This window comes from Pseudomonas hunanensis, from assembly GCF_013393325.1.
Lineage (GTDB): Bacteria > Pseudomonadota > Gammaproteobacteria > Pseudomonadales > Pseudomonadaceae > Aquipseudomonas > Aquipseudomonas putida_P.
Genome location: NZ_QJRC01000101.1, coordinates 225,801 through 268,893 on the forward strand (window position 1 = coordinate 225,801; position 43,093 = coordinate 268,893).

Sequence of the window (43,093 nt, forward strand, 5' to 3'; positions counted from 1 at the left end):
CCTGCTTCGTGGTGAATATCTATTTCATCAAGGGCGTGCTGGCGGCATTCGACCCGGCGCGAGCGGTATTTGGCTGGGTTGAAGTGCTGGTGAGCCTGGGGCTGTTCATTGCCGGGCTGCTCTATGTGCGCTGGAAGTTCCAGCATGAGCGGCGCCTGGCGGGCGAAGGCAGTTAGACGCTTCGCGGGCTTGCCCGCGAAGAAACCAACACACCCGTCAATGGTTGACGGTATGCGCCAGCATCACCGACAACTGGCACAGCGGCCGACCGCTCTCTGCGTGCCACTGGTTGAATGCCTGCTGCACCAAGGCCAGGTCACGCTGGCTGGTCGGTTGCTTGTCTATCACCTTCTGCGCGATCAACGCCGCCGCCATGTCATCGGTAGGGATGAAGGTGTCCTTGCCAACCATGCGCAGAAAACGCGGCGCCGACAACCCGCCCAACTGGTTGCCATGCTTGGCCAGGTACTTCCACAAGCCGACGATATCGGTCACCGGCCAGTCGGCGATGAACGCGCCGAAACTGCCCTTTTCCTTGGCCACGTCGAGAATCATCTGCGCATTGCGCGGCACGCTCTTGAGCTTGCCCAGGTGGCGGATGATGCGCTCGTCATGCATCAGCCGCTCCAGGTGCTCGGCGCCCATCAGCACTACCTTTTCCGGGTCGAAGCCGAAGAACACCTGCTCGAACGCCGGCCACTTGGCATCTACCAGGCTGTGCTTGAGCCCGGCGCGGAACACGCGCAAAGCCAGGGTCGACAGGTAGCGGTCGTCACTGATGTCGCGCAATTGCGCCGGGGTGCGCGGCTGCGGCAGAAAGGCCTCCAAGGCCTGGGCCGAGCCAAAGCGGTTCAGGCAGTACTCTTGCAGCCACTGGTAATCGCGCATAGGCTCAGATGTTCAGCACATCGAGAAAACGCGGGGTGGCGTTTTCGTCGATCTTCAGGCTGGTGAAATCGAACAGGTTGCGGTCGGCCAGTTGCGATGGCGCCACGTTCTGCAGCGCCCGGAAGATACTCTCGGTACGGCCCGGGTGCTTGCGCTCCCACTCCACCAGCATGTCCTTGACCACCTGGCGCTGCAGGTTTTCCTGCGAGCCGCACAGGTTGCACGGGATGATCGGGAATTCCTTCATGTCCGAGTAAGCCTGGATGTCCTTCTCGCTGCAGTAGGCCAGCGGCCGGATCACCACGTTGCGGCCGTCGTCGGCGCGCAGCTTCGGCGGCATGCCCTTGAGCGCGCCGTTGAAGAACATGTTGAGGAAGAAGGTTTCGACGATGTCGTCGCGGTGGTGCCCCAACGCCATCTTGGTCGCGCCGATTTCGTCGGCGAAGGTGTACAGGGTGCCACGGCGCAGGCGCGAACACAGCGAGCAGGTGGTCTTGCCCTCGGGCACCAGCTCCTTGACTACCGAGTAGGTATCCTTCTCGACGATGTGGTACTCGACGCCCAGCTCCTTGAGGTAGGCCGGCAGCACATGCTCGGGGAAGCCCGGCTGCTTCTGGTCCATGTTCACCGCGACGATCTCGAACTTGATCGGCGCCACCTTCTGCAGGTGCAACAGAACGTCGAGCATGGTGTAGCTGTCCTTGCCGCCGGACAGGCAGACCATGACCTTGTCGCCATCCTCGATCATGTTGTAGTCGGTGATGGCTTCGCCGGCGAGACGACGCAGGCGTTTTTGCAGTTTGTTCTGGTTGACCGAGAGGGTGCCCATAGCGCTTGGATCCGCGAGGTGTGACAAAAGCCGGCTATTTTACGCACAAACGCGGCATCGCTGTAGGCATTCCGATAAAGACTTCAATGTAATCAACAGCACGCCTTACAGCGCAATTTGCTCTAAAAAGCACGGTTTGTGCCGGTAACCGCTTCCTATACTGCGACATAAGGCCACATTACCGCTTGCATCGGTGTTCGGGCCTCGGGCCGCTTGCGCTCCATCTGGGGGGCGTTTGGCAACATTGAGAGGAGTGATCGGCATGATTCATCACGTTGTGGGGCTGTTTACCCATCCCGATCAGGAATGGCGGGAAATTCGTGGCGAAGAAGAAACCATCAGCCACATGTACCTGACGCACACCCTGATCCTGGCGGCAATCCCTGCCATTTCAGCCTTTATTGGCACAACCCAGGTGGGCTGGGTGATCGGCGACCGGCCGGCAGTGATGCTGACCATGGAAAGCGCCATCTGGATGAGCATCATGTCGTACCTGGCCATGCTCGCCGGGGTGGCGGTAATGGGCGCGTTCATCCATTGGATGGCTCGCACCTACGACGCCAACCCTTCCATGGCTCAGTGCATCGCCTTTGCCACCTACACTGCCACCCCCTTGTTCATCGGTGGCCTCGCGGCACTGTACCCGCACCTGTGGCTGGGCATGCTGATCGGCACTGCCGCCATCTGCTACACGGTGTATTTGCTGTATGTCGGCTTGCCGACGTTCATGAACATACCGTCCGACGAAGGCTTCCTGTTCTCCAGCTCGGTGCTGGCGGTGGGCCTTGTGGTATTGGTGGCGATCATGGCCGCCACGGTGATTATCTGGGGACTGGGCGTGGGGCCCGTCTACACCAACTAGAACAGACTCAACCAACACTAGGGCATCAACCAGGGGCCGCCGCAAGGCGGCCTCTGGCTGTGCGCTGACCGGTGGCTCGGCAGGCCGCCGATGCTTGCGGCATAATGCCCGGTCAGGAGAACCGCCCCACCATGCCCGAGCTGCTCAAAGAACGCGTCGAAACCTGTTACCAGCAAGCCGAAACCTTTTTCAAACGTCCCTTCCCGCGCCCGGAAGTCAGCTTCAAGCTGCGCGGGCAGAAAGCCGGTGTCGCCCACCTGCACGAAAACCTGCTGCGCTTCAACCTGCAGCTCTACCGTGAAAACCAGGAAGACTTCCTGCGCCAGACCGTGGCCCATGAAGTGGCACATCTGGTAGCCCACCAACTGTTCGGCGACAGCATCCAGGCCCATGGCGAGGAGTGGCAGCTGATCATGCGCGGGGTGTACGAGCTACCACCCAACCGTTGCCACAACTATGAGGTGCAACGGCGCGCGACGACCCGCTACATCTACCGTTGCCCGTGCCCGCAGGGTGATTTCCCGTTTACCGCGCAGCGGCACAAGCTGGTGCGCCAGGGGCGGCGCTACCTGTGCAAGCGGTGCCGGGCGATTCTGGTGTACAGCGGCGAGACGCGCGTCGAATAGATTGTGTTTTGCCTGTACCCGCGAAAAGGCCAGTACAGACAATGCAAAGCTCACAGGTATAAAAAAGGCGACCCCAGGGTCGCCTTCTTGTACCAGCCTGCGCCTTACTTCTCGACGAAGGCTCGTTCGATCAGGTAATCACCCGGCTCGCGCATGCGGGCAGAGACTTTCAAGCCGAAGCTGTCCAGCACTTCGCTGGTCTCGTCGAGCATGCTCGGGCTGCCGCAGATCATCGCACGGTCGTCCTGCGGATTGATCGGTGGCAGGCCGATGTCGCTGAACAGCTTGCCGCTGCGCATCAGGTCGGTCAGGCGGCCCTGGTTTTCGAACGGCTCGCGGGTCACGGTCGGGTAGTAGATCAGCTTTTCGCGGACCGACTCACCGAAGAACTCGTTCTGCGGCAGGTGCTCGGTGATGAACTCGCGGTAGGCCACTTCGTTCACGTAGCGCACGCCGTGCACCAGGATGACTTTTTCGAAGCGCTCGTAGGTTTCCGGGTCCTGGATGACGCTCATGAACGGCGCCAGGCCAGTACCGGTGCTCAGCAGGTACAGGTGCTTGCCTGGGTTCAGGTCGTCGAGCACCAGGGTACCGGTAGGCTTCTTGCTGATGATGATCTCATCGCCTTCCTTCAAGTGCTGCAACTGCGAGGTCAGCGGGCCGTCCGGCACCTTGATGCTGAAGAATTCCAGGTGCTCTTCCCAGTTTGGCGAGGCGATGGAATAGGCACGCATGAGCGGGCGGCCGCTTTCCTGCTGCAGGCCGATCATCACGAACTGACCGTTCTCGAAGCGCAGCCCCGGGTCGCGGGTGCACTTGAAGCTGAACAGGGTGTCGTTCCAGTGGTGCACACTGAGGACACGTTCGTGGTTCATGTTGCTCATCGATGGGGCTCCTGAAGAAAAACGCGGCGCGCAAAACGCGCAGTTGCGCGATAGTTTAGGGGCAGCGACAATATCTGTTAACTGGATTATCAAGATATGTGTTATCGGTTATATCGATATGCGATTCACACTTCGTCAACTGCAAGTCTTCGTCGCCGTCGCTCAGCACCAAAGCGTCTCTCGGGCCGCTAGCCTGCTGTCGCTGTCGCAGTCGGCCGCCAGCACCTCCATCACCGAGCTGGAGCGGCAATCGAGCTGCCAACTGTTCGACCGTGCCGGCAAACGCCTAGCCCTCAATGCCCTGGGCCATCAACTGCTGCCACAAGCGGTGGCCCTGCTCGACCAGGCCAAGGAAATCGAAGACCTGCTCAACGGCAAGTCCGGTTTCGGTTCGCTGGCGGTCGGCGCCACGCTGACCATCGGCAACTACCTGGCCACCCTGCTGATTGGCAGCTTCATGCAGACCCACCCGGAAAGCCAGGTAAAGCTGCACGTACAGAACACTGTGCATATCGTGCAACAGGTAGCGCACTACGAAATTGATCTGGGTCTAATCGAAGGCGACTGCAACCACCCGGACCTGGAAGTGCAGCCGTGGGTCGAGGACGAACTGGTGGTGTTCTGCGCGCCGCAGCATCCGCTGGCCAAGCTGGGCCGAGCCGATATAGACAACCTTTCGCAAGAAGCGTGGATCCTGCGCGAGCAAGGCTCGGGCACACGCCTGACCTTCGACCAGGCCATGCGCCATCACCGCGCCAACCTCAATATCCGCCTGGAGTTGGAGCACACCGAAGCGATCAAGCGCGCAGTGGAGTCGGGCCTGGGTATCGGTTGCATTTCACGCCTGGCCCTGCGTGACGCCTTCCGCCGTGGCAGCCTGGTACCCGTGGAAACCCCGGAACTGGACCTGATGCGCCAGTTCTACTTCATCTGGCACAAACAGAAATACCAGACGTCGGCCATGCGTGAGTTTCTCGAGCTATGCCGCAACTTCACTGCGGGCTTTACCCGCAGTGACGAAATCGTGTTGCCGCCAATCGCTTAAAGCAGGATCACGCCCCACACCAGCGCCACCATGGTCAGTGCCACCAGTTGTGCGGCGCTGCCCATGTCCTTGGCATTTTTCGACAGTGGGTGGCGCTCCAGCGAAATGCGGTCGATGGCCGCCTCTACCGCCGAATTGAACAGCTCGACGATCAGCCCCAACAGGCACACCGCGATCATGATTGCCCGCTCGGCACGGCTGACCGGCAGCCAGAAGGCTATCGGGATCAGCAGCACGTTGAGCAGCACCAGCTGGCGGAATGCGGCCTCGCCCTTGAAGGCGGCGCGCAGGCCGTCCAGCGAGTAGCCGGCGGCGTTGAAGATGCGTTTGAGGCCGGTCTGGCCTTTGAATGGCGATGTCATGTGAGTCACTTCACAACAGAAAGGCCAGCAGACTAGACCGGCTTGGGTCAAAAAAGCGTGAAGCCACGCGCAGTCAGTTGCTGGCAACCGATTCAAGTTGTTGCAGCAGCAGCGCGGCCTGGGTCCGGGTACGCACGCCCAGCTTGCGGAAGATCGCGGTAACGTGGGCCTTGATGGTCGCTTCCGACACGCTCAGCTCATAGGCGATCTGCTTGTTCAGCAGGCCTTCGCAGACCATGGTCAGTACGCGGAACTGCTGCGGCGTGAGGCTGGCCAAGCCCTCGCTGGCGGCCTTGGCCTCGGCCGATACATCCACCTTCTCGAACGCCTGCGGCGGCCACCAGACCTCGCCATCGAGCACCTTGCGCACCGCATCCTGGATCACTTCCAGGGGGCTGGACTTGGGAATGAAACCACTGGCGCCAAACTCGCGGGACTTGACCACCACGGCGGCCTCTTCCTGCGCCGAAACCATTACCACGGGGATCTGCGGGTATTGCCCACGCAACAGCACCAGCCCGGAAAAACCGTAGGCACCCGGCATGTTCAAGTCCAGCAGCACCAGGTCCCAGTCGGCTTTTTCGCTCAGGCGGGTTTCCAGTTCGGCAATGCTCGCAACTTCGACCAGGCGTACATCCGGGCCCAGGCCAAGGGTAACGGCCTGGCGCAGGGCGCCACGGAACAATGGGTGGTCATCGGCAATCAGGATTTCGTAAGTGGCCATCGATCTAAGGATCCTGTTCTGTGCCAGGCGCTTGGGGGTAAAGGAGGCGCCCGGCGGGGAATCGGCGCCAAGGATGCCGAGCACGGTCAAGGGTGGTCAAGCCAATCGCCCTGCCGTCTCGCCCACCCTGGCTGCCAGCTCCGTCATTATGAACCAAAGCAGGGGTTGTGCCCCTTGGACTATAGGAAGGTATGCAAACGTTGGTGGGTGTCGTCCTGCTCGTCCAGCGGCAGGCGCCGCTTGCCGCTCAGGTAATGCAGGCTGAACACATCCAGGTACGCATCCAGCGCCTGGGAGGCCTGGCTGTCGCCAGCCAGGTCCAGGCACATGGCCGCCACTTCCGCCGTGCAGAAATGATCGTCGCGCTTGGAGCGACGCAAGCGGTAGCGCGACATCTGTTCGGCCTGCAAGCTCAACACCGGAAAACGGTCCAGGTACGGGCTTTTGCGGAACATCTTGCGTGCTTCGGTCCAGGTGGCATCCAACAGGATGAACAGCGGGCGCTTGCCCGGCTCGCGCACCACCTCGCTGACCACCCGCTCCTGAGCAACGAACTCGCCCGGGAAAACGATATAGGGCTGCCAGCGCGGGTCGTCGAGCAAGGCCAGCAGGCGCTCGTCAACCGAGGTGCGCAACCAGCCGAAGGCCGAGGTGTCTTCGATCAGGTCGGCAATCAGCCAGCCGGTATTGGTGGGCTTCAGCGGCTCGGTGTCATGCATCAGCAGGCATACGCCGGCGTCAGCCTGCACCCGGGGCTTCCAGGCACACAGGCAATGGGTAGCGATGACCCGGCAATCCGGGCAACGCTCTGCACGCGAGCCACGGGCGATGAAAGGCTTGTTGCTGCGGGCCAGGCGTTCGGCGCGCAGGCGCGCTACCGCATGGCTCATGCCGGCAGGCCTCTGGACAGGTTGGAAATGGGCACAAGGATGACTCGGAGAAAACAAGGGTGCCAGTCTACCAGAACAGGGGGCAATTGCTGTGCAGGCGGCAAGGTGGCCCTTATAATCGGGGTTTTACCGCGCCCGGTAGTCACCACCGCGCGATTTCACGGAACGCCGTCGACCCGCGCATGTCAAAGCGCCAGTCATCGAACCAGGAGAGATTCATGCTGCGCCTTATCGCCCCCGCCCTGAGCCTGTTGCTCGCCCTGCCTCTGGCAGCCCAGGCGGCTTCCAAGCAGGATTACGACCTGAACAAGATGCTGGAGAAGGTTGCCAAAGAGAGCAGCGTCGGCACCCCGCGTGCGATCAACGAGGACATCCTCGATCAGGGTTACACCGTTGAAGGCAAGGCGCTGGTCAACCACCTGAGCGTGCGCCAGAGCCACGCTGAACGCATGCAGGCCAACCCTGCACAGGTGCGTAGCCAACTGGGCGACAGCGTCTGCCGCAATAGCGGTTTTCGCAACCTGATGTCCAAGGGCGCGGTGATGGTCTACCGTTTCACGGTTTACAAGACCAACCAGCCGATCATGGACCAGGCCTTCGACAGTGCCAGTTGCGTTGCCGGCAACAAGAAGAAGTAAAGGCAGCCCTCCCAGCTATACCTTCTCGTCCTCGCGGGCACTCCAGTGCCCTTCGGCGGCGTCGGCGCGCATCTCGGCCAATAACGCCTGCAAATAGCGCGACTGACACTCCAGCCCCGCCAACCTGCGGCGGCACTCGGCCTCAAGGCTCAGGTGATGCACCTGGGCCGCGTTCTCCAGCTGCTGAAAGAGCTGCCGGTCCACCTCGATGATCAAGCGATGCATACCGCCACCTCCTGCATCGATACGTTTCGCCCTACCAGTTAACCAAACCCATGCGGCCGGTGGCCGCATGCCGACGGGCGGCGGTGGCAAACAGCCCGGCACAATCGGTCGCGAGGGTCTAGATTGAGGTCAGAGGTATTGGTGCAGAAGGAGACGTTGCATGCCTTACCAATCGAATGAACTGCTGTTCAGCCACTTCCGTGACAACAACATCGACTTGAACCACATCGACGCACAACTGCAACTGGTTGCACCCGACAGCCCCAACCTGCCGCTGTACCGCGACATGATGCTGACCATCCTGCGCATGGCCCACGACGACAGCGACCGCTGGAACGCCAAGATTACCCTGCAGGCCCTGCGCGAGCTGGACCACTCGTTCCGCACCCTGCAGCGCTACAAGGGCCGACGCAAGGTGACCGTGTTCGGTTCGGCGCGCACCCCGCTGGAACACCCCATGTACGCCCTGGCCCGCGAGCTGGGTGCCACCCTGGCACGCTCCGACTTGATGGTCATCACCGGCGCCGGCGGCGGTATCATGGCCGCCGCTCACGAGGGTGCCGGCAGTGCTCACAGCCTGGGCTTCAATATCACCCTGCCCTTCGAACAACACGCCAACCCCACAGTGGATGGCACCGACAAACTGCTGCCGTTCCATTTCTTCTTCATCCGCAAACTGTTCTTCGTCAAGGAAGCCGACGCTTTGGTATTGTGCCCCGGCGGCTTCGGCACCCTTGATGAAGCGCTGGAGGTCCTGACGCTGATCCAGACTGGCAAGAGCCCGCTGGTACCGGTGGTACTGCTGGACTCGCCAGGCGGTAGCTTCTGGCGCGACTGCCTGGACTTCATCAGCCGCCAATTGGAAGAAAACCGCTACATCCTGCCCAGCGACCTGAAGCTGGTGCGCCTGGTGCACAGTGCCGACGAGGCGGTGGAGGAAATCAACCAGTTCTACAGCAACTACCATTCCAGCCGCTGGCTCAAGAGCCAGTTCGTTATCCGCATGCATCACCCGCTCAGCGAGGCCGCGCTGTATGACATCCAAGAAGGCTTTGCCGACTTGCGCCTGAGTGGCAAGTATCACCAGCAAGCTGATAGCAGTGCCGAGCATGAAGTAGGCAATTTCAATCACCTGACCCGCCTGTCATTCGCCTTCAATGGCCGCGACCAGGGCAGGCTGCGCGAGTTGGTGGATTTCATCAACTTGCCCGAGAACTGGGCCAAGCCGCAACCCATGCATACCACGCAGCGGGCCAGGGAGGCGTTGAAGGTCAGTTCATAGGTGTTTGCTGCAGGGGGGCCGCAAAGCGGCCTCAGCCTTTCAGCAATGCTCAGTAATCGTCGAGATCACGCCCACTGAGCAGGCGGCCGATCATGTCCATGGGGAACCCACGGTAAGCCAAAAACCGGGTCTGCTGGGCACGGCTGCGCGGGTCTTGCGGGCGCTGCCCGGCAAACTTGCGCTGCCATACGTCATGCATACGCTCGCGCCAATCCACTTCGCTCTCGCGCAATGCCTGCTCGATATCAGCACGCGCCAAGCCACGCTGCCCCAGCTCCTCACGAATACGCGAAGGACCGTAGCCAGAGCCTGAACGATAGCGGATGAAGCTTTCGAGGTAACGGGCTTCACTCAGCAGCCCTTCTTCGGCGAGCCGGTCGAGCTCAGGCTCTATCAACTCGTCCGAAGCGCCGCGCTGACGCAACTTGCGCGTCAGCTCGACGCGACCGTGCTCACGTCGCGCGAGCAGGTCCATGGCTGTCCGCCGGATGGCGACGGGGGTGTCGAGTACGGCGGACATATTGGCTATCTACCGCGCAATCAATAACCGGCTTCGGCGTCAGCCACATCGTCGGCACTGGCATCAACGGCGGCAGCCTTGCCGGCTTCAGCGGCAGCACCGGCTTTCAACAGCTTTTCACGGATCTGCTTCTCGATCTCGGCACCAATAGCCGGGTTTTCTGCCAGATACTTGGCAGCGTTGGCTTTGCCTTGACCGATCTTGTTGCCCTGGTAGGCATACCAGGCACCGGATTTCTCGACCAGGCCCTGAGACACACCCAGGTCAATGATCTCGCCGTTACGGTAGATACCTTTGCCGTAAAGAATCTGGAACTCGGCTTGACGGAACGGAGGCGATACCTTGTTCTTGACGATCTTGACGCGGGTTTCGCTACCGACCACTTCGTCGCCTTCCTTGACCGCGCCGGTACGACGGATATCCAGACGCACCGAGGCGTAGAACTTCAGGGCGTTACCACCGGTGGTGGTTTCCGGGCTGCCGAACATCACGCCAATCTTCATACGGATCTGGTTGATGAAGATGACCAGGCAGTTAGCGTTCTTGATGTTACCGGTGATCTTGCGCAGCGCCTGGGACATCAGGCGAGCCTGCAGGCCGACGTGCATGTCACCCATCTCGCCTTCGATCTCGGCCTTCGGCACCAACGCGGCCACGGAGTCGACGATGATCACGTCAACGGCGTTGGAGCGCACCAGCATGTCGGTGATTTCCAGGGCCTGTTCGCCGGTGTCCGGCTGCGAAACCAGCAGGTCGTCGACGTTGACGCCCAGCTTGCCGGCGTACTCAGGGTCGAGGGCGTGTTCGGCGTCGACGAAGGCGCAGGTGGCACCGTTTTTCTGAGCTTCGGCGATGACCGATAGGGTCAGCGTGGTCTTGCCCGACGATTCCGGGCCGTAGATCTCGACGATACGGCCTTTTGGCAGGCCGCCGATGCCAAGGGCGATGTCCAGGCCCAGCGAGCCGGTGGAGATGGCCGGAATGCCTTGACGCTCCTGGTCACCCATGCGCATGACCGCGCCTTTACCGAATTGACGTTCGATCTGACCCAGGGCCGCAGCCAAGGCGCGCTTCTTGTTGTCGTCCATTGAAATCCTCACGTGTTCGACTTGGCCCTGACGGCCGGAATACCTGTATAAGTAGCCAGTATTATTCCACAGGCCGGCGCCCGCGCAAACCCCTGTCGTCGATTTACTCGGCACCAAGCTGTAACAAGCCGTCTAACGCGGCGATCACCGTCTGTCGGCGCACCGCTTCGCGGTCACCGTCAAACTGGCGGCGCTCGCTGAACACCCGGTTGCCATCGCCCCAGGCCAGCCACACGGTACCTACCGGTTTGGCTGGCGAGCCGCCGTCAGGCCCGGCCACCCCGCTCACCGCCACGGCAAAGCGCGCCCCGCTGGCAACCTGGGCCCCGCGGACCATGGCTTCGACGACTTCCTGGCTGACCGCGCCTACCTGGCCGAAGAACACCTCGGGCACACTCAACAGACGGGTTTTCTGGGCGTTGGAGTAGGTCACGTAGCCAACCTCGAACCAGGCCGAGCTGCCAGGTACGCGGGTAATGGCTTCGGCAATGCCACCGCCAGTGCAGGATTCGGCGGTGGTCACCTGCGCATTGAAACGGCGCAGGTGTTCACCCAGGCGGGTAGCAAGCGTGGTGATCGGGTCCATGTCGGGGCTCCTTGTAAACGGCCCTCTACCCTATCACCCCGCGTCGGGCCCTGGCTCAGGAAACCTACAGGCTGTCCCGGGCAATTTCGCTGAACGCACGCTCGTCGCGCCGACCGAGGCGCGGCAGCCCTTCAGGCCACTCCTCGCGCCAGTCGAAGCCGTCCAGCTTGCGCATGTCTTCGATTGCCGAACGCCACCAGATCACTTTGCACGCGCGCTGGTAGTCATCATTACTCATCACGCTGCCGTACAGCAGCTTGCGGCCGATGCCCCGCAGCTCGCGCGGCACCCGCTTCAGGCTCCACTTCACCGACAACCGCGCCAGCCACGAAGGCACAGGACGATACGCCGGCACCTTGAGGGCCAGGCTTGGCATCTGCGGATGGAAGCCCTCGCCGTGCTTGGCGAAGAAGATTTCCAGGATGGCATGCACGTACTGTTTCATCGCGAAGTAGTGGCTGATCACCCCACGCGCTTCGTTGACCTGCGCCCCGTGCAATTCGAAGGAAAAGGCGATCTGTTCGATGGTGTGCAGGTCACCGGTGTAGGGCGTCCAGGCATCGATGCGTGGGATGGCGCGCTCGGCAATGCCGACATTGCAGCGGGTGAAACCCATGACGCCGCTGTTGCAGAGCCGCAAATCATCGGCCGGCGCATTTCCAGCCTCGGCCAGCCCGGCGCTGAAGCGAAGGTAGTCACTGCTGCGCGACGCCTCGGCCCAGCTCGTCTCCACTTCATCGACCAGGAACTGGCCGGCATCGACCTGGCTGAACAGCTTCAACGGCGATTGCAGGAACACCGTATCGGTATCGATGAACACGGTCTTGTCCGCCCACTGCCCGGCCTGGGCAATGGCGCAGGCCTTGCGCCGGTGGGTGTAGCCGCCGTCGCCGGTCCAGGCCTGCAAGGTCTGCTCGTCCAGCGTGATCACTTCCACCGGCCAGCCAGCAAAAGCCTGTGGCTGATCGGTAAGTACACGGATCACTGGCAGCTCAGCCGGTTTGCAACGCGCCATGGCGGTGAGGATGCTGAGTTTGGCCTCCAGCTGATAGATCCGGCGCTCGCCATAAAGGAGGTAGATCAGCTGTTGCTTTACATAGGGGACTGGGCTGGACACATTCATCGTACGGGTCACGGCTAGAGGCGTTTGTCGAGGGCCGCGCATTCTAGAGGTTAACGCCGCACGGCTCCACCTTTGCCGCCAGGCTGCGCGAACATGCCCCAATGCCTGCGCCTGCATCTCGCTGAAAAAGCCTGTACCATTGCCGGTTTACCCTTGCCAACCAGATCACCCGCTGTAAGGCCCTGAATGTCAGATCTTTCCGCACACACACCGATGATGCAGCAGTACTGGAAGCTGAAAAACCAGCACCCAGACCAGCTGATGTTCTACCGCATGGGCGACTTCTACGAAATCTTCTACGAAGATGCGAAAAAAGCCGCGAAACTGCTGGATATCACCTTGACCGCCCGCGGTCAGTCGGCCGGCCAGTCCATTCCCATGTGCGGGATCCCGTTCCATTCGCTCGAAGGCTACCTGGCCAAGCTGGTCAAGCTGGGCGAATCGGTGGTGATCTGTGAGCAGATTGGCGACCCAGCCACCAGCAAGGGCCCGGTGGAGCGCCAGGTGGTGCGCATCATCACCCCTGGCACGGTCAGTGACGAGGCCCTGCTCGACGAGCGCCGCGACAACCTGATTGCCGCGCTGCTCGGCGACGAGCGCCTGTTCGGCCTGGCCGTACTGGACATCACCAGCGGCAACTTCAGCGTGCAGGAGATCAAGGGCTGGGAAAACCTGCTGGCCGAGCTCGAGCGGCTGAACCCGGTCGAGCTGTTGATCCCGGACGACTGGCCGCGCGATTTGCCTGCGGAGAAACGCCCTGGCGCCCGCCGCCGCGCACCGTGGGACTTCGACCGCGACTCGGCGCGCAAGGCCCTGTGCCAGCAATTCGCGACCAAAGACCTCAAAGGCTTCGGCTGCGACAAGCTGACCCTGGCCATCGGTGCCGCCGGCTGCCTGCTGACCTACGCCAAGGAAACCCAGCGCACCGCCCTGCCCCACCTGCGCAGCCTGCGCCACGAGCGCCTGGACGACACGGTCATCCTCGATGGCGCCAGCCGCCGCAACCTGGAGCTGGACATCAACCTGGCCGGTGGGCGCGACAACACCCTTCAGTCGGTGATCGACCGCTGCCAGACCGCCATGGCCAGCCGCCTGCTGAGCCGCTGGCTGAACCGCCCGCTGCGCGACCTCAAGGTACTGCAGGCACGCCAGGATTCGATCCGCTGCCTGCTCGACAGCTATCGCTTCGAGAAGCTGCAGCCGCAGTTGAAGGAAATTGGCGATATCGAGCGGATCCTCGCTCGCATCGGCCTGCGCAATGCCCGCCCGCGCGACCTGGCGCGCCTGCGTGATGCCTTGGGCGCATTGCCCGAGCTGCAGAACGCCATGACCGAGCTCGAGGCACCGCACCTTGCGCGCCTGGCAGCCATCACCGGCACCTACCCGGAACTGGCCAGCCTGCTGGAGCGGGCGATCATCGACAACCCGCCGGCGGTGATCCGCGACGGCGGCGTGCTCAAGGCCGGCTATGACAATGAGCTGGACGACCTGCTGGCGATCAGCGAAAACGCCGGCCAGTTCCTGATCGACCTGGAAGCCCGGGAAAAGGCTCGCACAGGCCTTGCCAACCTCAAGGTCGGCTACAACCGCGTGCACGGCTACTTCATCGAGCTGCCGACCAAGCAGGCCGAGCAGGCCCCAGGCGACTACATTCGCCGGCAGACGCTCAAGGGCGCCGAGCGCTTCATCACCCCGGAGCTGAAGGCATTCGAGGACAAGGCACTGTCGGCCAAGAGCCGCGCCCTGGCCCGCGAAAAAATGCTGTACGACGCCCTGCTGGAAACCCTCATCAGCCACCTGGCGCCGCTGCAGGACAGCGCCGCTGCCCTGGCCGAACTGGATGTACTCAGCAACCTGGCCGAACGTGCACTGAACCTTGACCTGAACTGCCCGCGCTTCGTCGACGAGCCGTGCCTGCGCATCGAGCAAGGCCGCCACCCGGTGGTGGAGCAGGTATTGACCACGCCGTTCGTGGCCAACGACCTGGGCCTGGACAACAGCACACGCATGCTGATCATCACTGGCCCGAACATGGGCGGTAAGTCCACCTACATGCGCCAGACCGCCTTGATCGTGCTGCTGGCACACATCGGCAGCTTCGTGCCAGCGGCCAGCTGCGAGCTGTCGCTGGTCGACCGCATCTTCACCCGCATCGGTTCCAGCGATGACCTGGCCGGCGGGCGCTCGACGTTCATGGTCGAGATGAGCGAAACCGCCAACATTCTGCATAACGCCACCGACCGCAGCCTGGTGCTGATGGACGAAGTCGGCCGCGGCACCAGCACCTTCGACGGCTTGTCGCTGGCCTGGGCCGCCGCCGAGCGCCTGGCCCAGCTGCGTGCCTACACGCTGTTTGCCACGCACTACTTCGAACTGACCGTGCTGCCGGAGAGCGAGCCGCTGGTGGCCAACGTGCACCTGAACGCCACCGAGCACAACGAACGCATCGTTTTCCTGCACCACGTGCTGCCTGGCCCTGCCAGCCAGAGTTACGGCCTGGCCGTGGCGCAACTGGCCGGCGTACCGACAGTGGTCATCCAGCGTGCCCGCGAACACCTGGGGCGCCTGGAAACCACCAGCCTGCCGCACGAGCAGCCCCCGGCCGCAAAAGCCAAGGATGCGCCGCAGGTACCGCACCAAAGCGACCTGTTCGCCAGCCTGCCACACCCGGCCATCGAGAAGCTGGGCAAGCTGCAGCTGGACGACATGACCCCGCGTCAAGCTATCGAAATGCTATATCAACTAAAGAACCTGTTATAACGGCGCCCACTACAAGCTGATAGAATCCGCCGCGGTTTGCTGGTGCTGCAGGTTATTAGCCTGGCCTGCAGCCACATACCTGTAAACCGCGCGGCCCTGAGAGGAAGGGCCGCCGCCGTCGCCTGAGGAGAGAATTAGAAATGACCTTCGTCGTCACCGACAACTGCATCAAATGCAAATACACCGACTGCGTGGAAGTCTGTCCGGTGGACTGCTTCTACGAAGGCCCGAACTTCCTGGTCATCCACCCGGACGAGTGCATCGACTGCGCCCTGTGCGAACCGGAGTGCCCAGCGCAAGCCATCTTCTCGGAAGACGAAATCCCTGCAGGGATGGAGAACTTCATCGAGCTGAACGCCGAACTGGCGGAAGTCTGGCCGAACATCACCGAGCGTAAGGATGCCTTGCCTGACGCCGAAGAGTGGGATGGCAAGACTGGCAAGATTGCCGACCTGGAGCGCTGATAACGCCCAGATGCGAAAAAGGCCCCTCGGGGCCTTTTTTGTTTTCTGCGGGCAAAAAAAAAGGGGCGGTTTGACCCGCCCACATTTTTTCCGTAGTCCCTGCTTGTCCCAAACATCATCCTGATGAAATCGCTTCTTGCGACGTCCTTGGCCTTCGTCCTGAAAGCCTGTGCATGTCCCTGTGCACAGTTCGAATACTAGCGGGTTGAGCCGGACGGGCAAGCGCGAACCCTCACAAGGTATTGCCGGGGACATATTCCCTCACAGCAAAATAAGCCATTGTTTTCAATGAGTTGGAAAAATACAGAGGCTGAAAACGACAATGATTTACTGAGACTTGCATAGATAGCTTACAAAACAAGTAAGAAAAGGCTTACATGGAATGTTACTGGGGTAGCGCAATACACATTGGATATCTGTTATGCCCAGGTTTTGAGGCAGCGTTGCAGCCCTGCAATCTCGGATGGGGATAACTCTTTTAGCCACACACAAAAACGCCCCGAGGTCATCGGGGCGCTTTGTGTTACGAGCCTTCGCTACTGGAACAACGACTCGCTGGACAAGCCGTTCTTCTCCAGGATCTCGCGCAAGCGCTTAAGCCCCTCTACCTGAATCTGCCGCACCCGCTCCCGGGTCAGGCCGATCTCCAGGCCAACATCTTCAAGGGTACTGCTCTCATGCCCGCGTAGGCCAAAGCGCCGCACCACCACTTCACGCTGCTTGTCGGTCAACTCACCCAGCCACTGATCGATGCTCTGCGACAGGTCATCATCCTGCAGCAGCTCGCACGGGTCGGTCGGGCGGTCGTCGGTCAAGGTGTCGAGCAGGGTCTTGTCCGAGTCCGGGCCAAGCGACACATCCACCGAAGACACCCGCTCGTTCAAGCCAAGCATGCGCTTGACCTCGGCGACCGGCTTCTCCAGCAACGTGGCGATTTCTTCTGGCGAGGGTTCGTGGTCGAGTTTCTGGGTCAGCTCGCGTGCAGCGCGCAGGTAGACGTTCAGTTCCTTGACCACATGGATCGGTAGGCGGATGGTGCGGGTCTGGTTCATGATCGCCCGTTCGATGGTCTGGCGAATCCACCAGGTCGCATAGGTCGAGAACCGGAAACCACGCTCTGGGTCGAACTTCTCGACCGCACGGATCAGCCCCAGGTTGCCCTCCTCGATCAGGTCGAGCAGCGACAGGCCACGGTTCACGTAACGACGGGCAATTTTTACAACCAGGCGCAGGTTGCTTTCGATCATGCGCTTGCGGCCGGCAGGATCGCCCTTTTGCGACAAGCGCGCAAAGTGCACTTCTTCTTCCGGCGACAGCAGCGGCGAGAAACCAATCTCGTTGAGATACAGCTGGGTGGCATCGAGCGCCCGGCTGTAATCGATGTACTTGTGTTGCTTGAGCGAAGAGCCCGACTTGGCCCTCGTCCGAACCGAAGATACAGCAGGTTCGTCTGACACCACATCCGTTTCCAAAACGATACCCGTCTCCATCAGGAGGACGTCATCGTCGATGTCAAACTCCGGCACTTCTTTACTGAGAGCCATTGTTATAGTCCTTTGCTGAGTTCGAACTCAGACTCGAGCGGCACCTTTATCCCTGGCAGCGCTTGAGCCTGTCCCCTCTACATCACAGGAACAGGCCGGGTACAACGATCAACGGCGTGGCAGGAACTGGAGCGGATCGACGGGTTTGCCCTGGCGGCGAATCTCAAAATGCAGCTTCACCCGATCTGTGCCCGTAGACCCCATTTCAGCAATCGACTGCCCTGCCTTGACCTGCTGCCCCTCCCGAACCAACAGCCTGCGGTTATGGCCGTAGGCACTGACGTAGGTATCGCTGTGTTTGATGATGATCAGCTCGCCGTAGCCCCTCAAACCACTCCCGGCGTAAACCACCGCACCATCAGACGCAGCAAAAACAGGCTGTCCCAAATCACCGGCGATATCAATGCCTTTATTCAAACTACCGTTTGAAGCAAATTTTCCAATCAACACGCCGTTGGCAGGCCAGGTCCAGCCGCCTACCGCGCGCTCCGCAGCCGGCACGGTGGCAACCACTGGCGCACTGGTGGAAGGGGCCGGAGTGGCTGGTTTGCTGGTGCTGGCCGGCGCCGTGGCGGGGCTGCCCACAGGCCGCCGCGTGACCGTGGTGCGGCTCGACGAGGAAGGGTTGGATACCACCGTGGTACTGCTGCTAGAACCGCTGCTGAAACGAATCGCTTGGCCCGGGCGGATGGTGTAAGGCGCCGGGATACCGTTGCGTGCGGCCAGCTCCTTGTAGTCCCAGCCATAACGGAAGGCGATGGAGAACAGGGTGTCGCCAGGCTTGACGATGTATTGCCCGGAAGTCACCGCCGGGCGCTTGGGCACGCTGTTGTTGCGGTCGACCACCCGCGCGCTGTTGCTGCTGGTGCTCGAGCAACCCACCAGTAGCGTGCCCATGGCCAATGCAATCACCAGAAGCTTGAAACCTGACCCGTCCTTGCGCTGCCGAATGACTGTGTGACCCACCCGCGCTCCCCTCATGGTGCCGAAAACGATATGAAGACAAGAAATGCAATATTGTTGCAATTATAACCAAGCCAGCCGGTATTGGCAGACTGGAGCAATAGGCTGTTGCAAAGCCCCGGTGTGCGCTGGCGCTTCGCCCCGCCAGATAGACAGGGCGAAGCGGCAAGAATTCGCTGCAGGCCCAAAAATACCGCGTGGTGCCTACCCAAACAGCCAATGCAAGCTGGGCTCAGGCCAACGGACCATTGAGCAGCGGCACGAAACGCACAGCCCCCAGCACGCGACGGGAGAACCCATGCTCCTCGCGCACGATCAGCATCAGTTGCTGCGCTTCGCCGGCCGGCCCCACCGGGATGACCATGCGGCCTCCAGGTGCCAGCTGGTCGAGCAATGCCTGCGGCACTTCCGGCGCCACGGCAGTGACGATGATGCCGTTGTACGGCGCCAATGCCGGCCATCCCTCGCAACCATCGCCCCAGCGGAACACCACGTTGCGCAGGTTCAGCTCCACCAGGCGTTCTTTGGCCCGATCCTGCAATACCTTGATGCGCTCCACCGAGAATACCCGCTCGACCAGCTGGGCCAGGATCGCCGTCTGGTAACCCGAGCCGGTGCCGATTTCCAGCACCTTGTCCAGCGGCCCGGCTTCGAGCAGCAGCTCGCTCATGTGGGCAACCATGAACGGTTGCGAGATGGTCTGGTTGTGGCCGATCGGCAACGCGGTGTCTTCATAGGCGCGATGTGCCAGCGCCTCGTCGACGAACAGGTGGCGCGGGGTACGACGGATCACGTCGAGCACCTTGGTATTCGACACACCCTCTTCGCACAGGCGCTGGATCAGCCGCTCCCGGGTACGCTGGGAGGTCATGCCGATACCACGCCGCAGCATATCGTCCTCGCGCATCAGAGCAGGCCCTCCAGCCAACCGTCGAGCTGCTCGAAGGCATCATTGAAGGTGCGATCGAGTTGCAGCGGGGTGATCGATACGTAGCCCTGCATGACCGCGTGGAAGTCGGTGCCCGGCCCCCCATCCTCGGCATCACCGGCCACGGCAATCCAGTAGCCTTCCTTGCCGCGCGGGTTGACCACCTTGGTCGGCGCCGCCGCCCGCGCCCGATGACCGAGGCGGGTGAGCTGGATGCCACGGATGTGCTCCAGCGGCAAGTTGGGGATATTGACGTTGAGTACGGTGCGGGGCGGCAGCGCCAGGCGCGACTGTGCCTCGACCAATCGACGGGCGATATAGGCAGCGGTCGGCAGGTTGTCCGGCTGGCGCGACAACAGCGAGAACGCCAGCGAGGTACCGCCGAGGAAACGGCCTTCCAACGCCGCAGCGACCGTACCCGAATACAGCACGTCGTCGCCCAGGTTGGCACCGAGGTTGATCCCCGACACGACCATGTCTGGCGCCTGTGGCAACAACCCATTGAGCCCCAGGTGCACACAGTCGGTTGGCGTGCCGTTGAGGCTGATGAAGCCGTTGGCCAGGGTCTGCGGGTGCAGTGGCCGGTCCAGCGTCAGCGAACTGCTGGCGCCGCTCTTGTCTTGATCCGGGGCGATCACCGCGCACTCGGCGTAATCCGCCAGCGCAGCGTGCAACGCGGCGATGCCGGGTGCGGTAACACCGTCGTCGTTCGAAATCAGAATACGCATGGGCTGTCCGTCTGCCCTGCCGACACCAGATCCACGACTTCACGCACCACCACGGTGGCGAAGCATCCGGCCGGCAGGACGAATTCCAGTTGCAGGATATCAGGCTCGGGATAATGCCACGTCAGGCCGCCAATAGGGAGCCGCAGAATTCGCCGTTCGTGATCCATGCCCGCCTGGGCCAACCACTGGCAAAGTGCCGGCTGCCGTGCGCCAACGGCGTTTTCCAGCAGGGCAGTGGCTGCGCCAGCAGGCGAGGCGCCCTCGCCCCACATAGGGCCAGTCGGGTGCAGATCGAGAATCGCCAGGCGCGGGTCGGCACATTCCGCCTCACCGGCCGGGAAAAAACTACGGCTGTCAGTGAACGCCAGCAGGTCGCCGACCTGGGCGCGAGCCCAGCTGCCGTCAGCGACACGCGCAGCCAGCAGTTGATTGAACAGGAAGCTGCGCCCAGCCGAAAGCAGCCGCGAACGCACGTTGCGCTGCTCAGGCAAAGCCTTGCGGGCAGCCCACTCGAGGGCGTCATGCACGTTGCCACCGCCGTGGCCGAAGCGCTGGGTGCCAAAATAGTTGGGCACACCGTTCTGCTTCAGCTGTTCCAGGCGCGTGTCCAGCGCCTGGTGATCGGCTGCCAGAGCCGTCAGGCGCAGGGTAAAACCGTTGGCCGAATGCGCGCCGCGCTGGAGCTTGCGCAGGTGGCGCACCTGCTTGAGCACACGCAGGCTGGCATCCTCGGCCCGCGACAGGTCCGGGTCGGCCTTGCCCGGCAGGTGCAGGCTGAACCACTGGCGGGTCAGCGCCTGGCGGTCCTTCAGGCCGGCATAGCTGATGCTGCGCACGGGCACGCCTGCGGCACGGGCCAGGCGGCGGGCGGCCTCTTCAGTGTTCAGGTCACGCTTCTCGACCCACAGCCACAGGTGCTCGCCCTGCCCCGACAGGGGGATATCCAGCACTTCGTCGACCTGGAAATCCTCGGCCACCGCCTTGAGTACGGCGGTGCCCAACGGTTCGCCCGATGCGCGCGGGCCCAGCAATTCCAGTTCGGTCATGCTGGCAGCAGCAGGGCGACCGAATGCACGGCAATCCCCTCCTCGCGGCCGGTGAAGCCCAGCTTTTCAGTCGTGGTGGCCTTGACGTTGACCTGGTCGAGCTCGACCTGCAGGTCTTCGGCGATCAGCTGGCGCATGGTCTCGATGTGCGGGGCCATCTTCGGCGCCTGCGCGACGATGGTGGCGTCGACATTGCCGACCTTCCAGCCCTTGGCCCTGACGATGCCGACCACATGGCGCAGCAGCGCTCGGCTGTCGGCCCCCTTGAACTGCGGGTCTGTGTCGGGGAAGTGCTTGCCGATGTCGCCCAGCGCCGCGGCGCCCAGCAAGGCATCGCTCAGGGCGTGCAGCAGCACGTCGCCGTCGGAATGGGCCAGCAGGCCGTATTTGTGGGGGATACGCACCCCGCCCAAGGTAATGAAATCACCGTCGCAGAAACGGTGCACATCGTAGCCATGGCCAATACGCATAGAAAAACGCCCTGAATGAGTCAGGGCGTGATTCTACCTGCTTTGCAGCGGGTTTGGCGGCTTTTGGCCCAGGGTGCTACACCCGCCCCAGTGCCACCGCATGATGGCGCAGGTGCTCCTCGATGAAGCTGGCAATGAAGTAGTAGCTATGGTCATAGCCCGGCTGCAGGCGCAGGGTCAGTGCATGGCCCCCTTTGCGTGCGGCCTGCTCCAGCGCTTCGGGCTTGAGCTGTTTTTCGAGAAAGTCGTCACGGTCGCCCTGGTCAACCAGCAACGGCGGGCACTCGCCGGCAGGGGTTTCGGCCAGCAACACGCTGGCATCCCACTCGCGCCAGCGCGCCCGATCTTCACCCAGGTAGCGGCTGAAAGCTTTCTCGCCCCACGGGCAATCCATCGGGTTGCTGATGGGGGAAAACGCCGACACCGAACGGTAGCGCCCTGGGTTGCGCAAGGCGCACACCAGCGCGCCATGCCCGCCCATGGAGTGGCCGCTGATGCTGCGCTCGCCCGACGCCGGGAAGTGCGCTTCGATCAGGGCTGGCAACTCCTGTACCACATAGTCATGCATGCGGTAATGCTGGGCCCAGGGCTGCTGGGTGGCGTTGAGGTAGAAGCCGGCCCCAAGGCCGAAGTCCCACGCGCCATCCGGGTCGCCCGGCACCTGCTCGCCACGCGGGCTGGTGTCGGGGGCGACGATGATCAGCCCAAGCTCGGCGGCCAGGCGCTGAGCGCCGGCCTTCTGCATGAAGTTCTCGTCGGTACAGGTGAGGCCACTGAGCCAGTACAGCACCGGCAGCTTCTCACCCTGTTCGGCCTGCGGCGGCAGGTACACGGCGAACACCATGTCGCAACCCAGCACCTTGGAGTGATGCCGGTAACGCTTGTGCCAGCCGCCGAAGCTCTTCTGGCAGGAGATGTTATCCAGGCTCATGGCGTACCTCAGAAGTGGATCACGCTACGGATGCTCTTACCTTCATGCATCAGGTCGAAGGCCTTGTTGATGTCTTCCAGGCCCATGGTGTGGGTGATGAAGGTGTCCAGCGGGATTTCGCCCTTCTCGGACATTTCCACGTAGCTTGGCAGCTCGCTGCGGCCTCGCACACCGCCGAACGCCGAACCGCGCCATACCCGGCCGGTAACCAGCTGGAACGGACGGGTGGCGATTTCCTGGCCGGCACCCGCCACACCAATGATCACCGACTCGCCCCAGCCCTTGTGGCAGCATTCCAGGGCCGCGCGCATCAGTTGCACGTTGCCGATGCACTCGAAGGAGAAGTCCACGCCACCGTCGGTGAGGTCGACAATCACTTCCTGGATCGGGCGGTCGTAGTCTTTCGGGTTGACGCAGTCGGTGGCACCCAGTTGACGGGCGATTTCGAACTTGGCCGGGTTGATGTCGATGGCGATGATACGCGAGGCCTTGGCCTTGACCGCACCGATCACCGCCGACAGGCCGATACCGCCGAGGCCGAAGATGGCCACGGTGTCACCCGGCTTGACCTTGGCGGTGTTGAGCACCGCGCCGATACCGGTGGTGACGCCACAGCCCAGCAGGCAGACCTTTTCCAGGGGGGCTTCCTTCTGGATTTTGGCTACGGAGATTTCCGGCAGCACGGTGTACTCGGAGAAGGTCGACGTGCCCATGTAGTGGAACAGCTGCTGGCCCTTGTACGAGAAACGCGTGGTGCCGTCCGGCATCAGGCCTTTGCCCTGGGTGGCACGAATGGCCTGACACAGGTTGGTCTTGCCCGAGAGGCAGAACTTGCACTTGCCGCATTCCGGGGTATACAGCGGGATCACGTGGTCACCCACGGCAACCGAGGTCACGCCCTCGCCTACCGCTTCGACGATCGCGCCGCCTTCGTGGCCGAGAATCGACGGGAAGATACCCTCCGGGTCCGCCCCGGACAGGGTGTAGGCGTCGGTATGGCAAACACCGCTGGCGACCACGCGCAGCAGCACTTCACCGGCCTTGGGCATGGCCACGTCGACTTCGACGATTTCCAGGGGTTTCTTGGCCTCGAAGGCTACGGCAGCACGGGACTTGATCATCAAAGGTCTCCAGACAGAGGGTCGATTCAGGCTTGCAGTGTAATTCAGCCGCTTTTGATGAATAATCCGGGCAAAGACAAAACATTATTGCCATACAGGGATAATCAATGAGCAGCCGCTGGGAAGGCATCGACGAATTCGTCGCCGTAGCCGAATCAGGCCAGTTCACCGCGGCCGCTGAACGGCTGGGAGTATCTTCGTCACATATCAGCCGGCAGATCGCTCGCCTGGAGGAGCGCCTGCAGACGCGCCTGCTGTACCGCAGCACCCGCCGGGTAACCCTGAGCGAGGCCGGGCAGACCTTTCTGCAGCATTGCCAGCGCCTGCAGGATGGCCGCGAGGAAGCCCTGCGCGCCATGGGCGACCTGGCCAGCGAGCCCAAGGGTTTGCTGCGCATGACCTGCGCGGTAGCCTATGGCGAGCGCTTCATCGTGCCACTGGTAACGCGGTTCATGGCGCTGTATCCGCAACTGCGGGTGGATGTGGAACTAAGCAACCATACCCTCGACCTGCTGCATGAAGGCATGGACCTGGCCATCCGCCTGGGCAGGCTGGCCGACTCTCGGCTGGTGGCCACCCGCCTGGCACCCAGGCGCATGTACCTGTGCGCCTCGCCGGCCTATCTCGAGCGCTATGGCCGACCACACAGCCTTTCGGAGCTGGCGCGGCACAATTGCCTGGTGGGCAGTTCGGATTTGTGGGCGCTGCAGCAGGATGGCCGTGAAATCAGCCAGCGGGTGCAGGGCAATTGGCGCTGCAACAGTGGGCAGGCGGTGCTGGATGCGGCGTTGCAAGGGATAGGGTTGTGCCAACTGCCGGATTATTACGTGCTGGAACACCTGAACAACGGTGCGCTGGTGTCACTGCTAGAGGCGCACCAGCCACCAAATACAGCGGTATGGGCGCTATATCCGCAGCAGCGGCACCTTTCGCCGAAGGTACGGCGGTTGGTGGATTACCTGAAGGAAGGGTTGGCGGGGTTGCCGGAATATCGTCTCGGCTGAAGGAGTGCGCTGCTTGTACTGGCCCTTTCGCGGGCATGCCCGCGAAGAAGCCAGCACTGGTCCAAAGCCTTAGCGACGCCCTGCCCAACGCTGGCGCAACCACTCCAGGTCTTCCGGCCGGGTCACCTTGATGTTGTCACTTCGCCCTTCAACCAGCCGCGGCGCTTGACCGGACCACTCGATGGCCGAAGCCTCATCGGTCACCACGACATCCGACACCAGGCACTCGGCCAACGCACGGTGCAACGCACCCAGGCGGAACATCTGCGGCGTATACGCCTGCCAGATGGTGCTGCGGTCCACGGTAGCGCTCACCCGGCCATTGCCATCGGCACGCTTGAGGGTATCGCGCGCCGGCACCGCCAGCAGGCCACCCACCGGGTCGTCTGCCAATTCCGACAACAGCTTGTCCAGGTCGCTGCGCGCCAGGTTTGGCCGCGCGGCATCGTGCACCAGTACCCAATCGCTGTCCGAGGCCCCTTGGGCATGCAGCACCAGCAAGGCGTTGAGCACCGAGTCAGCGCGCTCACGCCCACCTGCCGCGCGCTGGATGCGCGGGTCGCTGGCGTAGCGCAGGCCAGGCCAATACGGGTCGTCATCGGCAATGCTGACTACCACCCCTGCAAGCGCCGGGTGGCCAAGAAAACAATCGAGGCTGTGCTCGAGAAGGGTCTGCCCAGCCAGCTCCAGGTATTGCTTGGGGCGGTCGGCAGCCATGCGGGCACCAACGCCCGCAGCAGGAATCACGGCCCAGAAGGCCGGCAAGGTATTGATCATTTCTGTGGCAACTGGAAGAGGGTTTCGCCCTCTTTGACCATCCCCAATTCATGGCGAGCCCGTTCTTCAACGGTCTCCATGCCTTTTTTCAGCTCCAGCACTTCGGCATCGAGCACGCGGTTACGCTCAAGCAAGCGCTCGTTTTCGGCATGCTGGTCGGCAATCTGCTGCTTCAGCTCGGTCACTTGCGCCAGGCTGCCGTTACCCACCCACAGGCGGTACTGCAGGCCACCCAGCAGCAGGAGCAGAACGAGGAACACCCAATAGGGACTGCGCATCACGTTATCCAGGTTAAAAAGGCTGCCGCATACTTTTTTACGGGGCCTCGAATAGCACGAAGCCTGGCCGAGGCCAGGCTTCGTTGACAGAAACCCGTTGGAACGTAGTTAAGTTCAGTACGAACGTTCCTACCGCTCCGGCTGCTGTCTTTTTACCATCTCTTGCTTAGCCGCGAAACTCGGCACGACCACGGTAAACCGCTTTGGCGCCCAGTTGCTCTTCGATGCGCAGCAGCTGGTTGTACTTGGAAACGCGGTCGGAACGGCACAGCGAACCGGTCTTGATCTGACCCGCGGCAGTACCCACGGCCAGGTCGGCAATGGTCGAGTCTTCGGTTTCACCGGAACGGTGCGAGATCACTGCAGTGTAGCCAGCAGCCTTGGCCATCTGGATCGCTTCCAGGGTTTCGGTCAGCGAGCCGATCTGGTTGAACTTGATCAGGATCGAGTTACCGATGCCCTTCTCGATGCCTTCCTTGAGGATCTTGGTGTTGGTCACGAACAGGTCGTCACCGACCAGCTGGACTTTTTCACCGATCTTGTCGGTGAGGATTTTCCAGCCAGCCCAGTCGGACTCGTCCAGGCCGTCTTCGATCGAGATGATCGGGAAGCGCTCGGTCAGGCCTTTCAGGTACTCGGCGAAGCCTTCGGCGTCGAACGACTTGCCTTCGCCGGACAGGTTGTACTTGCCGTCTTCGTAGAACTCGGAAGCCGCGCAGTCCAGGGCCAGGGTCACGTCGGTGCCCAGCTTGTAGCCGGCTTTTTCGACCGCTTCGGCGATGGCGCCCAGGGCGTCTTCGTTGGAAGCCAGGTTAGGCGCGAAACCACCTTCATCACCTACGGCGGTGTTCAGGCCACGGGCCTTCAGCACGGCTTTGAGGTGGTGGAAGATTTCGGTACCCATGCGCAGGCCGTCGGAGAAGGTCTTGGCGCCAACCGGCTGAACCATGAACTCCTGGATGTCGACGTTGTTGTCGGCGTGCTCGCCACCGTTGATGATGTTCATCATCGGCACCGGCATCGAGTACTGGCCAGGAGTGCCGTTCAGGTTGGCGATGTGCGCGTACAGCGGCAGGTCCTGGTCCTGGGCGGCAGCTTTGGCGGCAGCCAGGGAAACAGCCAGGATGGCGTTGGCGCCCAGCTTGGCCTTGTTCTCGGTACCGTCCAGTTCGATCATGGCGCGGTCCAGGGCCTTCTGGTCGGAAGGGTCCTTGCCCAGCAGCAGCTCACGGATCGGGCCGTTGATGTTGGCGACGGCCTTCAGCACGCCCTTGCCCAGGTAACGGCTCTTGTCGCCATCACGCAGCTCCAGCGCTTCGCGCGAGCCGGTGGAAGCACCGGACGGCGCGCAAGCGCTGCCGATGATGCCGTTGTCGAGCAGTACATCGGCTTCCACGGTGGGGTTGCCACGCGAATCGAGAACTTCACGACCTTTGATGTCGACGATTTTTGCCATTGTTGTAAGCACTCCAGAATTTGACGAAAACAACTTAGCTTAGGAAATTCTTGCCGTTCACCGGGCGGACTTGCTTTGGGCAGGCCAGGTGAAGGGAGCCCCTGACCGACTGGTCAGGGGTGGATCGGGCGGTACTTTACCCGAGAAATGAGCTTTACGCGGTTTCTACCGTCGGAAAACTTTTCACCAGGTCGTCCAATTGCTTGAGCTGGGCCAGGAACGGCTCCAGTTTGTCCAGGCGCAGGGCGCATGGGCCATCGCACTTGGCGTTGTCCGGGTCGGGGTGGGCCTCGAGGAACAGCCCGGCCAGGCCCTGACTCATGCCGGCCTTGGCCAGGTCGGTGACCTGGGCACGGCGGCCACCCGCCGAATCGCTGCGGCCACCCGGCATTTGCAGGGCGTGGGTCACGTCGAAGAACACCGGGTACTCGAACTGCTTCATGATGCCGAAGCCGAGCATGTCCACCACCAGGTTGTTGTAGCCGAAGCTCGAACCACGCTCGCAGAGGATCAACTGGTCATTACCGGCCTCTTCGCACTTGGCCAGGATGTGTTTCATTTCCTGGGGGGCGAGGAACTGGGCCTTCTTGATGTTGATCACCGCGCCGGTCTTGGCCATGGCCACCACCAGGTCAGTCTGCCGCGACAGGAAAGCCGGCAACTGGATGATGTCGCACACCTTGGCGACGGGCTCGGCCTGGTAAGGCTCGTGTACGTCGGTAATCACCGGCACGTTGAAGGTGCGCTTGATCTCTTCGAAGATCTTCAGCCCTTCTTCCATGCCTGGGCCACGGTAGGACGTCACCGACGAACGGTTGGCCTTGTCGAAGCTGGCCTTGAACACATACGGGATACCGAGCTTTTCGGTAACCCGCACATACTCTTCGCAGACCTTCATTGCCAGGTCACGGGATTCCAGGACGTTCATGCCGCCGAACAGGACGAACGGCTTGTCGTTGGCGATCTCGATGTTACCGACGCGAATGATCTTCTGGGTCATTGATCAGGCCTTGTTCTTCTGAGCCAGAGCTGCCTTGACGAAACCACTGAACAGCGGGTGGCCGTCACGTGGGGTCGAAGTGAATTCCGGGTGGAACTGGCAAGCGACGAACCATGGGTGGTCCTTGGACTCGACCACTTCCACCAGCGCGCCGTCTTCGGAACGACCGGAAACCACCAGGCCTGCGTCGACCAGCTGCGGCAGCAGGTTGTTGTTCACTTCGTAGCGGTGACGGTGACGCTCGGTGATCACGTCCTTGCCGTAGCAGTCGTGCACCTTGGAACCGGCAGCCAGCTGGCAGTCCTGAGCACCCAGGCGCATGGTACCGCCCAGGTCGGAAGCCTCGTCGCGGGTCTCGACGGCACCGGTGGCATCGGCCCACTCGGTGATCAGGCCGACCACAGGGTGGCCGCTGTTACGGTCGAATTCGGTGGAGTTGGCGTCTTTCCAACCCATCACGTTACGGGCGAACTCAATCACCGCCACTTGCATGCCCAGGCAGATACCCAGGTACGGCACCTTGTTCTCACGGGCGTATTGCACCGCGGTAATCTTGCCTTCCACGCCGCGCAGGCCGAAACCGCCAGGCACCAGGATGGCATCGGCGCCTTCGAGCAGGCTGGTGCCCTGGTTCTCGATGTCTTCCGAGTCGATGTAGCGCAGGTTGACCTTGGTGCGGTTGGTGATGCCGGCGTGGCTCATTGCCTCGATCAGCGACTTGTACGCATCCAGCAGTTCCATGTACTTGCCGACCATGGCAATGGTCACTTCGTGCTCTGGGTTGAGCTTGGCATCGACCACTTTGTCCCACTCGGACAGGTCGGCGCCGTTGCACTGCAGGCCGAAGCGCTCGACGACGAAGTCGTCCAGGCCCTGTGCGTGCAGTACGCCCGGGATCTTGTAGATGGTGTCGACGTCTTCCAGCGAAATCACCGCACGCTCTTCAACGTTGGTGAACAGCGCGATCTTGCGACGCGACGAGGCATCGACCGGGTGGTCGGAGCGGCAGATCAGCACATCAGGCTGCAGGCCGATGGAGCGCAGCTCCTTGACCGAGTGCTGGGTCGGCTTGGTCTTGGTTTCGCCAGCGGTGGCGATGTACGGGACCAGGGTCAGGTGCATCAGCATGGCACGCTTGGAGCCCACTTCGACGCGCAGCTGGCGAATGGCCTCGAGGAACGGCTGCGACTCGATGTCACCCACGGTACCGCCGATTTCCACCAGGGCCACGTCGGCATCGCCGGCGCCCTTGATGATGCGACGCTTGATTTCGTCGGTGATGTGCGGGATGACCTGGATGGTCGCGCCCAGGTAATCACCACGGCGCTCCTTGCGCAGCACGTGCTCGTAGATACGGCCGGTGGTGAAGTTGTTGTTCTGGGTCATGGTGGTGCGGATGAACCGCTCGTAGTGGCCCAGGTCGAGGTCGGTCTCGGCGCCATCGTGGGTGACGAACACTTCACCATGCTGGAACGGGCTCATGGTGCCCGGATCGACGTTGATGTACGGATCCAGCTTGAGCATGGTGACCTTCAGGCCCCGCGCTTCCAGGATGGCCGCCAGGGAAGCCGAGGCAATGCCTTTCCCCAATGAAGAAACAACACCGCCCGTGACGAATATGTAGCGCGTCATGAAAAACCCTAGAAGTCTGCGTTAAGGCGGCCAGCGCCGCCGGAGAAAGCGAAGGAAGGCCGAAGCCCCCGATCACCTGCGTCAATCACAGTGCATCTCGAAAAACTGCCGCGTCTGTACAGACCAGGGGTATCCCCGGCATGGAGCTCGCTCGTCATTTCCAGAATCAGCCCAGCAAAAAACTGCTTGGTAATCGGCAACCCCTGTGTTTTCGCGGAACCCACAGAAGTTGTATCAAGAAGGGAGGGTAGTCTACCGGAATGTACCCTTCAGCTCAAACCTTGCGCGTTCGTCGGTAACTGCCAATGCAGCTGGCAATCCGCCTGCACCTGCCTGGGCAAGTTGGCCACTGCCAGCAGGCGTTCGCCCCGATACAGCAGCGGCAGGCGCGAACGCAGGAAATGCGGCACTTGCTGCTCGTTGAGCAGGCGCTTGAGGTCGCGCCGTCCACGGCCGGGGATCTCCAGCATTTCACCACCCAGGCGGTAGGCGATGCGCAACCCATCGAGCTGGCCTGCGCCAACAAGACGCACACTACCATTGCCCGGCAACAGCAACGGCTCGTCAGGATCAGCCCAGGCCAGCTGGCCGGTGGGTGTCTTCAGCCAATCGCCACTCAACCACCAGACGCGCCCTTGGCTACGCAGCAACCGCCCATCGGCAAGCGACCAGACTGGCTGGGCATCGGCGCCGGCATCGCGCAGGTCTGCCCAGCCAGCCCAATGCCGCGTGTCGGGCAAACGAGTGCGCTGGCTCAGCCAATATTGCAAGGCATTGCGTTGACGGGACGGCGAAAGCGTCGCCAGGGCAGCCAGGCCGAGCGATGGTAGCGCCGACCACGCGGCGGGTGCCCCCTCCTGCGCGCGCGCCAGGTCGGCCTGGGCCAGTTCGTCCAACAGGCCCAGGGCCTCACCCAAGTGCTCTGCAGCGCGGGCGAGGTTCTGACTGGCTTGTGGCCAACGTTGTTGCAAGCGCGGGAACACCTCGCCGCGCAGGTAGTTGCGGGCGAAATGTGTGTCAGTGTTCGACGGGTCTTCGATCCAGGCCAGCCGGTGGGCGCTGGCGTAGTCCTGCAACTGTTGCCGGGCACACCCCAGCAACGGCCTGGCCAGGCTGCCCTGCCCTAGCGTCCGCTGCCCCGGCATTGCCGCAAGGCCACGCAGACCGGCGCCGCGCAGCAGGCGGAACAGCAGGGTTTCAGCCTGGTCGTCGCGGTGCTGGCCGGTGAACAGGATGTCGCCAGGGCCGAGCGTTTGCTTGAAAGCGGCATAGCGGGCGTCGCGAGCGGCCTGTTCGACACTCGCGCCAGGGCTGACCTGGACGTGGATGACCTGGAGTTCGATGCCGAGATTGTCGCAGATGGCTTGGCAATGGGCAGGCCAGGCGTCAGCGGCGGTTTGCAGGCCGTGATGGACATGAATGGCGCGCAACGGGGGGGACGCGTGGTTGCGGGCGTAGTCAGCCAGCAGGTGCAGGAGGACGGTGGAGTCGAGGCCGCCGGAGTAGGCGATGTACCAGTTGGGGGCATTGAGCCAGGGGTTGAGGTTGATCATCTAGCCCTCGCTCGATTCAACAAAGCATTCGCGGGCACGCCCGCTCCCACAAGTATGCCGCTAGCCCCGAGGGTAGAGCATTACCTGTGCAAGCGGGCGTACCCGCGAACACCGGCGAAGCCGGTGCCCGTCATCTCGCTATCAGAGGCCGTAGCTCATCAGGCGCTCGTAACGGCGTGCCAGCAGCGCGTCGTTGTCGAACTTGCCGAGCATGTCCAGTTGCTGCACCAGGTCGGCACGGATGGCTTCCGACATCTTGGCCGGGTCACGGTGGGCGCCGCCCAGCGGCTCCTGGATGACCTTGTCGACAATGTTCAAGCTCTTCAGGCGCTCGGCAGTGATGCCCATTGCCTCGGCGGCGTCAGCGGCTTTGTCGGCAGTCTTCCACAGGATTGAAGCGCAGCCTTCCGGCGAGATCACCGAGTAGGTGGAGTACTGCAGCATGTTCAGTTGGTCGCACACGCCGATGGCCAGTGCACCGCCAGAACCACCCTCACCGATCACGGTGGCGATGATCGGGGTTTTCAGGCGCGCCATCACGCGCAGGTTCCAGGCGATTGCCTCGCTCTGGTTGCGCTCCTCGGCGTCGATGCCTGGGTATGCACCTGGGGTGTCGATGAAGGTCAGGATCGGCATTTTGAAGCGCTCGGCCATCTCCATCAGGCGGCAAGCCTTGCGGTAGCCTTCCGGGCGCGGCATGCCGAAGTTGCGACGCACCTTCTCGCGTACTTCGCGGCCCTTCTGATGACCAATGACCATGACTGGCTTGCCGTCCAGGCGGGCGGTACCGCCTACGATGGCAGCATCATCGGAGAAGTGGCGGTCACCGTGCAGCTCTTCGAACTCGGTGAAGATGTGCTCCAGGTAGTCCAGGGTATAAGGACGACGTGGGTGACGGGCCAGGCGGGCGATCTGCCAGCTGGTCAGGTTGCCGAAGATGCTTTCGGTCAGGGTGTTGCTCTTGTCTTGCAGACGGGCAATTTCATCGCTGATGTTCAGCGAGTTGTCGTTACCTACCAGGCGCAGGCCTTCGATCTTGGCTTGCAGGTCGGCAATCGGCTGTTCGAAATCGAGAAAATTCGGGTTCATAGTCATCCGTCTTGGGTCTACGGCCAGGCGGCCGGCCGGTTGATCCGTTTGGCGCCATACCTTAAGGGATCAGGCGCATTCAGGTCGAGATTAAATGTTTTGTCGGTTCAACGATATTGCAGGAAGACGTTCTCACGCCCGAACTGGTCACGCAGCGCCTGAATCAGCCCGTCGGCCGGGTCGATCGCCCACTGCTCGCCGAACTGCAGCATGGCCTTGGCGTCGCTGCCGGTGTACTCCAGGGTGATCGGGCAAGCACCGCGATGGCGGGTGATCAGCTCACCCAGCCACTTCAGCCGGTCGCCCTTCAGGGCATCGTGCGCCACTTTCAGGCGCAAGCTCTCGGCCAGCTTGGTGCGTGCGTCTTCCATGGTCATGACCTGCTTAACCCGCAGGCGCAGGCCGCCGGAGAAGTCGTCGTTGCTGACCTCGCCTTCGACCACCACCATGGCATCGGCCTGCAGCAAGGACTGTGCCGCGATGTAGGCATCTGCGAACAGGGAAGCCTCTATGCGCCCGGAGCGGTCATCCAGGGTAACGAAGCCCATCTTGTCGCCCTTTTTGTTCTTCATCACCCGCAAGGCGATGATCATGCCGGCGATGGTCTGGGTTTCGCGCGACGGCTTGAGGTCGATGATGCGCTGGCGGGCGAAGCGGCGGATCTCGGTCTCGTACTCGTCGATCGGGTGACCGGTCAGGTACAGGCCAAGGGTGTCTTTTTCGCCCTTCAAGCGCTCCTTGAGGGTCAGCTCGCGGACCTTGCGGTGGTTGGCATAGACGTCGACTTGCGCCTCGTCGAACATGCTGCCGAACAGATCGACGTGACCGCTGTCAGCGGTGTGGGCCGCTTGCTCGGCAGCCTTGATGGCCTCACCCAGCGCCGAGAGCAAGGTCGCACGGTTGATGTCGATGTTGGCCTGGTAGGCCTTTATCTCGTCATGGAAGTGCGGGCCCAGCCGGTCCAGCGCGCCGCTGCGCACCAGCGCATCGAGGGTACGCTTGTTCACCCGTTTGAGATCGATGCGGTCACAGAAGTCGAACAGGTCCTTGAACGGGCCGCCCTGGGCACGGGCCTCGACGATTGCTTCCACCGGGCCTTCGCCGACGCCCTTGATGGCACCCAGGCCGTAGACGATACGGCCGTCGTTGTTGACGGTGAACTTGAAGTCGGAGAAGTTCACATCTGGCGCGTCCAGACGCAACTTCATGCTGCGAACTTCTTCTACCAGCACCACCACCTTGTCGGTGTTGTGCATATCCGCCGACAGTACCGCAGCCATGAATGGCGCCGGGTAGTGGGTTTTCAGCCAGGCGGTCTGGTAGGACACCAGGCCATAGGCTGCGGAGTGAGATTTGTTGAAACCGTAACCGGCGAACTTTTCTACCAGGTCGAAGATGTTACCAGCCAGGTCCGCATCGATATTGTTGGCCACGCAACCTTCGATGAAACCACCGCGCTGCTTGGCCATTTCCTCGGGCTTTTTCTTACCCATCGCCCGGCGCAGCATGTCGGCGCCGCCCAGGGTATAGCCTGCCATCACCTGGGCGATCTGCATTACCTGTTCCTGGTACAGGATGATGCCGTAGGTGGGCGCCAGTACCGGCTTGAGGCCTTCGTACTGGTAGTCCGCATGTGGGTAGGCCAGCTCGGCGCGGCCGTGCTTGCGGTTGATGAAGTCGTCCACCATGCCCGATTGCAGCGGGCCGGGGCGGAACAGTGCCACCAGTGCGATGAGGTCTTCCAGGCAGTCGGGCTTGAGCTTCTTGATCAGCTCCTTCATGCCCCGCGATTCAAGCTGGAACACGGCCGTGGTTTCGGCCTTCTGCAACAGCTCGTAGGTCTTGCGGTCATCCAGCGGGATGAAGTCGATGTTCAAGTCGGGCAGGTTGTTCTTGGCCTGCTCGCGGTTGATGATCTCCATCGCCCACTTGATGATGGTCAGGGTACGCAGGCCGAGGAAGTCGAACTTCACCAGGCCGGCGGCCTCGACGTCATCCTTGTCGAACTGGGTGACCAGGCCACCGCCTTCTTCATCACAAGCGATCGGCGAAAAATCGGTAAGCTTGGTCGGCGCGATAACCACACCACCGGCGTGCTTGCCGGTACCCCGGGTCACACCTTCCAGCTTCAGGGCCATGTCCCAGATTTCGCGGCCGTCTTCGTCGCTTTTGAGGAAGTCGCGCAGGATTTCTTCCTGCTCGTAGGCCTTCTCCAGGGTCATGCCCACTTCGAACGGGATCATCTTCGACAGGCGATCGGCCAGGCCGTAGGACTTGCCCTGCACCCGCGCCACGTCACGCACCACCGCCTTGGCGGCCATGGTACCGAAGGTGATGATCTGGCTTACCGCGTTACGGCCGTAGGCCTCGGCCACGTAGTCGATGACCCGGTCGCGGCCGTCCATGCAGAAGTCGACGTCGAAGTCGGGCATGGAAACACGTTCAGGGTTCAGGAAGCGCTCGAACAGCAGGTCATAGGCCAGCGGGTCAAGGTCGGTGATCTTCAGTACGTAGGCCACCAGCGAGCCGGCACCCGACCCCCGCCCCGGGCCAACCGGCACGTCGTTGTTCTTGGCCCACTTGATGAAGTCCATGACGATCAGGAAGTAACCGGGGAAGCCCATCTGGATGATGATATCCAGCTCGAACTTCAGGCGGTCGAGGTAAACCTGGCGCTTCTCTTCGTAATTGGGCGTGGTGTCTTTCGGCCACAGCACCGCCAGGCGCTCTTCAAGGCCCTCGTAGGACACATGCCGCAGGTAATCGTCGATGCCCATGCCGTTGGGCGTCGGGAAGTCAGGCAGGAAGTATTTGCCCAACTGCACCTGGATGTTGCAGCGCTTGGCGATTTCGACCGTGTTGGCGATGGCGTCGGGCAGGTCGCTGAACAACTCGGCCATTTCCTCGGCCGACTTCAGGTACTGCTGGTCGCTGTAGCCACGCGGGCGGCGTGGGTCGTCGAGGGTCCAGCCTTCGCCGATGCATACACGGGTTTCGTGGGCGTCGAAGTCCGACTGCTTGATGAAACGCACGTCGTTGGTGGCCACCAGCGGCGCGCCAAGCTTGTCGGCCAGGGCTACTGCAGCGTGCACGTATTCCTCGTCGCGGGCGCGATTGGTGCGCTGTACTTCAACATAGAAGCGCTCGGGGAACATGCCCATCCAGTCTTGCAGCAGGGCTTGGGCTTCATCGTCTCGACCATTGAGCAAGGCCATGCCGATGTCGCCTTCCTTGCCCGCAGACAGGGCAATCAGGCCTTCGCTGGCGGAGGCGATCCATTCACGCTGGAGGATGACCAGGCCGTTTCGCTGGCCGTCGGTCCAGCCCCGCGAGATCAATTCGGTGAGATTGCGATAGCCCTGGGGGTTCATGGCCAGGAAGCAAATGCGCGACAGCGGGGCTTCCGGGTCGGCACCGGCCAGCCACAGGTCGGCACCGCAGATCGGTTTGATGCCGGCGCCCATGGCCGTTTTGTAGAACTTCACCAGCGAGCACATGTTGCTCTGGTCGGTGATCGCCACCGCTGGCATGTTCATCCCGGCCAGCGCCTTGGCCAGCGGTTTGATCCGCACCAGACCGTCGACCAGCGAGAATTCGGAGTGGACGCGCAGGTGAACGAAGGGAACCGACATGGAAGATCCTGTAGCAGTGCTTAACGACAAGGGCGGGATTGTAGCTTAAATGGGGAGGGGATTTGGGGCTGCGTCGCAGCCCTTCGCGGGCACCCCCGCTCCCACCGAGAGATTGCTGCCATTATCAGCGACGCCGCACCTGCGGCAGCGGGCAAGCCCGCGAAGCGGCCCTGGCAGGTCAGATCAGGGAATCGGTGACGCCTTCACGCGCTTCCCACGCCGCCCGCACCGGGGCAAACGAACGCCGATGAATGGGCGTAGGCCCCAGGCGCGCGAGCGCCTCAAGGTGCACGGGAGTCGGGTAACCCTTGTGCCCGCCGATGCCATACCCTGGGTAGATCAGTTCGAATGCACTCATTTCCCGATCACGGGTTACTTTGGCCAGGATCGATGCCGCCGCAATGGCCGGCACCTGGCTATCGCCCTTGACCACAGGCGACGCCGGCACGGCCAGCTTCGGGCAGCGGTTGCCATCGATCAAGGCCAGCTTGGGGGTAATGTGCAGGCCTTCCACCGCACGTTGCATGGCCAGCATGGTGGCTTGCAGGATATTCAGGCGGTCGATTTCCTCGACCTCGGCGCGGGCGATGCAGAAGCTCAGGGCCTTTTCGCAGATCTCGTCGAACAGCGCCTCGCGTTTGGCCTCAGTGAGTTTCTTCGAATCGTTCAGGCCAAGAATCGGTCGCGCAGGGTCGAGGATCACTGCCGCCGTAACCACTGCGCCGCACAGCGGGCCACGGCCCACTTCGTCAACGCCGGCAACCAGGTCTTCGACCAGGTTGAAGTCCAGTCCAATTTGCATGTCAGCGGTCCTTGAGCAGGGCCAGTACCGCCTCGACCGCCTGGTTGGAGGCGTCACGGCGCAGGGTGCGGTGAATTTCGTCGAAACGTTCGGTCTGTTGGCTACCATCGCGCACCAGCGGCGCAAGGGTGTTGGCCAACGCTTGGCTGGTGGCTTGGTCCTGCAGCAGCTCGGGCACCAGCTCGCGCTGGGCCAGCAGGTTCGGCAACGACACGTAGGGGCTTTTCACCAGGCGCTTGAGAATCCAGTAGGTCAACGGTGCCAGGCGGTACGCCACCACCATCGGCCGCTTGTACAGCAGCGCTTCGAGGGTCGCGGTGCCCGAAGCGATCAACACCGCGTCACAGGCCGCCAGGGCTTGGTGCGACTGGCCATCGAGCAAGGTCAGCGGCAGCTGGCGCCCTTCAAGCATGTGCTCGACCTGGGCACGCCGCGCAGCGTTGGCACAGGGCAGCACGAAGCGCACACCCGGCACCTGCTGACACAGGTGCTCGGCTGCATCGAGGAATAACGCGCCCAAGCGCCCTACTTCACCACCCCGGCTACCGGGCATCAGCGCCACTATCGGCCCTTCGCCCAGGCCCAGTGCGGCACGCGCGGCCGAGCGGTCAGCTTCAAGCGGGATGGTGTCGGCCAGCGGGTGGCCGACAAAGCGCACCGGTACACCTTGCTCTTCGTAGAAGCGCGCCTCAAACGGCAACAGCGTCAGCATCAGGTCGCAACCTTCGCGAATCTTCAGCACACGCTTCTGCCGCCAGGCCCACACTGATGGGCTGACGTAGTGCACGGTCTTGATGCCGGCCTGACGCAGTTTCAGTTCGATATTGAGGGTGAAGTCCGGGGCGTCGATACCGATGAAAACGTCGGGTTTTTCGTCGATCAACGTCTGGATCAATAGCTTGCGGCGCTTGAGCAGCTCGCGCAGGCGCCCCAGTACTTCGACCAGGCCCATGACGGCCAGGCGCTCCATGGGGAAATAGGATTGCAGGCCTTCGGCTTCCATCAAAGGGCCGCCAACGCCGATAAAACGTACATCAGGGTGACGTGCCTTGAGGGCACGCATCAAGCCTGAACCCAGAATATCGCCGCTGGCCTCACCGGCGACCAGCGCTACGCAAAGCTGGGCCATATCAGCGTGTAATACCGCGGGCGGAGCTCACGATCGACTGACGGAACAGCTCGACCTCAGGATGTTGCGCGGCCGGCTCGGCCAGTTCCTTGAGCGCGTCTTCGACGGTCAGGCCCTGACGGTAGACAATCTTGTAGCAACGACGCAGCACGTGGATCACCTCGTCGCTGAAACCACGGCGGCGCATGCCCTCGAAGTTCATGCTGCGGGCTTCGGCCGGGCTGCCGAACACGGTCACGAAAGCCGGAACGTCCTTGCCAATCGCCGTGCCCATGCCGGAAAACGCGTGGGCGCCAATGTGGCAGTACTGGTGAACCAGGGTGTAGCCGGACAGGATCGCCCAGTCACCCACATGCACATGACCGGCCAGCGCCGTGTTGTTGACCAGGATGCAGTGGTTGCCGATGACGCTGTCGTGGCCAATGTGGGCGTAGGCCATGATCAGGTTGTGGTCACCCACGGTGGTCTCCGCGCGGTCCTGAACAGTACCACGGTGGATGGTCACCCCTTCGCGGATCACATTGTGATCGCCAATCACCAGGCGCGTCGGCTCCCCCTTGTACTTGAGGTCCGGGGTGTCTTCACCGATCGAGGAAAACTGAAAGATACGGTTGTGCTTGCCAATGCGGGTCGGCCCCTTGAGCACAACATGCGGGCCGATAACGGTGCCCTCCCCGATTTCTACATCAGGGCCAACGATCGACCAAGGGCCGACCTCGACCCCATCGGCCAGCTTGGCCGACGGATCGATAATGGCCCGAGGATCAATCGAATTCATAGGGAGCGTTCCGCGCAGGTGATTTCTGCCGAGCAAACCGGTTTGCCATCGACCAGGGCGCGGCATTCGAACTTCCAGATCATGCTTTTGCGGCTGAGGAACTTGGCTTCCAGCACCAGCTGGTCACCCGGCAGTACCGGCTGACGGAAACGCAGTTTGTCGGAACCGACGAAATAGTACAGGGTGCCATCGGCCGGCTTGGCATCGAGCATCTTGAAACCAAGGATGCCGGCCGCCTGGGCCATGGCTTCGATGATCAGGACGCCCGGCATGATCGGGTGCGCCGGGAAGTGGCCATTGAAAAACGGCTCGTTGATGCTGACATTCTTGTAGGCACGAATGCTCTGGGCCTCGAAGTCCAGATCCGTCACACGATCCACCAGCAGGAACGGGTAGCGGTGAGGCAGGTATTCGCGAATCTCGTTGATGTCCATCATTTCGGGGGGGAAGCCTGTAATAAGAATAGGGAGCGCAGGTGCTGACCACACGCTCCTTTTGCAATCCAAAGAGGAGCCAGCTAGCGACTGTTCACTCTTGCTCAGGGAATGGTATCAGCCTTCTGATGTCGGCAGGCCACCTGAGGTCACGGTATCGACGCGTTTTTCCAGCTGCTGAAGACGTTTGGCCATGTCATCCAGCTGGCGGATACGCGCAGCGCTCTTGCGCCAGTCAGCCAGAGGCTGCATGGCTGTGCCGGATGAATAGGAACCGGGTTCGGTGATCGAACGGGTTACCATTGTCATCCCGGAAACAAATACGTTATCGCAAATATCGATGTGCCCCACCAGGCCCACGCCGCCGGCCAGCATGCAATGCTTGCCGATGCGTGTACTGCCGGAGATGCCTACGCAAGCGGCCATAGCCGTGTGGTCACCGATCTGCACGTTGTGGGCGATCTGGATCTGGTTGTCGAGCTTGACCCCGTCCCCGATCCGCGTGTCGGACAGCGCACCACGGTCAACGGCAGTATTGACGCCGATTTCCACGTCATCACCAATGGTGACGCCACCAATCTGGGCAATCTTGCGCCAGATGCCCTTCTCATTGGCAAAACCGAAGCCTTCGCCGCCGATCACAGCACCCGACTGGATGACCACACGCTTGCCGATGGTGACGTCGTGATACAACGTAACCCGCGGCGCCAGCCAGCCGCCCTCACCTACAACGCAACGCGCACCGACGAAGCAATGTGCGCCGATGCTGACATCAGCCTCGATACGTGCACCACTTTCGATGACCGCGAACGGCCCGATGCTGGCGCTGGCGTCTACCTGCGCGTCCTCAGCCACCACGGCGCTGGGATGGATTCCCGCCACAGCCTTGGGTTTAGGGTCGAACAGGTGGGAAATACGCGCATACGCCTGGTAGGGGTCGGCCACGATCAGGGCATTGCCAGCGAAACTCTCGGCATCCGCGGCCTTGAGCAATACCGCACCCGCCTGGCAGTTATCCAGGTACTTGCGGTACTGCGGGTTGGCGAGGAAGCTCAACTGACCGGGGCCAGCCTCTTGCAAGGTGGCCAGCCCGGTAATCTGCAGCGCCTCGGGCCCCTTGAGGGTGGCACCGAGGGCCTCGGCCAGTTGGCCTAGCGTCATGGTCACACTCATATCAACGGGCTTGGTTCATGCGCTCGATGACCTGGCGGGTGATGTCGTACTGAGGTTTGACATCGATGACCGCACCACGCTCGAGAACGAGGTCGAAACCGCCTTTCTTGATCACTTCCTCGACGGCGCCATCCAGCTTCGGCTTCAGCTGCTTGAGCATATCGCGGTCAGCGACGGCCTTGGCTTCGTTCAGCTCCTTGGACTGGAACTGGAAGTCGCGGGCCTTTTGCTTGAACTCGAGTTCCAGGCGCTCACGCTCCTGCTGCTGCATCTTGTCACCGCCCTTGATCAGGCGGTCCTGGATGCCCTTGGCGCTGCTTTCCAGGCTTTTCAGCTTGGTCAGTTGCGGGCCGAACTTCTTCTCGGCATCGACCGCGTACTTCTTGGCGGCATCCGACTCGAGCAGGGCCATCTGATAGTTCAGCACGGCTACCTTCATTTCGGCGAAAGCCGGGGTGGCGACCAGCGCCGCGGCCACTACGGCCAGTTGAGCCAATTTACGCACGATGCACTCCTGGATAAACCGTTGTCATTAAGCAGGGGCCGACCTTAGAAGGTCTGGCCCAGAGAGAATTGGAACACCTGGGTATCGGCATCGTCCGGCTTCTTGACCGGCATTGCCAGGCTGAAGCTCAGCGGGCCCAGTGCGGTAATCCAGGTGACACCCAGGCCGACCGAACTGGCCATGCCCGAGAAGCCGACCTTCTCGCAATCAGGTTTGTTGCCGCAATTGGTGTCGAACACGTTACCCACGTCCCAGAACACGGACGTGCGCAGCGAACGCTGATCCTTGACGAACGGCAGCGGGAACAGCAATTCGACGCCACCTTGAACCAGCACGTTGCCACCGAACGGCAGCGGATCCTGGTCCGGGTCACGGATGGTACCGGGTTTGCCGTTAGGATCATCCGCGCCACGGCTCGGGGTACTGCGCGGGCCCAGGCTGCTGTCCTTGAAGCCACGGACAGAGTTGAAGCCACCTGCGAAGTAGTTCTCGTAGAACGGCAGGCCCGATGTACTGCCATAACCATCACCATAGCCCAGTTCGGTGTGCAGGCGCAGGGTGTAGTCGTTGCTGATCGGCTGGAACAGCTGCCCACGGTAGTCGAGCTTGAAGAACGACAGGTCGCTGCCCGGAATGGTGGATTCCAGGGTCAGGCTTTGCGAGTGACCACGGGTGGCCAGCACGCCTTTGTTCAAGGTCGATTCGGACCAACCGATCGAAGCCTTGAAGTTCAGGAAGTTGTCGCCTTCCTGGTCGAGGAAATCGAAGATCTCGTCAACGGTGTACTTACCGGTCTTGATCTTGTCTTGCTGCACGCTCAGGCCGTAGGTCAGGCGCGAGGTTTCGCTGATCGGGTAGCCCAGGCTCACGCCGGCACCGTAGCTGTCCACCGCATAGCTGGCCACGTCGACGTCGAGGTCGTCGTAGTCGGTGCTGCGGTAGAAGGCGTTGTAGCCCAGGCTGACGCCATCGGCAGTGAAGTAGGGATCAACGAAGCCGAAGTTGTAGCGGGTCTGGTATTCCGAACGGGTCAGGCCGACGGATACTTTGTTACCGGTACCGAGGAAGTTGCTCTGGCTGATCGAACCACCGAGGATCAGGCCGGCGCTCTGGGCGAAACCGACGCTGGCGGTGATCGAGCCGGAGGCCTGCTCTTCGACGCTGTAGTTGACGTCGACCTGGTCGTCGGTGCCCGGCACCGGTGGGGTCTCGACGTTGACTTCCTTGAAGAAGCCCAGGCGCTCCAGACGGGTCTTGGACTGGTCGATCAGGTAGGTCGACGCCCACCCGCCTTCCATCTGGCGCATTTCGCGGCGCAGCACTTCGTCTTCGGTCTTGGTGTTGCCGCGGTAGTTGATGCGGTTGACGTAGGCACGCTTGCCCGGGTCGACCACGAACATGATGTCGACCGTGTGGTCCTGGTCGTTCGGCTGTGGCACGCCGTTGACGTTGGCGAAGGTGTAGCCTTCGTTACCCAGGCGGCGGGTGATCAGCTCGGAGGTGGTGGTCATCACCTTGCGCGAGAATACCTGGCCTGGCTGCACCAGCAGCAGCGACTTGACCTGGTCTTCCGGCACCTTGAGGTCACCGGACAGCTTCACGTCGCGAACGGTGTACTTCTCGCCTTCGTTGATGTTGACGGTGATGTAGACGTGCTTCTTGTCCGGCGTGATGGACACCTGGGTGGAGGCGATGTCCATGTTGATGTAGCCGCGGTCCAGGTAGTAGGAACGCAGGCGCTCCAGGTCACCGGAGAGTTTTTCACGGGCGTACTTGTCATCGTTCTTGAAGAACGACAGCCAGTTGGTGGTCTTCAGCTCGAACAGCTGCCCCAGGGTTTCATCATCGAACACGTTGTTGCCAACGATGTTGATGTGCTGGATGGCGGCGACGGTGCCTTCGTTGATCTTGATCTTCAGCGCCACACGGTTGCGCGGCTGCGGCACCACTTCGGCGTCGACCTCGGCCGAGTAGCGGCCCTGGGCCACGTACTGGCGTTGCAGCTCGTTACGCACACCTTCGAGGGTGGCACGCTGGAAGATTTCGCCCTCGGCCAGGCCCGATTGCTTCAGGCCCTTCATCAGGTCTTCGGTGCTGATCGCCTTGTTGCCTTCGATCTCGATGCTCGACACCGACGGGCGCTCGACCACGTTGATGATCAGCACATTGCCATCGCGGTTCAACTGGATGTCCTGGAAGAACCCGGTCTTGAACAGGGAACGGGTCGAGTCCACCAGGCGGCGGTCATCGGCCTGGTCGCCGACGTTCAGCGGCAGGGCACCGAACACACTGCCGGCGGAAACCCGCTGCAGGCCGTTGACGCG

The 43,093-nt window shown here is 62.0% G+C and carries 43 protein-coding genes (1 of these 43 running past the window's edge); 9 read left to right on the top strand and 34 right to left on the bottom strand.

The genetic code is table 11. The features are described from left to right. Positions 1-176: the 3' end of a DUF2069 domain-containing protein gene (locus DM807_RS26105; RefSeq protein ID WP_041166404.1), read on the top strand. It extends 238 nt beyond the left edge of the window; the window shows 176 of its 414 coding nt (coding positions 239-414); its start codon lies beyond the left edge, outside the window; the stop codon is at positions 174-176. A gap of 40 nt (positions 177-216) precedes the next feature. On the opposite strand, the gene DM807_RS26110 is transcribed toward DM807_RS26105, so the two are convergent. Together DM807_RS26110 and ttcA are read right to left on the bottom strand one after the other, a co-directional pair. After that, a complete protein-coding gene (locus DM807_RS26110; RefSeq protein ID WP_179028145.1) occupies positions 217-888 on the bottom strand; it encodes a DNA-3-methyladenine glycosylase I in 672 nt (223 codons plus the stop codon). A 4-nt stretch (positions 889-892) separates the two neighbouring features. Beyond that, a complete protein-coding gene (gene ttcA / locus DM807_RS26115; RefSeq protein ID WP_012270926.1) occupies positions 893-1,717 on the bottom strand; it encodes a tRNA 2-thiocytidine(32) synthetase TtcA in 825 nt (274 codons plus the stop codon). Between the two features lie 262 nt (positions 1,718-1,979). Here ttcA and DM807_RS26120 point away from each other — a divergent pair, with 262 nt between their 5' ends. Continuing rightward, the gene (locus DM807_RS26120; RefSeq protein WP_012270925.1) at positions 1,980-2,579 is read left to right on the top strand and encodes a Yip1 family protein; all 600 of its coding nucleotides are present in this window, start codon (positions 1,980-1,982) and stop codon (positions 2,577-2,579) included. A gap of 131 nt (positions 2,580-2,710) precedes the next feature. Next, entirely contained in the window at positions 2,711-3,205 is a 495-nt protein-coding gene (locus DM807_RS26125) for a SprT family zinc-dependent metalloprotease (protein WP_012270924.1), read from the top strand. Between the two features lie 104 nt (positions 3,206-3,309). On the opposite strand, the gene fpr is transcribed toward DM807_RS26125, so the two are convergent. Beyond that, positions 3,310-4,089, bottom strand: coding sequence for a ferredoxin-NADP reductase (fpr, locus tag DM807_RS26130; protein ID WP_012270923.1), 780 nt, complete (start codon positions 4,087-4,089; stop codon positions 3,310-3,312). Positions 4,090-4,207: 118 nt separating this feature from the next. On the opposite strand from fpr, the gene finR reads away from it, so the two are divergent. Next, positions 4,208-5,134 (top strand): LysR family transcriptional regulator FinR, encoded by a 927-nt coding sequence (finR, locus tag DM807_RS26135; protein ID WP_012270922.1) that lies wholly within the window; start codon positions 4,208-4,210, stop codon positions 5,132-5,134. On the opposite strand, the gene DM807_RS26140 is transcribed toward finR, so the two are convergent. The 3 genes from DM807_RS26140 to DM807_RS26150 all read right to left on the bottom strand — a co-directional run bounded on the left by DM807_RS26140 (position 5,131) and on the right by DM807_RS26150 (position 7,110). After that, positions 5,131-5,496 carry a diacylglycerol kinase gene (locus DM807_RS26140; protein WP_010952700.1) on the bottom strand — a complete coding sequence of 122 codons (366 nt, stop codon included), beginning with the start codon at positions 5,494-5,496 and terminating at the stop codon, positions 5,131-5,133. The genes finR and DM807_RS26140 overlap by 4 nt on opposite strands. Before the next feature lie 73 nt (positions 5,497-5,569). After that, a complete protein-coding gene (gene erdR / locus DM807_RS26145; RefSeq protein WP_012270921.1) occupies positions 5,570-6,220 on the bottom strand; it encodes a response regulator transcription factor ErdR in 651 nt (216 codons plus the stop codon). A 179-nt stretch (positions 6,221-6,399) separates the two neighbouring features. Further along, complete coding sequence (locus DM807_RS26150) at positions 6,400-7,110, bottom strand: tRNA-uridine aminocarboxypropyltransferase (protein ID WP_069942170.1); 711 nt, start codon at positions 7,108-7,110, stop codon at positions 6,400-6,402. A 218-nt stretch (positions 7,111-7,328) separates the two neighbouring features. Between DM807_RS26150 and DM807_RS26155 the strand changes: the two genes are divergently transcribed. Beyond that, positions 7,329-7,748 carry a quorum-sensing-regulated virulence factor family protein gene (locus DM807_RS26155; RefSeq protein ID WP_012270919.1) on the top strand — a complete coding sequence of 140 codons (420 nt, stop codon included), beginning with the start codon at positions 7,329-7,331 and terminating at the stop codon, positions 7,746-7,748. 15 nt (positions 7,749-7,763) lie between these two features. Here the strand turns inward: DM807_RS26155 and DM807_RS26160 are convergent, their stop codons facing one another. Continuing rightward, positions 7,764-7,973, bottom strand: coding sequence for a hypothetical protein (locus DM807_RS26160; protein WP_012270918.1), 210 nt, complete (start codon positions 7,971-7,973; stop codon positions 7,764-7,766). Between the two features lie 160 nt (positions 7,974-8,133). On the opposite strand from DM807_RS26160, the gene DM807_RS26165 reads away from it, so the two are divergent. Continuing rightward, positions 8,134-9,255 carry an LOG family protein gene (locus DM807_RS26165; protein WP_012270917.1) on the top strand — a complete coding sequence of 374 codons (1,122 nt, stop codon included), beginning with the start codon at positions 8,134-8,136 and terminating at the stop codon, positions 9,253-9,255. Between the two features lie 49 nt (positions 9,256-9,304). Here DM807_RS26165 and recX read toward each other — a convergent pair whose 3' ends face one another. The 4 genes from recX to DM807_RS26185 all read right to left on the bottom strand — a co-directional run bounded on the left by recX (position 9,305) and on the right by DM807_RS26185 (position 12,572). Beyond that, positions 9,305-9,775, bottom strand: coding sequence for a recombination regulator RecX (gene recX / locus DM807_RS26170; RefSeq protein WP_012270916.1), 471 nt, complete (start codon positions 9,773-9,775; stop codon positions 9,305-9,307). A 20-nt stretch (positions 9,776-9,795) separates the two neighbouring features. Next, entirely contained in the window at positions 9,796-10,863 is a 1,068-nt protein-coding gene (gene recA / locus DM807_RS26175; protein ID WP_012270915.1) for a recombinase RecA, read from the bottom strand. Positions 10,864-10,966: 103 nt separating this feature from the next. Continuing rightward, positions 10,967-11,449, bottom strand: a complete 483-nt coding sequence (locus DM807_RS26180) for a CinA family protein (protein WP_012270914.1) — start codon at positions 11,447-11,449, stop codon at positions 10,967-10,969. Between the two features lie 64 nt (positions 11,450-11,513). Further along, a complete protein-coding gene (locus tag DM807_RS26185) occupies positions 11,514-12,572 on the bottom strand; it encodes a hypothetical protein (RefSeq protein ID WP_012270913.1) in 1,059 nt (352 codons plus the stop codon). Between the two features lie 186 nt (positions 12,573-12,758). Here DM807_RS26185 and mutS point away from each other — a divergent pair, with 186 nt between their 5' ends. Together mutS and fdxA are read left to right on the top strand one after the other, a co-directional pair. Further along, on the top strand, positions 12,759-15,332 hold the full coding sequence (gene mutS / locus DM807_RS26190) for a DNA mismatch repair protein MutS (protein WP_069942171.1): 2,574 nt from the start codon (positions 12,759-12,761) through the stop codon (positions 15,330-15,332). A gap of 140 nt (positions 15,333-15,472) precedes the next feature. Next, complete coding sequence (fdxA, locus tag DM807_RS26195) at positions 15,473-15,796, top strand: ferredoxin FdxA (RefSeq protein ID WP_012270863.1); 324 nt, start codon at positions 15,473-15,475, stop codon at positions 15,794-15,796. Positions 15,797-16,332: 536 nt separating this feature from the next. Here fdxA and rpoS read toward each other — a convergent pair. The 8 genes from rpoS to DM807_RS26235 all read right to left on the bottom strand — a co-directional run bounded on the left by rpoS (position 16,333) and on the right by DM807_RS26235 (position 23,527). Next, complete coding sequence (rpoS, locus tag DM807_RS26200; RefSeq protein WP_003252351.1) at positions 16,333-17,340, bottom strand: RNA polymerase sigma factor RpoS; 1,008 nt, start codon at positions 17,338-17,340, stop codon at positions 16,333-16,335. Between the two features lie 108 nt (positions 17,341-17,448). Further along, positions 17,449-18,306 carry a peptidoglycan DD-metalloendopeptidase family protein gene (locus DM807_RS26205; RefSeq protein WP_012270862.1) on the bottom strand — a complete coding sequence of 286 codons (858 nt, stop codon included), beginning with the start codon at positions 18,304-18,306 and terminating at the stop codon, positions 17,449-17,451. Between the two features lie 229 nt (positions 18,307-18,535). Further along, positions 18,536-19,174: a protein-L-isoaspartate(D-aspartate) O-methyltransferase gene (locus DM807_RS26210; protein WP_003252348.1), complete on the bottom strand. Its 639-nt coding sequence runs from the start codon at positions 19,172-19,174 to the stop codon at positions 18,536-18,538. Positions 19,175-19,209: 35 nt separating this feature from the next. Continuing rightward, entirely contained in the window at positions 19,210-19,959 is a 750-nt protein-coding gene (surE, locus tag DM807_RS26215; RefSeq protein ID WP_012270861.1) for a 5'/3'-nucleotidase SurE, read from the bottom strand. Further along, positions 19,947-21,005 carry a tRNA pseudouridine(13) synthase TruD gene (gene truD, locus DM807_RS26220; RefSeq protein ID WP_179028146.1) on the bottom strand — a complete coding sequence of 353 codons (1,059 nt, stop codon included), beginning with the start codon at positions 21,003-21,005 and terminating at the stop codon, positions 19,947-19,949. The genes surE and truD overlap by 13 nt, the downstream gene beginning before the upstream one ends. Then, the gene (ispF, locus tag DM807_RS26225) at positions 21,002-21,475 is read right to left on the bottom strand and encodes a 2-C-methyl-D-erythritol 2,4-cyclodiphosphate synthase (protein ID WP_012270859.1); all 474 of its coding nucleotides are present in this window, start codon (positions 21,473-21,475) and stop codon (positions 21,002-21,004) included. Before ispF ends, truD begins: the two co-directional genes overlap by 4 nt. A 76-nt stretch (positions 21,476-21,551) precedes the next feature. Then, positions 21,552-22,406, bottom strand: a complete 855-nt coding sequence (gene fghA, locus DM807_RS26230) for an S-formylglutathione hydrolase (protein WP_012270858.1) — start codon at positions 22,404-22,406, stop codon at positions 21,552-21,554. A gap of 8 nt (positions 22,407-22,414) precedes the next feature. Continuing rightward, positions 22,415-23,527, bottom strand: coding sequence for an S-(hydroxymethyl)glutathione dehydrogenase/class III alcohol dehydrogenase (locus DM807_RS26235; RefSeq protein WP_012270857.1), 1,113 nt, complete (start codon positions 23,525-23,527; stop codon positions 22,415-22,417). Positions 23,528-23,634: 107 nt separating this feature from the next. On the opposite strand from DM807_RS26235, the gene DM807_RS26240 reads away from it, so the two are divergent. After that, positions 23,635-24,531: a LysR substrate-binding domain-containing protein gene (locus DM807_RS26240; RefSeq protein WP_012270856.1), complete on the top strand. Its 897-nt coding sequence runs from the start codon at positions 23,635-23,637 to the stop codon at positions 24,529-24,531. 69 nt (positions 24,532-24,600) lie between these two features. Here the strand turns inward: DM807_RS26240 and ispD are convergent, their stop codons facing one another. From ispD to bamA, 15 genes are all read right to left on the bottom strand, one after another. After that, positions 24,601-25,308 carry a 2-C-methyl-D-erythritol 4-phosphate cytidylyltransferase gene (ispD, locus tag DM807_RS26245; protein ID WP_012270855.1) on the bottom strand — a complete coding sequence of 236 codons (708 nt, stop codon included), beginning with the start codon at positions 25,306-25,308 and terminating at the stop codon, positions 24,601-24,603. Beyond that, positions 25,305-25,586 carry a cell division protein FtsB gene (gene ftsB, locus DM807_RS26250; protein ID WP_012270854.1) on the bottom strand — a complete coding sequence of 94 codons (282 nt, stop codon included), beginning with the start codon at positions 25,584-25,586 and terminating at the stop codon, positions 25,305-25,307. Before ftsB ends, ispD begins: the two co-directional genes overlap by 4 nt. A gap of 166 nt (positions 25,587-25,752) precedes the next feature. Further along, entirely contained in the window at positions 25,753-27,042 is a 1,290-nt protein-coding gene (eno, locus tag DM807_RS26255) for a phosphopyruvate hydratase (RefSeq protein WP_012270853.1), read from the bottom strand. Between the two features lie 154 nt (positions 27,043-27,196). Beyond that, positions 27,197-28,042 (bottom strand): 3-deoxy-8-phosphooctulonate synthase, encoded by an 846-nt coding sequence (gene kdsA, locus DM807_RS26260; protein ID WP_012270852.1) that lies wholly within the window; start codon positions 28,040-28,042, stop codon positions 27,197-27,199. A 3-nt stretch (positions 28,043-28,045) separates the two neighbouring features. Next, positions 28,046-29,674: a CTP synthase gene (locus DM807_RS26265; RefSeq protein WP_012270851.1), complete on the bottom strand. Its 1,629-nt coding sequence runs from the start codon at positions 29,672-29,674 to the stop codon at positions 28,046-28,048. A 269-nt stretch (positions 29,675-29,943) separates the two neighbouring features. Beyond that, positions 29,944-31,227, bottom strand: a complete 1,284-nt coding sequence (gene tilS, locus DM807_RS26270) for a tRNA lysidine(34) synthetase TilS (protein WP_179028147.1) — start codon at positions 31,225-31,227, stop codon at positions 29,944-29,946. Positions 31,228-31,368: 141 nt separating this feature from the next. Next, complete coding sequence (locus DM807_RS26275; RefSeq protein ID WP_041166396.1) at positions 31,369-32,316, bottom strand: acetyl-CoA carboxylase carboxyltransferase subunit alpha; 948 nt, start codon at positions 32,314-32,316, stop codon at positions 31,369-31,371. A 107-nt stretch (positions 32,317-32,423) separates the two neighbouring features. Then, positions 32,424-35,948 (bottom strand): DNA polymerase III subunit alpha, encoded by a 3,525-nt coding sequence (dnaE, locus tag DM807_RS26280; RefSeq protein ID WP_179028148.1) that lies wholly within the window; start codon positions 35,946-35,948, stop codon positions 32,424-32,426. Positions 35,949-36,126: 178 nt separating this feature from the next. Next, positions 36,127-36,750 (bottom strand): ribonuclease HII, encoded by a 624-nt coding sequence (rnhB, locus tag DM807_RS26285; RefSeq protein WP_012270847.1) that lies wholly within the window; start codon positions 36,748-36,750, stop codon positions 36,127-36,129. A gap of 1 nt (position 36,751) precedes the next feature. Continuing rightward, positions 36,752-37,879 (bottom strand): lipid-A-disaccharide synthase, encoded by a 1,128-nt coding sequence (lpxB, locus tag DM807_RS26290; protein WP_179028149.1) that lies wholly within the window; start codon positions 37,877-37,879, stop codon positions 36,752-36,754. Position 37,880: 1 nt separating this feature from the next. Continuing rightward, the gene (lpxA, locus tag DM807_RS26295) at positions 37,881-38,657 is read right to left on the bottom strand and encodes an acyl-ACP--UDP-N-acetylglucosamine O-acyltransferase (RefSeq protein ID WP_012270845.1); all 777 of its coding nucleotides are present in this window, start codon (positions 38,655-38,657) and stop codon (positions 37,881-37,883) included. After that, a complete protein-coding gene (fabZ, locus tag DM807_RS26300) occupies positions 38,654-39,094 on the bottom strand; it encodes a 3-hydroxyacyl-ACP dehydratase FabZ (protein ID WP_003252314.1) in 441 nt (146 codons plus the stop codon). The genes lpxA and fabZ overlap by 4 nt, the downstream gene beginning before the upstream one ends. Positions 39,095-39,208: 114 nt before the next feature. Further along, positions 39,209-40,264, bottom strand: a complete 1,056-nt coding sequence (gene lpxD, locus DM807_RS26305) for a UDP-3-O-(3-hydroxymyristoyl)glucosamine N-acyltransferase (RefSeq protein WP_012270844.1) — start codon at positions 40,262-40,264, stop codon at positions 39,209-39,211. A gap of 1 nt (position 40,265) precedes the next feature. Continuing rightward, complete coding sequence (locus tag DM807_RS26310) at positions 40,266-40,769, bottom strand: OmpH/Skp family outer membrane protein (RefSeq protein WP_012270843.1); 504 nt, start codon at positions 40,767-40,769, stop codon at positions 40,266-40,268. 44 nt (positions 40,770-40,813) lie between these two features. Beyond that, positions 40,814-43,093: outer membrane protein assembly factor BamA (bamA, locus tag DM807_RS26315; protein WP_179028150.1), on the bottom strand; the 2,280-nt coding region annotated here is incomplete at its 5' end.

Excerpts from the sequence above, each read along its gene's own strand:
- DM807_RS26110 (WP_179028145.1), bottom strand. The coding sequence starts at position 888 with ATGCGCGATTACCAGTGGCTGCAAGAGTACTGCCTGAACCGCTTTGGC.
- recA (WP_012270915.1), bottom strand. The coding sequence starts at position 10,863 with ATGGACGACAACAAGAAGCGCGCCTTGGCTGCGGCCCTGGGTCAGATC.
- DM807_RS26165 (WP_012270917.1), top strand. The coding sequence starts at position 8,134 with ATGCCTTACCAATCGAATGAACTGCTGTTCAGCCACTTCCGTGACAAC.
- lpxB (WP_179028149.1), bottom strand. The coding sequence starts at position 37,879 with ATGGCCCAGCTTTGCGTAGCGCTGGTCGCCGGTGAGGCCAGCGGCGAT.
- lpxA (WP_012270845.1), bottom strand. The coding sequence starts at position 38,657 with ATGAATTCGATTGATCCTCGGGCCATTATCGATCCGTCGGCCAAGCTG.
- DM807_RS26210 (WP_003252348.1), bottom strand. The coding sequence starts at position 19,174 with ATGACCTCCCAGCGTACCCGGGAGCGGCTGATCCAGCGCCTGTGCGAA.
- truD (WP_179028146.1), bottom strand. The coding sequence starts at position 21,005 with ATGACCGAACTGGAATTGCTGGGCCCGCGCGCATCGGGCGAACCGTTG.
- rpoS (WP_003252351.1), bottom strand. The coding sequence starts at position 17,340 with ATGGCTCTCAGTAAAGAAGTGCCGGAGTTTGACATCGACGATGACGTC.
- finR (WP_012270922.1), top strand. The coding sequence starts at position 4,208 with ATGCGATTCACACTTCGTCAACTGCAAGTCTTCGTCGCCGTCGCTCAG.
- mutS (WP_069942171.1), top strand. The coding sequence starts at position 12,759 with ATGTCAGATCTTTCCGCACACACACCGATGATGCAGCAGTACTGGAAG.
- dnaE (WP_179028148.1), bottom strand. The coding sequence starts at position 35,948 with ATGTCGGTTCCCTTCGTTCACCTGCGCGTCCACTCCGAATTCTCGCTG.
- surE (WP_012270861.1), bottom strand. The coding sequence starts at position 19,959 with ATGCGTATTCTGATTTCGAACGACGACGGTGTTACCGCACCCGGCATC.
- DM807_RS26275 (WP_041166396.1), bottom strand. The coding sequence starts at position 32,316 with ATGAACCCGAATTTTCTCGATTTCGAACAGCCGATTGCCGACCTGCAA.
- DM807_RS26150 (WP_069942170.1), bottom strand. The coding sequence starts at position 7,110 with ATGAGCCATGCGGTAGCGCGCCTGCGCGCCGAACGCCTGGCCCGCAGC.
- fabZ (WP_003252314.1), bottom strand. The coding sequence starts at position 39,094 with ATGATGGACATCAACGAGATTCGCGAATACCTGCCTCACCGCTACCCG.
- fdxA (WP_012270863.1), top strand. The coding sequence starts at position 15,473 with ATGACCTTCGTCGTCACCGACAACTGCATCAAATGCAAATACACCGAC.
- ispD (WP_012270855.1), bottom strand. The coding sequence starts at position 25,308 with ATGATCAATACCTTGCCGGCCTTCTGGGCCGTGATTCCTGCTGCGGGC.
- DM807_RS26185 (WP_012270913.1), bottom strand. The coding sequence starts at position 12,572 with ATGAATGTGTCCAGCCCAGTCCCCTATGTAAAGCAACAGCTGATCTAC.
- ispF (WP_012270859.1), bottom strand. The coding sequence starts at position 21,475 with ATGCGTATTGGCCATGGCTACGATGTGCACCGTTTCTGCGACGGTGAT.
- ftsB (WP_012270854.1), bottom strand. The coding sequence starts at position 25,586 with ATGCGCAGTCCCTATTGGGTGTTCCTCGTTCTGCTCCTGCTGCTGGGT.
- DM807_RS26180 (WP_012270914.1), bottom strand. The coding sequence starts at position 11,449 with ATGGACCCGATCACCACGCTTGCTACCCGCCTGGGTGAACACCTGCGC.
- fghA (WP_012270858.1), bottom strand. The coding sequence starts at position 22,406 with ATGAGCCTGGATAACATCTCCTGCCAGAAGAGCTTCGGCGGCTGGCAC.
- DM807_RS26120 (WP_012270925.1), top strand. The coding sequence starts at position 1,980 with ATGATTCATCACGTTGTGGGGCTGTTTACCCATCCCGATCAGGAATGG.
- DM807_RS26155 (WP_012270919.1), top strand. The coding sequence starts at position 7,329 with ATGCTGCGCCTTATCGCCCCCGCCCTGAGCCTGTTGCTCGCCCTGCCT.
- DM807_RS26240 (WP_012270856.1), top strand. The coding sequence starts at position 23,635 with ATGAGCAGCCGCTGGGAAGGCATCGACGAATTCGTCGCCGTAGCCGAA.
- kdsA (WP_012270852.1), bottom strand. The coding sequence starts at position 28,042 with ATGACCCAGAAGATCATTCGCGTCGGTAACATCGAGATCGCCAACGAC.
- DM807_RS26235 (WP_012270857.1), bottom strand. The coding sequence starts at position 23,527 with ATGATCAAGTCCCGTGCTGCCGTAGCCTTCGAGGCCAAGAAACCCCTG.
- tilS (WP_179028147.1), bottom strand. The coding sequence starts at position 31,227 with ATGATCAACCTCAACCCCTGGCTCAATGCCCCCAACTGGTACATCGCC.
- fpr (WP_012270923.1), bottom strand. The coding sequence starts at position 4,089 with ATGAGCAACATGAACCACGAACGTGTCCTCAGTGTGCACCACTGGAAC.
- rnhB (WP_012270847.1), bottom strand. The coding sequence starts at position 36,750 with ATGCAAATTGGACTGGACTTCAACCTGGTCGAAGACCTGGTTGCCGGC.
- DM807_RS26125 (WP_012270924.1), top strand. The coding sequence starts at position 2,711 with ATGCCCGAGCTGCTCAAAGAACGCGTCGAAACCTGTTACCAGCAAGCC.
- eno (WP_012270853.1), bottom strand. The coding sequence starts at position 27,042 with ATGGCAAAAATCGTCGACATCAAAGGTCGTGAAGTTCTCGATTCGCGT.
- lpxD (WP_012270844.1), bottom strand. The coding sequence starts at position 40,264 with ATGAGTGTGACCATGACGCTAGGCCAACTGGCCGAGGCCCTCGGTGCC.
- DM807_RS26265 (WP_012270851.1), bottom strand. The coding sequence starts at position 29,674 with ATGACGCGCTACATATTCGTCACGGGCGGTGTTGTTTCTTCATTGGGG.
- DM807_RS26160 (WP_012270918.1), bottom strand. The coding sequence starts at position 7,973 with ATGCATCGCTTGATCATCGAGGTGGACCGGCAGCTCTTTCAGCAGCTG.
- erdR (WP_012270921.1), bottom strand. The coding sequence starts at position 6,220 with ATGGCCACTTACGAAATCCTGATTGCCGATGACCACCCATTGTTCCGT.
- DM807_RS26140 (WP_010952700.1), bottom strand. The coding sequence starts at position 5,496 with ATGACATCGCCATTCAAAGGCCAGACCGGCCTCAAACGCATCTTCAAC.
- recX (WP_012270916.1), bottom strand. The coding sequence starts at position 9,775 with ATGTCCGCCGTACTCGACACCCCCGTCGCCATCCGGCGGACAGCCATG.
- ttcA (WP_012270926.1), bottom strand. The coding sequence starts at position 1,717 with ATGGGCACCCTCTCGGTCAACCAGAACAAACTGCAAAAACGCCTGCGT.